General features: G+C 67.6%; 55 protein-coding genes (2 of these 55 cut by a window edge). 32 read left to right on the top strand and 23 right to left on the bottom strand.

Translation table 11 applies throughout. The features are described 5' to 3' along the window. Both mqo and KIT25_18185 read right to left on the bottom strand, forming a co-directional pair. On the bottom strand, positions 1-418 hold the start of the coding sequence (mqo, locus tag KIT25_18190; protein ID UYN93962.1) for a malate dehydrogenase (quinone). 1,067 nt of this gene lie to the left of the window's left edge; only the first 418 of its 1,485 coding nucleotides appear in the window; the start codon lies at positions 416-418; its stop codon lies beyond the left edge, outside the window. Further along, on the bottom strand, positions 415-810 hold the full coding sequence (locus KIT25_18185) for a hypothetical protein (GenBank protein ID UYN93961.1): 396 nt from the start codon (positions 808-810) through the stop codon (positions 415-417). Before KIT25_18185 ends, mqo begins: the two co-directional genes overlap by 4 nt. 108 nt (positions 811-918) lie before the next feature. Between KIT25_18185 and fumC the strand changes: the two genes are divergently transcribed. After that, complete coding sequence (gene fumC / locus KIT25_18180; protein ID UYN97980.1) at positions 919-2,316, top strand: class II fumarate hydratase; 1,398 nt, start codon at positions 919-921, stop codon at positions 2,314-2,316. Here the strand turns inward: fumC and KIT25_18175 are convergent, their stop codons facing one another. Beyond that, on the bottom strand, positions 2,317-3,501 hold the full coding sequence (locus KIT25_18175; GenBank protein UYN93960.1) for an MFS transporter: 1,185 nt from the start codon (positions 3,499-3,501) through the stop codon (positions 2,317-2,319). Between the two features lie 10 nt (positions 3,502-3,511). Then, positions 3,512-4,606 (bottom strand): S-methyl-5-thioribose-1-phosphate isomerase, encoded by a 1,095-nt coding sequence (gene mtnA, locus KIT25_18170; protein UYN93959.1) that lies wholly within the window; start codon positions 4,604-4,606, stop codon positions 3,512-3,514. A 53-nt stretch (positions 4,607-4,659) separates the two neighbouring features. Here mtnA and KIT25_18165 point away from each other — a divergent pair, with 53 nt between their 5' ends. Continuing rightward, positions 4,660-6,051, top strand: a complete 1,392-nt coding sequence (locus KIT25_18165; protein UYN93958.1) for a metallophosphoesterase — start codon at positions 4,660-4,662, stop codon at positions 6,049-6,051. A gap of 213 nt (positions 6,052-6,264) precedes the next feature. On the opposite strand, the gene KIT25_18160 is transcribed toward KIT25_18165, so the two are convergent. Both KIT25_18160 and KIT25_18155 read right to left on the bottom strand, forming a co-directional pair. Next, entirely contained in the window at positions 6,265-7,818 is a 1,554-nt protein-coding gene (locus KIT25_18160) for a hypothetical protein (protein UYN93957.1), read from the bottom strand. A 119-nt stretch (positions 7,819-7,937) separates the two neighbouring features. After that, positions 7,938-10,280 (bottom strand): transketolase, encoded by a 2,343-nt coding sequence (locus KIT25_18155; protein ID UYN97979.1) that lies wholly within the window; start codon positions 10,278-10,280, stop codon positions 7,938-7,940. 99 nt (positions 10,281-10,379) lie between these two features. Here KIT25_18155 and KIT25_18150 point away from each other — a divergent pair, with 99 nt between their 5' ends. Both KIT25_18150 and KIT25_18145 read left to right on the top strand, forming a co-directional pair. Next, positions 10,380-10,853, top strand: a complete 474-nt coding sequence (locus KIT25_18150) for an Lrp/AsnC family transcriptional regulator (protein ID UYN93956.1) — start codon at positions 10,380-10,382, stop codon at positions 10,851-10,853. A gap of 59 nt (positions 10,854-10,912) precedes the next feature. Beyond that, positions 10,913-11,398, top strand: a complete 486-nt coding sequence (locus KIT25_18145; GenBank protein UYN93955.1) for a hypothetical protein — start codon at positions 10,913-10,915, stop codon at positions 11,396-11,398. Here the strand turns inward: KIT25_18145 and KIT25_18140 are convergent. After that, positions 11,395-12,279: a PhzF family phenazine biosynthesis protein gene (locus KIT25_18140; protein ID UYN93954.1), complete on the bottom strand. Its 885-nt coding sequence runs from the start codon at positions 12,277-12,279 to the stop codon at positions 11,395-11,397. The genes KIT25_18145 and KIT25_18140 overlap by 4 nt on opposite strands. A gap of 36 nt (positions 12,280-12,315) precedes the next feature. On the opposite strand from KIT25_18140, the gene KIT25_18135 reads away from it, so the two are divergent. Together KIT25_18135 and KIT25_18130 are read left to right on the top strand one after the other, a co-directional pair. Then, a complete protein-coding gene (locus tag KIT25_18135) occupies positions 12,316-13,989 on the top strand; it encodes an AMP-binding protein (protein UYN93953.1) in 1,674 nt (557 codons plus the stop codon). Positions 13,990-14,076: 87 nt separating this feature from the next. Further along, complete coding sequence (locus tag KIT25_18130; GenBank protein ID UYN93952.1) at positions 14,077-14,559, top strand: hypothetical protein; 483 nt, start codon at positions 14,077-14,079, stop codon at positions 14,557-14,559. A 15-nt stretch (positions 14,560-14,574) separates the two neighbouring features. On the opposite strand, the gene KIT25_18125 is transcribed toward KIT25_18130, so the two are convergent. Beyond that, on the bottom strand, positions 14,575-15,357 hold the full coding sequence (locus KIT25_18125; protein ID UYN93951.1) for an alpha/beta hydrolase: 783 nt from the start codon (positions 15,355-15,357) through the stop codon (positions 14,575-14,577). A gap of 137 nt (positions 15,358-15,494) precedes the next feature. Here KIT25_18125 and KIT25_18120 point away from each other — a divergent pair, with 137 nt between their 5' ends. Together KIT25_18120 and KIT25_18115 are read left to right on the top strand one after the other, a co-directional pair. Next, positions 15,495-16,526: a D-cysteine desulfhydrase gene (locus tag KIT25_18120; GenBank protein ID UYN93950.1), complete on the top strand. Its 1,032-nt coding sequence runs from the start codon at positions 15,495-15,497 to the stop codon at positions 16,524-16,526. Between the two features lie 86 nt (positions 16,527-16,612). Then, positions 16,613-17,407 carry a peptidoglycan-binding protein gene (locus KIT25_18115; protein ID UYN93949.1) on the top strand — a complete coding sequence of 265 codons (795 nt, stop codon included), beginning with the start codon at positions 16,613-16,615 and terminating at the stop codon, positions 17,405-17,407. Between the two features lies 1 nt (position 17,408). Here the strand turns inward: KIT25_18115 and KIT25_18110 are convergent, their stop codons facing one another. Continuing rightward, complete coding sequence (locus tag KIT25_18110) at positions 17,409-18,551, bottom strand: ArgE/DapE family deacylase (protein UYN93948.1); 1,143 nt, start codon at positions 18,549-18,551, stop codon at positions 17,409-17,411. A gap of 9 nt (positions 18,552-18,560) precedes the next feature. Beyond that, positions 18,561-19,799, bottom strand: coding sequence for a Zn-dependent hydrolase (locus tag KIT25_18105; protein ID UYN93947.1), 1,239 nt, complete (start codon positions 19,797-19,799; stop codon positions 18,561-18,563). Between the two features lie 43 nt (positions 19,800-19,842). On the opposite strand from KIT25_18105, the gene puuE reads away from it, so the two are divergent. The 4 genes from puuE to KIT25_18085 all read left to right on the top strand — a co-directional run bounded on the left by puuE (position 19,843) and on the right by KIT25_18085 (position 23,769). Further along, positions 19,843-20,754 (top strand): allantoinase PuuE, encoded by a 912-nt coding sequence (gene puuE, locus KIT25_18100; GenBank protein ID UYN93946.1) that lies wholly within the window; start codon positions 19,843-19,845, stop codon positions 20,752-20,754. Continuing rightward, positions 20,751-21,596 carry an SDR family oxidoreductase gene (locus tag KIT25_18095; GenBank protein ID UYN93945.1) on the top strand — a complete coding sequence of 282 codons (846 nt, stop codon included), beginning with the start codon at positions 20,751-20,753 and terminating at the stop codon, positions 21,594-21,596. Before puuE ends, KIT25_18095 begins: the two co-directional genes overlap by 4 nt. Before the next feature lie 21 nt (positions 21,597-21,617). Beyond that, positions 21,618-23,183 carry an AMP-binding protein gene (locus KIT25_18090; GenBank protein ID UYN93944.1) on the top strand — a complete coding sequence of 522 codons (1,566 nt, stop codon included), beginning with the start codon at positions 21,618-21,620 and terminating at the stop codon, positions 23,181-23,183. A 100-nt stretch (positions 23,184-23,283) separates the two neighbouring features. Continuing rightward, positions 23,284-23,769 carry a hypothetical protein gene (locus tag KIT25_18085; protein UYN93943.1) on the top strand — a complete coding sequence of 162 codons (486 nt, stop codon included), beginning with the start codon at positions 23,284-23,286 and terminating at the stop codon, positions 23,767-23,769. On the opposite strand, the gene KIT25_18080 is transcribed toward KIT25_18085, so the two are convergent. The 3 genes from KIT25_18080 to KIT25_18070 form a co-directional block, all read right to left on the bottom strand. After that, the gene (locus tag KIT25_18080) at positions 23,759-24,718 is read right to left on the bottom strand and encodes an NAD(P)-dependent oxidoreductase (protein UYN93942.1); all 960 of its coding nucleotides are present in this window, start codon (positions 24,716-24,718) and stop codon (positions 23,759-23,761) included. The two genes, KIT25_18085 and KIT25_18080, sit on opposite strands and share 11 nt — an antisense overlap. Before the next feature lie 96 nt (positions 24,719-24,814). Beyond that, positions 24,815-28,039, bottom strand: a complete 3,225-nt coding sequence (locus KIT25_18075) for an efflux RND transporter permease subunit (GenBank protein UYN93941.1) — start codon at positions 28,037-28,039, stop codon at positions 24,815-24,817. Further along, entirely contained in the window at positions 28,036-29,007 is a 972-nt protein-coding gene (locus KIT25_18070) for an efflux RND transporter periplasmic adaptor subunit (protein ID UYN93940.1), read from the bottom strand. Before KIT25_18070 ends, KIT25_18075 begins: the two co-directional genes overlap by 4 nt. Positions 29,008-29,077: 70 nt before the next feature. On the opposite strand from KIT25_18070, the gene KIT25_18065 reads away from it, so the two are divergent. The 3 genes from KIT25_18065 (at position 29,078) to KIT25_18055 (ending at position 31,043) form a co-directional block, all read left to right on the top strand. Further along, entirely contained in the window at positions 29,078-29,395 is a 318-nt protein-coding gene (locus KIT25_18065; protein ID UYN93939.1) for a helix-turn-helix transcriptional regulator, read from the top strand. Between the two features lie 12 nt (positions 29,396-29,407). Then, positions 29,408-29,611 carry a DUF2892 domain-containing protein gene (locus KIT25_18060; GenBank protein UYN93938.1) on the top strand — a complete coding sequence of 68 codons (204 nt, stop codon included), beginning with the start codon at positions 29,408-29,410 and terminating at the stop codon, positions 29,609-29,611. 136 nt (positions 29,612-29,747) lie between these two features. Further along, positions 29,748-31,043: an NAD(P)/FAD-dependent oxidoreductase gene (locus KIT25_18055; GenBank protein ID UYN93937.1), complete on the top strand. Its 1,296-nt coding sequence runs from the start codon at positions 29,748-29,750 to the stop codon at positions 31,041-31,043. Positions 31,044-31,052: 9 nt separating this feature from the next. Here the strand turns inward: KIT25_18055 and KIT25_18050 are convergent, their stop codons facing one another. Both KIT25_18050 and KIT25_18045 read right to left on the bottom strand, forming a co-directional pair. Next, positions 31,053-32,192 carry an amidohydrolase gene (locus tag KIT25_18050; protein UYN93936.1) on the bottom strand — a complete coding sequence of 380 codons (1,140 nt, stop codon included), beginning with the start codon at positions 32,190-32,192 and terminating at the stop codon, positions 31,053-31,055. A gap of 46 nt (positions 32,193-32,238) precedes the next feature. Then, positions 32,239-33,078, bottom strand: a complete 840-nt coding sequence (locus KIT25_18045; GenBank protein UYN93935.1) for a DMT family transporter — start codon at positions 33,076-33,078, stop codon at positions 32,239-32,241. 28 nt (positions 33,079-33,106) lie between these two features. Here KIT25_18045 and KIT25_18040 point away from each other — a divergent pair, with 28 nt between their 5' ends. Both KIT25_18040 and KIT25_18035 read left to right on the top strand, forming a co-directional pair. Continuing rightward, complete coding sequence (locus KIT25_18040; GenBank protein UYN93934.1) at positions 33,107-34,861, top strand: NAD(P)/FAD-dependent oxidoreductase; 1,755 nt, start codon at positions 33,107-33,109, stop codon at positions 34,859-34,861. 3 nt (positions 34,862-34,864) lie between these two features. After that, the gene (locus tag KIT25_18035; GenBank protein UYN93933.1) at positions 34,865-35,287 is read left to right on the top strand and encodes a CHRD domain-containing protein; all 423 of its coding nucleotides are present in this window, start codon (positions 34,865-34,867) and stop codon (positions 35,285-35,287) included. On the opposite strand, the gene KIT25_18030 is transcribed toward KIT25_18035, so the two are convergent. From KIT25_18030 to gpt, 7 genes are read right to left on the bottom strand one after another with little or no spacing between them, the layout of a single operon-like run. Further along, on the bottom strand, positions 35,284-36,111 hold the full coding sequence (locus KIT25_18030; GenBank protein UYN93932.1) for an amidohydrolase family protein: 828 nt from the start codon (positions 36,109-36,111) through the stop codon (positions 35,284-35,286). The two genes, KIT25_18035 and KIT25_18030, sit on opposite strands and share 4 nt — an antisense overlap. Before the next feature lie 10 nt (positions 36,112-36,121). Beyond that, positions 36,122-37,135, bottom strand: a complete 1,014-nt coding sequence (locus KIT25_18025; GenBank protein UYN93931.1) for an aldo/keto reductase — start codon at positions 37,133-37,135, stop codon at positions 36,122-36,124. Beyond that, positions 37,132-38,016, bottom strand: coding sequence for a TauD/TfdA family dioxygenase (locus KIT25_18020; GenBank protein ID UYN93930.1), 885 nt, complete (start codon positions 38,014-38,016; stop codon positions 37,132-37,134). The genes KIT25_18025 and KIT25_18020 overlap by 4 nt, the downstream gene beginning before the upstream one ends. Positions 38,017-38,070: 54 nt before the next feature. Beyond that, positions 38,071-40,107: a bifunctional aldolase/short-chain dehydrogenase gene (locus tag KIT25_18015; GenBank protein ID UYN93929.1), complete on the bottom strand. Its 2,037-nt coding sequence runs from the start codon at positions 40,105-40,107 to the stop codon at positions 38,071-38,073. A gap of 1 nt (position 40,108) precedes the next feature. Beyond that, positions 40,109-41,083 (bottom strand): tripartite tricarboxylate transporter substrate binding protein, encoded by a 975-nt coding sequence (locus KIT25_18010; GenBank protein ID UYN93928.1) that lies wholly within the window; start codon positions 41,081-41,083, stop codon positions 40,109-40,111. A gap of 12 nt (positions 41,084-41,095) precedes the next feature. After that, positions 41,096-42,169: an NAD(P)-dependent alcohol dehydrogenase gene (locus tag KIT25_18005; protein UYN93927.1), complete on the bottom strand. Its 1,074-nt coding sequence runs from the start codon at positions 42,167-42,169 to the stop codon at positions 41,096-41,098. Beyond that, the gene (gpt, locus tag KIT25_18000; protein UYN93926.1) at positions 42,109-42,612 is read right to left on the bottom strand and encodes a xanthine phosphoribosyltransferase; all 504 of its coding nucleotides are present in this window, start codon (positions 42,610-42,612) and stop codon (positions 42,109-42,111) included. Before gpt ends, KIT25_18005 begins: the two co-directional genes overlap by 61 nt. A gap of 122 nt (positions 42,613-42,734) precedes the next feature. Here gpt and KIT25_17995 point away from each other — a divergent pair, with 122 nt between their 5' ends. From KIT25_17995 to KIT25_17925, 15 genes are all read left to right on the top strand, one after another. Next, positions 42,735-43,481 (top strand): TerC family protein, encoded by a 747-nt coding sequence (locus KIT25_17995; protein ID UYN93925.1) that lies wholly within the window; start codon positions 42,735-42,737, stop codon positions 43,479-43,481. A gap of 5 nt (positions 43,482-43,486) precedes the next feature. Further along, a complete protein-coding gene (locus KIT25_17990) occupies positions 43,487-43,918 on the top strand; it encodes a universal stress protein (protein ID UYN93924.1) in 432 nt (143 codons plus the stop codon). A gap of 16 nt (positions 43,919-43,934) precedes the next feature. Further along, positions 43,935-45,110 carry a deoxyguanosinetriphosphate triphosphohydrolase gene (locus KIT25_17985; protein ID UYN93923.1) on the top strand — a complete coding sequence of 392 codons (1,176 nt, stop codon included), beginning with the start codon at positions 43,935-43,937 and terminating at the stop codon, positions 45,108-45,110. Between the two features lie 18 nt (positions 45,111-45,128). After that, positions 45,129-46,871 (top strand): arginine--tRNA ligase, encoded by a 1,743-nt coding sequence (locus KIT25_17980; protein UYN93922.1) that lies wholly within the window; start codon positions 45,129-45,131, stop codon positions 46,869-46,871. Between the two features lie 189 nt (positions 46,872-47,060). After that, positions 47,061-47,780, top strand: a complete 720-nt coding sequence (locus KIT25_17975) for an SPOR domain-containing protein (protein UYN93921.1) — start codon at positions 47,061-47,063, stop codon at positions 47,778-47,780. Between the two features lie 19 nt (positions 47,781-47,799). Continuing rightward, on the top strand, positions 47,800-48,828 hold the full coding sequence (gene nagZ, locus KIT25_17970; GenBank protein UYN93920.1) for a beta-N-acetylhexosaminidase: 1,029 nt from the start codon (positions 47,800-47,802) through the stop codon (positions 48,826-48,828). Between the two features lie 51 nt (positions 48,829-48,879). Continuing rightward, positions 48,880-49,686 (top strand): segregation/condensation protein A, encoded by an 807-nt coding sequence (locus tag KIT25_17965; GenBank protein ID UYN93919.1) that lies wholly within the window; start codon positions 48,880-48,882, stop codon positions 49,684-49,686. A gap of 12 nt (positions 49,687-49,698) precedes the next feature. Then, positions 49,699-50,364 (top strand): SMC-Scp complex subunit ScpB, encoded by a 666-nt coding sequence (gene scpB, locus KIT25_17960; GenBank protein UYN93918.1) that lies wholly within the window; start codon positions 49,699-49,701, stop codon positions 50,362-50,364. A 109-nt stretch (positions 50,365-50,473) separates the two neighbouring features. Then, positions 50,474-50,734: a twin-arginine translocase TatA/TatE family subunit gene (locus KIT25_17955; GenBank protein UYN93917.1), complete on the top strand. Its 261-nt coding sequence runs from the start codon at positions 50,474-50,476 to the stop codon at positions 50,732-50,734. A gap of 29 nt (positions 50,735-50,763) precedes the next feature. Beyond that, a complete protein-coding gene (tatB, locus tag KIT25_17950; protein ID UYN93916.1) occupies positions 50,764-51,213 on the top strand; it encodes a Sec-independent protein translocase protein TatB in 450 nt (149 codons plus the stop codon). A 112-nt stretch (positions 51,214-51,325) separates the two neighbouring features. After that, positions 51,326-52,063, top strand: a complete 738-nt coding sequence (tatC, locus tag KIT25_17945) for a twin-arginine translocase subunit TatC (GenBank protein ID UYN97978.1) — start codon at positions 51,326-51,328, stop codon at positions 52,061-52,063. A 2-nt stretch (positions 52,064-52,065) separates the two neighbouring features. Next, entirely contained in the window at positions 52,066-53,349 is a 1,284-nt protein-coding gene (gene serS, locus KIT25_17940; protein ID UYN93915.1) for a serine--tRNA ligase, read from the top strand. Continuing rightward, positions 53,346-54,128, top strand: coding sequence for a 5'/3'-nucleotidase SurE (gene surE, locus KIT25_17935; GenBank protein UYN93914.1), 783 nt, complete (start codon positions 53,346-53,348; stop codon positions 54,126-54,128). Before serS ends, surE begins: the two co-directional genes overlap by 4 nt. 15 nt (positions 54,129-54,143) lie before the next feature. Next, on the top strand, positions 54,144-54,791 hold the full coding sequence (locus KIT25_17930; protein UYN97977.1) for a protein-L-isoaspartate(D-aspartate) O-methyltransferase: 648 nt from the start codon (positions 54,144-54,146) through the stop codon (positions 54,789-54,791). Positions 54,792-54,854: 63 nt separating this feature from the next. After that, positions 54,855-55,730 carry a M23 family metallopeptidase gene (locus tag KIT25_17925; protein UYN93913.1) on the top strand — a complete coding sequence of 292 codons (876 nt, stop codon included), beginning with the start codon at positions 54,855-54,857 and terminating at the stop codon, positions 55,728-55,730. 4 nt (positions 55,731-55,734) lie between these two features. On the opposite strand, the gene KIT25_17920 is transcribed toward KIT25_17925, so the two are convergent. After that, positions 55,735-55,751 carry the end of a DUF1491 family protein gene (locus KIT25_17920; GenBank protein ID UYN93912.1) on the bottom strand. The gene runs 319 nt beyond the window's last position, so the window shows 17 of its 336 coding nt (coding positions 320-336); its start codon lies beyond the right edge, outside the window; its stop codon occupies positions 55,735-55,737.

Below are 55,751 nucleotides of genomic sequence, written 5' to 3'. Positions count from 1 at the left end.
AGCAGGGGTGGGCGCTCATCGCGGCGTGACGCTTCTTGAGAAAAGCCTGGCGGTCGCCTCCGATCACGAAGCTCATATGCGGCACGGGATGGATGAAGCTGTCGGGCGAGGCGATGGCGCCTTTCCTGATCAGGTACGACCAGAATTGCCGCGACAGGTCGAACTCGACGTTGACCTCGAGCGCCTTGGCGATGTCGATGCTGCCGTCGGCGCGCATCGGCGTGTAGTTCAGCTCGCAGTTGGCGGCGTGGCCGGTGCCGGCGTTGTTCCAGGCGCCCGAGCTCTCCTGGGCCTCGCCCGGCATGCGCTCGATCATCTCGAGCCTGAGGTGCGGCTGCAGCTCCTTGAGAAAGACGCCGAGCGTGGTGCTCATGATGCCGGCGCCGACCAACACCACGTCGACTTTGTCGTTGGTCATCGATCGACCTCTCCCGCCTTGAAGGGGACCTCGGCGCCCGGCCCCAGCACCACGTAGATGCGCCGCCAGGGCTCCTCGTCGATCAGCCGCCAGGAATGGCCGCCGCCCGAAGTGTCCTCGGCCAGCAGGACGACACCGGGCTCGAGGGTGAAATGCTGCTCGGCCCGCGTCTGGAAATCGAGCGTGCCGCTCAGCGTGATCACCAGTTGGCGCACCGGCGCCGTGTGCCAGTCGAAGGTGCCGCCCGACGCCGTTTCCTGCATAGATACCGAGATCGCCGGGATCTTGCCGCTCAGCAGATCACCGCGGGTGCCACCACCGAGGGTGATCCAGCCCTCCTCGAAATGCGATTGCTGGTCGTCCCCCGTCCATATGCGGATACAGCGTATCATTGCCCTGCCACTCAACTCCCCAATCGCAGCGTAGCGCTCTTTCGTGCGTTCGTCGCCTTTGTTAGCGTGTTTGGGGACAGTATAGCAGCGGGAATATCCATGGCCGATATGCGCAAGGAAACCGACAGTCTGGGCGAAGTCAGCGTGCCGGCCGACAAGCTGTGGGGCGCGCAGACCCAGCGCTCGCTCGAGCATTTCAGCATCGGCAAGGACCTGATCCCGCGTGAGATGATCACCGCCTATGCCCAGCTCAAGAAGGCGGCGGCCAACGCCAACCGCGCCGGCGGGCGGCTCGACGACAAGGTCCACAAGCTGATCGTGCAGGCCTGCGACGAGATCCTGGCGGGACAGCATCACGACATGTTTCCGCTGCATGTCTGGATGACCGGCTCGGGCACGCAATTCAACATGAATGTCAACGAGGTGATCTCCAACCGCTGCTGCCAGCTCGGCGGCACGCCGCTCGGCAGCAAGAAGCCGGTGCATCCGAACGACCACGTCAACATGTCCCAGTCGTCGAACGACAGCTTCCCGTCGGCGATGTATGTGGCGGCGGCGGTCGAGACGACGTCGCGGCTCATTCCCGCGGTCAAGGCACTGCATGACGCCATCGACGCCAAGGCGAGGCAATGGGACGACATCGTCAAGATCGGACGCACCCACATGCAGGATGCCACGCCGGTGACGCTCGGCCAGGAATGGTCGGGTTATGCCGGCATGCTGGCTGACAATCTCGAGCGGCTGCAGGACGCGCTGAAGGGCGTCTACCACCTGGCGCTGGGCGGCACCGCGGTCGGTACGGGCATCAATGCCGCGCCGGGCTTTGCCGCGGCCGCGGCCGCCGAGCTTGCCAGGCTCACCAGCCTGCCGTTCGTGTCGGCGCCCAACAAGTTCACGGTACAGGGCGCGCACGATGCGCTGGTGCAGCTTTCCGGCACGTTCCGAACGCTTGCCAACTCGCTCTACAAGATCGCCAACGACATCCGCCTGATGTCGTGCGGCCCGCGCGCCGGCTTCGCCGAGCTGCACATCCCGGAGAACGAACCCGGATCGTCGATCATGCCAGGCAAGGTCAATCCCACGCAGGCCGAGGCGCTGACCATGGTCGCCGTTCAGGTCATGGCCAACGACGTTGCGGTGGGTTTCGGCGGCGCCGGCGGCTATCTCGAGATGAACGTCTACAAGCCTTTGATCATCTACAACATCACCCATTCGATCACCCTGATGACCGACGGCTGCACCAACTTCCGCAAGTTCCTCGTCGAGGGCACGCAGCCGAACACGAAGAAGATTGCCGAGTATGTCGAGCGTTCGTTGATGCTCGTGACGGCGCTCGCGCCAGTGATCGGCTACGACAAGGCATCCCAGATCGCCCATTACGCGATGGATCACGACCTCACACTCAAGGCGGCGGCATTGAAGCTCGGCTTCGTCAACGAAGCCGAGTTCGACCGCGTCGTCGACCCGAAGAAGATGGTCCGACCCTACGTCGCAACAGAGAAGTGATCAGCGGACGGAGCGTGCCAGCCGCGCCAGCGCCACCGTCGCGGCGAGCGCGACCGCGGCGATCAGGAAGCAGAGGCCCAGCACGCCTTCCGCTCCCGCTTCGGCCATGACGAAGGCGAGCACCGGAGGCGCGGCCGCCGAGACGATACCCTGCGGCAGGGCGAGCCGCCCCATGTAGCTGCCGAATTGCGCGCGGCCGAACAGGGCGAGCGGCAGCGTGGCACGCAGCACGGCCTTCAGGCCGTTGGCGATGCCGTAGGCCACGATGCAGATCAGCGCGACCACGAAGCTGCCGCCGGCCAGCCAGGCGAGGCCCAGCCCCAGCGGCAAGGCCGCGGCGGCGAACAGCGCCGAATTCATGATCGAGTAGCGATGACCGAAGCCGAGCTCGATCAGACGCACGCCCACCTGGGCGGGGCCGATCAGCGAAGCGAGCAGCAGCGCCGAAGCCGCATCGTGGCCGAGCCCGCCCAGCATGCCGATGGCATGCACGATGAAGCCGGTGAAGATGAAGGCACCGCACGAGAAGGCCAGGGAGAGCAGCAGAAACAGCCGGGCGTGGCGCGCCGGGGTGGGGTCGGTGCCGATCGTCGCCGACTCGGCGGCCGTCACGGGCGGCGGGCGGCGCGGCAAGGTCAGCAGATGGATCGGCGCACAGGCCAGGAGGTGTATGCCGGCATAGGCCAGCAACACGCCGCGCCAACCGGCGAGCGCGGCCAGCGCCTCGGAGATCGGCCAGAACACCGTCGAGGCAAAGCCGCCGATGATGGCGAGCAACGCGATCGCTTGGCGCGCCCGCGCTCCCGCCGCCTGGGCAAGGGCGATGCTGGCCGGCGTGTTGAGCGCCAGGGTCGAAGCCACGCCCATCGCCGCCCAGCAGGCGAGGTAGCTCACGATGCCCTGAGAAAAGGCCAGCGCCGCGAGCGCCAGGGCGTAGAGCACCGAGCCCACCGTCATGAGGCCGCGCGCTCCGTTGCGGTCGATCAAGCGGCCGACGCGCGGCGCGAACAGCGCACCGACGCTGAACATCACCGTAATGCCGCCATAGACGACCTCGCTCGGGATCGCGAGATCCTGCTCGATGCGGCGGCCGAGCACAGATGGCATCAGGAAGGTGGTGCCCCAGCCGACGATCTGGGTGAAGCCGAGGCCGAGAGTGACGCGAGCCGCGGGGATCGTGATCACGCCGCCTCGGTCACGCTGCGCTCGCCTGCTCCGGATAGAGCGTCAGCAGGCCGGCCTCGCTGGCGGCGCAGACGCCGCGCTCGGTGATCAGGGCCGTCACGAGGCGTGCCGGCGTGACGTCGAAGGCGGGGTTGGCGGCGGCGCTGCCCTCGGGCAGCACGTCGACCGTCACGACCTCGCCGGACGGCGTACGTCCGGCGATGCGCGACACCTCGGCGGCACTGCGCTCCTCTATCGGGATGTCGCGATGTCCGTCCTCGATCGTCCAGTCGATGGTGGGGTAGGGTAGGCCGACGTAGAACGGCACGCCGTTGTCGTGCGCAGCGAGCGCCTTCAGGTAGGTGCCGATCTTGTTGCAGACGTCGCCGCGGCGGGTTGTGCGGTCGGTTCCGGTGATCACGAAGTCGACCTTGCCATGCTGCATCAGATGGCCGCCGGCGTTGTCGGCGATCACGGTGTGCGGCACGCCGTGCTTGCCGAGCTCCCAGGCCGTCAGGCTGGCGCCCTGGTTGCGCGGCCGCGTCTCGTCGACCCAGACATGGATAGGGATGCCCGCGTCGTGCGCCTGGTAGATCGGCGCCAGCGCCGTGCCCCAGTCGACGGTGGCGAGCCAGCCGGCGTTGCAGTGGGTCAATGCATTGATCCGCTCGCCGCGAGGCTTCAGCCCGCGGATGATGTCGAGGCCGTTCTTGCCGATGCGCCGGCAGATCTCGGCATCCTCGTCGCAAATTTCGGCCGCGCGCCGGTAGGCGGCCTCGCGTCGCTTCGCCAGTGGCAGAGGGTCCAGAAGGGCGCGCAAATCGTCGAGCGCCCAGCGCAGATTCACGGCAGTGGGCCGCGAGCCAAGCAACACGTCGTGGGCATGGGCGAGCATCCCGTCGGACGGGTCGGCCGACATGGCGAGCGCCACGCCGTAGGCCGCGGCCGCGCCGATCAGCGGCGCGCCCCGGACGATCATGGTGCGGATCGCCCGCTCCGAATCCTCCATGGTCGCGAGGTCGCGGACGACGAAACGGTGCGGCAGCAGGGTCTGGTCGATGACCTGGACGGTGCGGCCGTCGGCACCGAGCCAAATCGTGCGATAGGATTTCCCGTCGACTTTCACGCCTCGTTATTCCGCGCTCGCCCGGCGCAGGTCAAGCGCACTAGGATCGCGGCATGGGGAGCAGGATCGCCTGGGCCGTGCTGTCGGCCGTGCTGTTGACGTTTGGCGGCTGCACCGCACCGTCGCCGGCGGGCGACGACCCTCCGCCGGTCGCCTGGACGCAGTTCGGACATGGCGACGACCCGGAACTGATCGCACGGGTGCTGATCGGGCCTGACGGAAGTTGTCCCACGATCACCGTCGACGGCATCACTGCGCCGATGCGCGAGCGCGCCGATCCCAGGGCGGCGATTTTCGGGCGCATGTGCGAGGAGCGGCGACCGCTCGGTGCGACGATGCGCCTTCGCATCGCCTCAGGCGGGCACGTGCTGCTCGATCAGTCGATTTCGCGGGACCCGGCGCGCATTGCGGTGCTGGGAGATACCGGCTGCCGCGTCACATACTACAAGCAGCAGGCCTGCACCGATCCGCGCGAATGGCCGTTTGCCCGCATCGCCGATGCCGCGTCGGCGCGCGATCCCGGCCTCATCGTCCATGTCGGGGACTACTACTATCGCGAGGCGCCGTGTCTCGGTGATTCGAAGGAGTGCGCGCCCGGCCTCTACGGCGACCGTGGAGAGACTTGGCGTGCCGAGTTCTTCGCTCCGGCACGCAATCTCCTGCCGAAGGCGCCCTGGGTGTTTGTGCGCGGCAACCACGAGGATTGCGAGCGCGGCGGCTTCGGCTGGACCTACTATTTCGGCGACGGTCCCGTCGCGTGCGAGGTCGTGCATCGTCGCGCCATCGTGCGCTTGACGGGCCTCACCTTGGTCAATGTCGATTCGTCGAACGCCGACAATGCCTTCCCGGCGGTGCGCAGCGCCGTCCATGGCGCCTGGCGGGCGCTCGCCGACGACATCGCGCGCGACGCGGGATCGCTGCTGGGACCGCCGGCCTCCGCCGTACTCGTCGTGACCCACGACCCCGCCTATTCGGTCTGTGCGCGGCGCTGTTCGGGCGAGGCCGTCGCCGACAGCGGCGGCCTGCGCACCATCGCCGACCGTATCAGAGCGAGCGGGTGGCGCACGGTGGTGCTCGCCGGCCATATCCATGCCTTCCAGAGCGTTGACGTCGTGCCCGCGACGCTGGGCGGCGATCGCGTCGTGACTCAACTCACCGTCGGCAATTCCGGCACCGCACTCGACTCCTTCCCACTCCATCTTCAGCCTCCCGGCGCGGCGGTCGTCGCCTTCGACGATCACCGCCTCGAGGCGGACCGCGACGGAGTCTGGCGACCGGTCGCGCGAGGGCGCACCACCCTGCGCGCCCAGGTCTGGGCGAAATTCGGCTTCGGCGTGCTCGTACCCGGGCCCGACGCTTCGCTCACGATCCACGATCCCGACGGCGAACGGCAATTCGCCTGCGATGTCGCGCGGGAGGCCCCACCCGGACCGCGTTGCCGCTAGACTTCGGCGTCCCCGCCGAGTCCTCACCGGCGAGGACCGCTCCGATGCCGATGGCATCGGCATCCGAGGCGATTCGTCCACGAATCCGCACAGTCCCCTGCAGTCCTCGGTGTCCACTCATCCACAGGGGCGGCGATGCGTCGCCGATATCTCGGCCGAGCGAACCGCCAAGTCACCGAAAAGAAAGGATAGTCGGGCCGGCTTGCGGACCGCTCAACGCACAGATGTTCGTGCGAACACATCGAAAGTGTCGAGCTTTCCCACCGCCGAGTAGTTTCGTCGCCAGTCCGGCGAAAGCTCGTCGAAGAACTCGATGTCGAGCGGGTGCAGCAGCAGATAGTCGAAGGCGTTCGATTGGATGAACTCACCGATCTTGCGATTGCGCAGCGCCTGCAGGACGTCGAGCCGCATCTTGCCGTCGAGATTGACGACCCGGTCGGGGTAGAGGAACCCGATCCGGCCCGATTCGGCGATGCCGAGGCGGAGACCCTCCCTGGAGTAGGGCGAGCGGACGATCGCGTGCGCCTGCTCTCCCATGTATCCCCGGAAGGGCAAATGATAGTCGCGCCATATCCAGTAGAGATTCGAGGCGATGGCCATCACGGCAAGGACGGTCGCGGCGGCTTGTCCGGCCGCGACCGCCTTCCGTCCCTCGAAGGCGCGGGCGACGGCCAGCGACAGCAGGATGGCGACCATCAGTTTGACCGGCGTGAAATAGCGCTCGAAGAAGTAGCCGGCGCGGCTGAAGATCACGTAGTAGGCGACGAGCAACGCGGTGCCCGCAGCAAAGCCGATCAGGACAAGGCGAAACCCGCGACGCGTCGTCGGCATCCATGCGCGGCGAACGGCAATCAGGACGCCCACGCAGGCCGGCACAAGCCATCCGAGGACGAGCCAATGTTCTGCGACGATTGTCCTGGCCTTCACGACCTGCATCGGCAAGACGCTCATGACGAGCGTGCGCAGCACCGTCTCCAGGTCGGGGCGCACCTCGCGAAGCGCGATCGATGTGGCGATTGCGCTTTGCGGCATCAGTTCGCCGGACAGCCAGTAGCAATAGGCCAGCCACGGCGCCACCATGAGGGAGGCCACGGCAACGATCACAAGTGCTTCCCGCGCGGCCCTTTTCCAGTCGCCGGCCAGCAGGGTCACGCCGATCAGCGCGGCACATATGAAGACGGCATCGTTTCGTGCGAGCATCACTGTGCCGCACAGCGCGCCAAGCCAGATCGCCGCTTTCCAGCTCGCGGCGGGCGGAGGGCGATCGAGATGTCGCTGGAAGGCGAGTAGCAGCACGAGACATAGCGTCAGGTACAGGCCGGTCTCGAGCCCGTTGATGTAGTTCTGGCCGAGCTGCGTTTCGCACAGGAAGAGAGCGACCATGACGGCCGTGGCAGCCGGCGCCGGGCGACTCCCGGTGGCCTCGCGGACGAGCCTCACCAGAAAAAAGGCCCCGGCAAACCAGAGCACGAGACTCACCGCATAGATGACCGCCAAGGCGCCTCTGTCATCCGTGACGAGCCAGGCCAGACTGCACAGGAAGGTCCACAGCGGCTGGAAGCCGGTCGTCCAGTTCACCTGGTCGATGGTGGCGCCGTGCCCGGAGGCGATGTTGCGAGCGACGGTGAACACGTAGTAGCCGTCATCGCCACCCTCGGCGAACGCCACGGCAACCATGTCCGGGCTCCGGATGCGGTGCAACAGATCGGCACTACGCGCGGCGACAAACCCGACGACGAGCAATCCGATCAGTACGGCGACGTGCACGACCTTCTGCCCCGACTCCCCGCAACTCTATAAAGGCTCGAGACCGCGCCGCCAATAGAAGGTCCCGCCGTGCCGCTGCCGCGGCGGCGTCGCGACAGCCGCGCAGGCAGCGGGAGGCGTCAGTCCAGCGAGCGGGCGACGGCGTCGACGATGGCGGCGGCATCGAGCCGGTAGGCGCGATAGAGGTCGGGAATGTCGCCCGACTGGCCGAAGCTCTCGATGCCGAGTGGCACGACGCGGTGGCCGCGCACCGAGCCCAGCCAGGAGAGCGCCAGCGGATGACCGTCGAGCACGGTGACCAGTCGTGCATCGCGCGACAGGGGCGCGAGCAGGCGCTCGATCGGGCTGGGTCGGCGGTCGACGATGCCGGCCGTGCGGCCACGCTCGCGCTGCGCCGTCAGCCAGTCGGCATGCAGACGGTCAGGCGAGGTCAGCACCAGCAGGCCCGCGCCGGCGAAATCGCGCGCCACGCCCTCGTGCGCGGCGATTGCCTCGGGTGTGACGGCGCCCATGCTGACGATGGCGACGTCGCCGCCGGACTCGGGCGGCGCGTACCAATAGCCGCCCGACACGATGTCGGCGTCCTGCGCAGGTGTGAGGTGCCGGTCGGGCTGGACGAGCGAACGCGTGGAAAGCCTGAGATAGATCGACGAGCCCGTCGAGGCCTGCATGTGTTCGAGGCCGAAGCGCATCAGCACCGCCAGCTCGTCGACGAAGGCCGGCTCGTAGGACAGGAGGCCCGGCTGGCCGATGCCGACGAGGGGCGTGTGAATGCTCTGGTGTGCGCCGCCCTCGGGGGCCAAGGTGACGCCCGACGGAGTCGCCACCAGCATGAAGCGCGCGTCCTGGTAGCAGGCGTAGTTCAGCGCATCGAGGCCGCGCGCGATGAAGGGATCGTAGAGCGTGCCGATCGGCAGCAGCCGGGTGTCGAACAGCTCGTGGCTCAAGCCCAGCGCCGCGAGCTGCAGGAAGAGGTTGTTCTCGGCGATGCCGAGCTCGACATGTTGGCCGCGCGGCGTCTTGCGCCAGAGCTGCGCCGACACGACCTTGAGCTCCCGAAACACGTCCTCCGCCTCGGTGTGGCCGAACAGGCCGCGCCGGTTGATCCAGGCGCCGAGATTGGTCGAGACCGAGACGTCCGGCGACGTGGTGACGATGTGGCGGGCGAGCTCGCTGTCCTCGGAGGCGATGGCGTTCAGGATCTTGCCGAACCCTTCCTGGGTGCTGGCCCTGCGGTCGCCAGGCTTGGGCAGGGCGGCAGGGATGGCGACGGTTGGGGCTTCGGTGCGGCGGCGTCCTCGGGCGTTGAACGGCACGTGGTCGATGAAGGCCTGCAGCTCCGCGGCCGGCACGGCGAGACCCGCGAACTTCTCCCATTCGCGTCCATCCTCGATGCCCATGCCCTTCTTGAAGCCCGCCATTTGGTCCGGAGTCATCAGGCCCGAGTGGTTGTCCTTGTGGCCCGCGAAGGGAAGGCCCTGGCCCTTGATGGTGTAGGCGATGAAGCAGGTCGGCCGATCGTCGGCAACGCTTTCGAAGGCATCGAGCACGGCCTGCATGTCGTGACCGGCGAGGTTGGTCATGAGTCGATGCAGCGAGGCATCGTCGTGCCGATCGAGGATGCGGCGGATGCCGGGATACTGATTGAGGTCGCGGGTCAGCGCCTCGCGCCAGCCCGCGCCGCCCTTGAAGACGAGCGCGGAATAGAGCGAGTTGGGGCAGGCGTCGATCCAGTCGCGCAGGTGTCCGCCGTCGGGCTGGGCGAAGGCCGTCTCCAGGAGCTTGCCGTACTTCAGCGTGACGACGCGCCAGCCGACCAGTTCGAACATCTCGCCGATGCGGCCGAACAACCGGTCGTTGACCACGCCGTCGAGGCTCTGGCGATTGTAGTCGATCACCCACCACAGGTTGCGGACATCGTGCTTCCAGCCTTCCAGCAAAGCCTCGAAGACGTTGCCTTCGTCGAGCTCGGCGTCGCCGACCAGCGCCACCATGCGGCCGCCGGGACGATCGGCCGGCGCGAGCTTCTTCAGGCGCACGTAGTCCTGCACGAGCGAAGAGAACAGCGTCATGGCGACGCCGAGCCCGACCGATCCCGTCGAGAAATCGACATCGTCGACGTCCTTGGTGCGCGACGGGTAGCTCTGCGCTCCACCCAGCCCGCGGAAGCGTTCGAGCTTGGCCTGCGTCTGGCGGCCGAACAGGTACTGGATCGCGTGGAACACCGGGGAAGCGTGGGGCTTCACCGCCACCCGGTCCTCGGCCTCCAGCACCGAGAAATAGAGTGCCGTCATCACTGTCGCCAACGAGGCGCAGGAGGCCTGGTGGCCACCGACCTTGAGGCCGTCGCGATTTGGCCGCACGTGGTTGGCGTGGTGGATGGTCCACGACGAGAGCCAGAGGATCTTGCGCTCCAGTTCGCGCAGGTACCTGAGCCGCTGGACGGGAGCGAGCGTGGTCATCGACATCGGATACTCCCACCTTGCGGGAAAATCCTTGCGTTCCGGCCTGGAATCCAAATGTATAAGGTACATTTTGCCGCGAATGATGGACTTTAAGCAATGATCTCCCTGGACGATATAGATCGGCGCATCCTTCAGCGCCTCCAGCAGGAGGGGCGTCTCTCCAACACCGAACTCGCCGACAAGGTTGGCCTGTCCTCGTCGCCGTGCTGGCGGCGGGTCAAGGCCCTGGAGGAGGCGGGCGTCATTCGCGGCTACGCCGCCCTGCTCGATGCCAAGGCGGTCGGACTCGGCGTCAACGTCTTCATGTCGGTGTCGCTCTCGACCCAGGTCGAGAAAGCGCTGAAGGAATTCGAGCGTGCGGCGGCGGCGCGTCCCGAGGTGATGGAGTGCTATCTGATGACCGGCGACAGCGACTATCTGCTGCGCATCGTCGTGCCCGACCTCGAGGCCTACGAGCGCTTTGTCATGGACTTCACCAAGATTGCCGGCATCGCCCAGATCAGGAGTTCCTTCGCCTTGCGTACCGTCAAGCAGGCAACGGCGCTACCTATGGACACGGCGCAGCGCTAGACTCGCGGCGCTTCGGGAGGAGTGCGGCAACCGGAAGGGCAGGACAGGAGCGGCCAGACATGAGCGAAACGACGACGACCGGCGGCGGCTTTCCCTACGGCTTCGCCGTCGTGATGGTGCTGGCGCTGTTTCTCTATGCCGGACTGGCGATGAACCTCGTGAGTCTGCGCAGCAGCGATCCTGCCGGCAACGGCCTTGCGGCGGCCTATGCCGCCGTGGCGGCCGTGCTGCTGTGGATCGCGCTCGCCGTCGCGTTGCTGCTGGCGCGACCGCTGGGCGCGGTGCCGGCCTGGGCGACGGCCTCGCTGGTCGTGCTGGTGCCGTTGTCGGCGCTCGCCGCCTGCATCGGCATCATGCTCAACGCCGAGAAGATGAACTGGACGATCGTGGTGCCCTTCGTCGTGCCGCTGGCGTTGGCCGCCTACGCGGCGTGGGCCCGCTTTCCCGGCCTGCAAGGGGGCGTCTCGCCCGATGTCGGCGCCGCAGCCATCGTGGCCGTGCTGGTCGCGGGCACCGTCCTGCCCTTCGTGTCGCTCTCGTCCTAGCCGAGTTCGATCGTGCCCTTGAGCATGGGCACGCACCTGCCGCCGATGTAGGTGGTGACGACCTTGCCCGCCTTCTTCACGGCCGAGGCTTCCAGGATGCTGGGCCGGCCCATGTCGAAGCCCTGGCCGATGGTCGTCGAGAGCGTGAGGTCGGGCCGGGAGTCGCGATGCGCCAGCAGGCCGATCAGGGAGATGTTCGCGCTGCCGGTCGCGGGATCCTCGGGCACGCCATAGAGCGGTGCGAACATGCGGGTCTGGATCTCGACACCGTGCTCCTCGGCGGCGACGTGGAGATGCACTCCGACCGTGCGGTTCATCGGCAGGTGCTTGACGAAGACGTCCATGATGTAGGTCGCCGCCTTCAACGCTGCCCGCGACGCCACCTCGGCGAACAGGAAGTTATTGCCGGTCGAGGCGATCACCGGCTGGCCGATGACGTCGCCCGGTCCGAGCCCGACCGCGGCCGCCACGATCTCGGGCGCGATCAATTCGCCGAGCGTGAGAGGCTGCGGAGCGGCGAGGCGCGCCGCCACCACGGCGCCGCCCTCGCGGCGCAAGTCCATCGGCACCAGCCCCGCCTGCTCCTCGAAGACCAGGGAGTCGCCGGTCACCCGGCCCATGCGGGCCAGCACGAAGGCCGTCCCGACGTTGGGATGGCCGGCGAACGGCATCTCGGCCTTGGGCGTGAAGATGCGCACTTCCGCTGTATGCCTTGGATCCCTCGGCGGCAGGACGAAGGTCGTCTCGGCGAGGTTGAACTCGGCGGCGATGGCCTGCATCTGCCCGGACGAGAGGCCGCGCGCGTCGGGGATGACGGCCAGCGGATTGCCTCCGAACTTCCGGTCGGTGAAGACGTCGACGGTCTCGAAGGCGAGTTTCATGATTCCAAATCTGCCACGGGGCGGTAATCTCGCCGCATGACCTCTGCTCAGCCTGTCCCTCGAATCTCTTATGACCACGGCGTCTCCGACAAGAAGCTGATCGGCGAGACGATCGGCCTGTTCTTCGACCGGCAGGTCGAAAAGTTCCGCGATCGCGAGGCGCTGGTCGTCAGGCACCAGAACGTGCGTTGGACGTGGCGCGAGCTCGGGCGGCGGGTCGACGATCTGGCGGCGGGCCTGATGTCACTGGGGCTCGAGCGCGGCGACCGCGTCGGCATCTGGTCGCCCAACAACCACGAATGGACACTGACCCAATTCGCCACCGCCAAGGCCGGGCTTGTGCTGGTCAACGTCAACCCGGCCTACCGGCGCGCCGAGCTCGAGTACGCCATGAACAAGGTCGAGTGCAAGGCGCTGGTCCTGGCGCCGGCGCTCAAGACTTCGAACTATCTCGAGATCGTCGGCGACCTGGTCAAGGAGAAGAAGCTGCCGCACCTCAGGCACGTCATCCGGCTCGGCAGGGAGAAGACCCCGGGCATGCTGAACTTCGACGACGTGGCGACGGCCGGCGGCAATGCCGAGCGCGTCAGGCTCGCCGAGCTTGCCGGCAAGCTGCAGTTCGACGACGCCATCAACATCCAGTTCACGTCGGGCACGACCGGCTTTCCCAAGGGCGCCACGCTCAGCCACCACAACATCCTGAACAACGGCTATTTCGTCGGCGAGGGCCTGAAGCTCGGACCCGACGACCGGCTCTGCATCCCGGTGCCGCTCTACCACTGCTTCGGCATGGTGATGGGCAATCTCGGCTGCCTGACTCACGGCGCGACCATGGTCTATCCGGCCGAAGCGTTCGACCCGCTGGCCACCCTGCAGGCGGTGTCGGAGGAGCGCTGCACGGCGCTCTATGGCGTGCCGACGATGTTCATCGCCCAGCTCGACCATCCCGAGTTCGCGAAATTCGACCTCAAGAGCCTGCGCACCGGCATCATGGCGGGCTCGCCGTGTCCGATCGAGGTGATGAAGCGCGTACAGAGCCAGATGAACATGCACGAAGTCACCATCGCCTACGGCATGACCGAAACCTCGCCGGTCTCCACGCAGTGCGCCACCGACGATCCGGTCGAGCGCCGCGTCTCGACGGTGGGCCAGGTACTGCCCCACATCGAGATCAAGATCGTCGACAGCGAGGGCAATGCGGTGCCGCGCGGCACGACCGGCGAGTTCTGTACCCGTGGCTACTCGGTGATGAAGGGCTACTGGAACGACGAGGACAAGACGCGCGAAGCGATCGACGAGGGCGGCTGGATGCACACCGGCGACCTCGCGACCATGGATGAGCAGGGCTACGTCAACATCGTCGGCCGGCTCAAGGACATGGTGATCCGTGGCGGCGAGAACGTCTATCCGCGCGAGATCGAGGAGTTCCTCTACAGGCACCCCAAGGTGCAGGACGTGCAGGTGATCGGCGTGCCCGATCCGAAGTACGGCGAGGAGATCTGTGCCTGGATCAAGTTGCGCGACGGCCAGGCGGCGACGGCGGACGAGATTCGAGAGTTCTGCAGGGGCCAGATCGCCCACTACAAGATCCCGCGTTACATCGAGTTCGTCGACGCCTTCCCGATGACCATCACCGGTAAGATCCAGAAGTTCGTCATGCGCGAGCAGACGATCGGCAAGCTCGGCCTGAAGGTGCAGAAGACCGCTTGAACGGCGGAAACTGGCATCGCCACTGAAGCATTCCCTTCTCAGCGGTATGTCTGCGGCATGGTATGGTCAGGTACGGAGAGCGTAGCCATGCCCATCTACATGGAGATCTCGCGGCTGCATCGGCTGGTGACGATCGTCGCCCGCGGCAAGATCGGCCCGGACGAAATGCGCGGCGCCGCCCAGAAACTCTTCGACGCCCAGGTGCCGGAGTTCGCCAAGCTCGTCGACGTTTCGTGGGCGACGGGCGAGTTCACGCAGCAGCAGATCGAGAACATCGCCGCTTTGCTGCGCGGCGGCCCGCAGGCCAGGCGCGGTCCCGTCGCCTTTCTCGTCGATCCCAAGCGTGGCGAATTCGCGCGCGCCTTCAAGGCGACCCAGGGCGAACGTCCGGTCGACCTGTTCCGTTCCCTGCACGAAGCGCGGGCGTGGTTACAGAAAGTCAACGAGCAGGAGCAGCTGGCCGCGAAGGCGCCTTATCAGGACAACTCGCCCTGGACCGATCCGGAGCGCGAGGCGGTGATGTTCCGCGGCACCCGCAGCCGCGACGTCGCCATCAAGTCGGCGGCCTGACCGACCGGTGGCGGCTCACTCCGCCGCCGCGCGCCGCTCGTTCGCCGCCGCCGCCGGCCGGTTGGCCCGCAGGAACGTCCTGATGTGGCGCACCGCGAGCGGAATCTTCTCCGGCGTGTCCTTCCAGGGATACAGGCTGACCTGCGCATAGGGCGCCAGCATCGCCGATTCCATCGCCACCTCGTAGGGATGGGGCGGGATGTCGTCGGGCAGGATCAGAACGGGTGTCTTGCAGCTCCTCACGAAGTCGCGCGTCACGGTGAACACGAAGTCAGCGCGCTTGCGGTACATGCTGGTGAGGAACGCATCCACCTGTTCCATCGTGATGTCGGGCCGTCGCTCGACCAGCGCAGGCCCCCAGTTGGCGATGTTGTTCTGGTAGAACTGGTCGGGCGCCGAGGGGCGATGACCGGACGGCTGGGTCAGCACGCCGGCAACCACGCGATCGGGCGCGCGCCGGATCATGTTCCAGATGAACGGCCCGCCGATGCAGTAGCCCAGCACCAGGAACCGGCCGATGCCGAGATGGTCCATCAGGCCGAGATGGTCGTCGGTGTAGGCGTCCCATGGCCGGTCGACCTCGAGCGGGCCGCTCGACTGGCCGTCCTTGGCGTTGCGCGAATCGAGGCTGATGCAGCGGAACTCGTCGGCGAACTCCTTCAGCGCGTTGAAGGGATGTGTCGTGTCGAGCCCGGCGATGGTCGCGTTCAGCCCACCGCCGGGGATGACCAGCAAGGGAAAGCCCGAACCCCGTTCCTCGTAGTGGATGCGAACGGCGCCTCTTTCGTAGAACGGCATGGCATTCCTCCCCTTCTGTCGCCCCGGTGGGCGACACGGTGCCATGTCGCCGCGTCCCCCTCAATCGGGCGCATTTGAATTGCCGGGCCGAAAGCCCTTCGCCATCATCCGCGGCTTTCCCGGAGGCCCTCCCGCCCATGGATCTGTCTCGTTTTCCGCGCCGCCGCTACACGGCGGCACCGACGCCGATCGAGTACCTGCCTCATTTCACCAGGGCGCTGGCCGCCGGCTGCCCGGGCGGGAAGGGGCCCGAAATCTGGATCAAGCGCGACGACATGCTTGGCCTGTTCCCCGGCGGCAACAAGACGCGCAAGCTCGAGTTTCTCGCTGGTGACGCGCTTGCGCAGGGCGCCGACACGCTGATCACCTGCGGTGCGCCGCAGTCGAACCATTGCCGCATCACGCTCGCCGCCGCGCTGCGCGAGGGGATGAAGTGCCGGTTCGTCATCGAGGAGCGCGTGCCCGGGTCCTACCGGAAGGAGGCCGGCGGCAACAATTTCCTGTTCGAGCTGATGGGCGTCGAGGCGATCACGGTGGTGCCGGGGGGCTCCGACATGGCGGCGGCCATGTCGCGCGTGGCGCAGGACGTCGCCTCGCGTGGCCGCAAGGGCTACGTCATTCCGGGCGGCGGCTCGAACGCCATCGGCGGACTGGGCTATGTCGCGTGCGTGCAGGAGATGCAGCAGCAATGGCTCGACATGGGCGTGTCGTTCGACGTCGTCGTCGTCGGCTCGGGCAGTTCGGGTACGCATGGTGGCATGGTCGCGGGCTTCTGGGGCAACAACATCCGCGTCCCGTTGATCGGCATCGGCGTCAGCCGCGATCCCGCCGACCAGGAGCCGCTCGTGCACAGGGAGGCGCAGGCGGTGGCCGACCTGCTCGGCATCGGGCCGATCCCGCGCGACGCGGTGAGGAGTTTCGGCGGCTACTGGCAACCCAAATACTCGGTGCCCAATGCCAGGATGGTCGAGGCGGTGCAGATGCTCGCGCGCACCGAGGGCGTGCTGCTCGATCCCGTCTACACCGGCAAGATCATGGCCGGCCTGATCGACCTGGCGCGGCGGGGCCATTTCGAGCCGGGTGCCAGGGTGTTGTTCATGCATACCGGCGGCTTGCCCTCGTTGCACGTCTACGAGGACGTGGTGCTCGGCCGCTCGCCGGTGCAATAGGCGCAGTGGTCCCAGAATAGTCACCGCCGCGCCCGTAATCTGGCGCCATCCGACGTGACCTTCGGCGTCGAACGGGTGGGGCGAGGATGACGGATCGTACTTCGGCCGCAGGCGCGAGGCCCGATGCCATGGCGCCGCCGGAACGACGGCGCAGCGCGCGCGAGCTCTATCGGCAGCTGGACGGGCCGGACGACGATTCGTTCCGCCGCTCGCTCGCGGGACGGATGCGCGGGCTCGGCGAACGCGCAGTTCATCGCGCGGGGGCCGATCCGCTGGCGGCGGCGCAGCAGCGCCGTGCCGCGCTTGCCGACTACGACCGCGTGCGTCGCCGCCGGTTTCGCTGGATCCTCGCAGGCGGGGTAGCCGCGCTCGTCGCGGCGGAGGTCGCCTATTTCGAGTTCGTCGCCATACCCGGGAAGACCCCGCCCCCCACCCAGGTCGCGGAGGCTGTCGCCATGCCCGCGTCGCCGGCACCCCCAAGGCCACCGCCGGTAATCGTCAAGGCAAATGTCCCGGCGGGGCCGTCTCCCGCGGAGAGCCCTCTCACCCAACGGCCGCTGTCGCGCGACGACGTGCGCGAGGTGCAGCGCCGCCTGCACGGCTTCGGCTTCAATGCCGGACCAGTCGACGGTGTGGTTGGCCGCACGACTCAGGGCGCGGTGATGCACTACCGCCAATCGCGCGGCCTACCACAATCGGGAACTGTCGATCGCGCGCTGCTGGAGCGATTGCGCGACGATGGCGCGCCGCAATCCGCACCGCCGCGGGCCGCCCGGCGTTCCGCTCCGCCATCGCCGCCGCCGCGCTCGACGGATCCCTTCGAGCCGGTGCGCGTTGAGTTCGAGCGCTTCGAGCGCTGGGTCCAATCCCTCGGACGGTAATTCAGCCCAACAGCCGGCGCACCACGTCGAGCTGGATTTCCGCAGCCTCGACCATCTCGGCGATCGGCACGCTCTCGTTGGCGGCGTGGCCCTGCGCACCCGAGCCCGGGCCGAAATTGATGATCTCTATGCCGTCGTCGGCGTAGTAACGGCCGTCGCTCACGCCCGTGGCGTTGAGGAACTTCGCCTTGCGCCCGGCCTTCGCCCTGACCGCGGCCTCGAACGCGGCGACGGCCCGGCCGTTCTCGGGAGCGAAGAAGCCGTTGGTGCCGGTCAGGAACTCGACCGTGTAGAGCGCTTTCGACTCGCCGACATTCTCGACGACGCGCTTCAGCTCGGCGAAGGCGTCCTTCACCTTCTCATCGGGCAGCAGGCGGCGATCGATCTCGACGGCGCAGGCCGACGGCACGACGTTGGTGTTGTGGCCGCCATGGAACATGCCGATGTTGACCGTCGACTTCATCGCACCTGCGGTGCGCGTGGCGAGCGCCTTGTCGTAGTAGGATTGCAGCGCGCCGACGAGCCGCATCATGCGCAGGATGGCGTTGTCGCCGGCGGCGGGGTTGCCGGCGTGCGCGGCCTTGCCTCGGGTGAGGATCCTGGCCCACATCACGCCGCGCTCGGCGACGATCAGGTCATTCTCGGTCTGCGCACCCAGGATGAGCGCGTCGGGCCGCACCTTGCCGCTCTCGCGCAGGTATGCCATGCCGTTGGGGCCGAGATTCTCCTCGTCGGCGACGAAGGTGAAGATCAGCTCGCCGCGCGGCGGCCCGTCGCGGCGCGCGATCTCCTCGGCAAGCCAGAGCTGGACCGCCATGCTTCCCTTGCAATTGCCGGCGCCAAGCCCGTGGACGAGACCGCCCTTGACCACGGCCTTGAAGGGATCGCTCTTCCAGTTGCCGCGCTCGCCGACGCCTACGGTGTCGACATGGGCATTGAAGGCGATCACCGGGCCCCTGCCTTTGCCTTTCATGCGCGCGACGACGTTGTCGACGCCCTTCTGCCTTGCGGCGATCTCGACCTTGTAGCCCGCCTTCCTCAAGCGCTTCGCCGCATAGGCGCAGATCTCGACCGAGGTGCCCGGTGGATAGGGGCTCGGTATCGCGATCAGGTCCGAGAGAATCGACACCAGCTCTTTTCTCATCGTCATTCCCTAGCGATTGGCCAGCGCCTCGAGCACCTCGACCAGCACGCGCGTGCCGGCCGCGAGGTCCTGCGGCGTGGCGTTCTCGATCTCGTTGTGGCTGATGCCACGTTCGCACGGCACGAAGACCATGCCGGTGGGGCAGAGCCTAGCGATGTGCATGGCGTCGTGGCCGGCACCCGAGGGCATGTCCATGCTGGAAAGCCCGAGCGCCCTGGCCTTGTCGCGCACCAGGTCGATCACCCCGGGATCGAAGTCGGTCGGGGCCACCTTGGTGACGCGCTCGATGCCGGCGGGGCAGGGTGCCGCCTTGCTCGCCACGATGTCGCGCAGCTTCTTCTCGTGCGCCTCCAGAACGGCATCCCGCGGGTGGCGCATGTCGATGGTGAAGACGGCCTTGCCCGGCACGGTGTTGGGCGAGCCGGGCGCGACCTCGACGCGGCCGATGGTGAAGCGCAGCGTGTCGTCGGCATCGGTCGTCGCCTCGTACATCGCGGCAGCGATGCGTGTCGCCGCCGCGAAGGCGTCCTTGCGCGCGGCGCGCGGCGTCGTCCCGGCATGCGCCTCCTCGCCGTCGACCGTGACGATGTAGCGTCGGCTACCCTGGATCGCCGTGACGACGCCGATGGTCTTGTTCTCGTTCTCGAGCCGCGGACCCTGCTCGATATGCGCCTCGACGTAGGAATCGAGGGCGAAGCCCAGCACGTCCCGCATCGGTGCCGGTGCGGCCTTCAGCGTTTCCGCCAGCGCATCGCGCAGCATGACGCCCTTCCAGTCCTGCACGCCCAGCATGTCGTCGAGCTTGTAGATGCCGGCGAAGACAGCCGAGCCCATGGCGCCGGGCTGGAAGCGCGAGCCTTCCTCGTTGGTCCAGGCGACGGCGACGATCGGGCGCCTGGTTTCGATGCCCGCGTCCTCCAGCGCTTCGAGCGCCTCGAACGCCGCCAGCACGCCATACATGCCATCGAAGCGGCCACCCGTCGGCTGGCTGTCCATGTGCGAGCCGCTGGCCACGGGTGGCACCCCGGGGTCGGTGCCGGGGCGGCGCACGAAGAGATTGCCGATGGCGTCGGTGGTGACCTCGAAGCCACGGGCCCTCGCCCAGGTGGCGAGCTGGTTGCGTGCGGCAGCGTCCTCGGGTGACAGCGCCTGGCGGTTGACGCCGCCCCTCGGCGTGCCGCCGAGCCTGGCCATATCGGCGTGCCGCTGCCACAAACGGTCCTCTTTGACCGCATTGGCACCGCTCATGCATCCTCCATCGTCTGCGCGAGCTATAGTCGGGAGACCTTCGATGCACAATCACCTCGACCGCAACCTGATCGGCTACGGTCCGAACCCGCCCGATCCGCAATGGCCGGGTGAGGCGCGCATCGCCGTCAGCTTCGTGCTGAACTACGAGGAAGGCGGGGAGAACACGATCCTGAATGGCGACGCCGGCTCGGAGGTGTTCCTGACCGAGACGCCGGGCGGCACGCCGATCCTGGGCGGTCGCGATCTGTCGACCGAATCGATGTACGAGTACGGTAGCCGCGCCGGATTCTGGCGCATCCTGCGCCTGTTTGCCGAGCGCGACATGAGGTTCACCTCCTGGGCGGTCGGCCGTGCGCTCGAACTCAACCCCGTCGCCGGCAAGGCGATGGCGGACGGCGGCCACGAAGTCGCGAGCCACGGCTGGCGCTGGATCAACTACAAGGACTTCACGCTCGAGCAGGAGCTCGATCATATGAAGAAGGCGGTGCGCGTCATCAAGGAAACCGCCGGCAAGGCTCCGGTCGGCTGGTACACCGGCCGCTTCGGCATGCATACGCTCAAGGCGGTGATCCAGCACGGCGGCTTCCTCTATTCGAGCGATTCCTACTGTGACGACCTGCCGTACTGGGTGAGGGTCGACAGCACGCCGCATCTGGTCGTGCCCTACACGCTGGAAGTGAACGACATGAAGTTCGGCGTGCCACCGGGCTTCACCGCGGGCGACGGCTGGCTCCAGTCGATGAAGGATTCATTCGACGTCCTCTACGCCGAGGGTGCGCGCAGCCCCAAGATGATGTCGATCGGCCTGCACTGCCGGCTGGCCGGCCGCCCCAGCCGGGCCGCGACTCTGGCGCGGTTCATGGACTACGTCGCCTCCAAGCCCAGGGTCTGGGTGGCGACCCGCGAGGAGATCGCGCGGCATTGGATGCAGGTCCATCCGGCGCCGGCATGAGCGGCGCGCTGTTCGTCTTCGGCCTGGGCTTCAGCGGGCTCGAGGTCGCGCGACAGGCGACGGCGGCGGGGTGGAGTGTCGCCGGCAGCGTGACGACGACAGACAAGGCCGCCCGGCTGCGGGAAGAGGGCATCGACGCCGTCGTCCTGCCATTCACCGGTCTTGGCACCTTCACTCACGTTCTTGGCACCGCGCCGCCGCGGCCGGCGGGCGATCCGGTCGTGGCCCATGTTCGGTCCCTGAAGCCGTCGTGGCTCGGCTATCTGTCCACCACGGGGGTTTACGGCGATCGCGGCGGCGCGTGGGTGGACGAAGAGGACGAGCCGGCACCGGGCCAGCCGCGCAGCCGCAACAGGCTCGCCGCGGAGCGCGAATGGCAGTCGCTGGGCGTGCGTCTGGGCGTTCCGGTTCACGTCTTTCGCCTGCCGGCGATCTACGGCCCGGGCCGCAGCGCCTTCGACCAGGTACGCGAGGGCCGCGCGCAGCGGATCGACAAGCCCGGACAGGTCTTCAGTCGCATCCATGTCGAGGATCTCGCGCGGACGGTGCTCGCCTCCATGGCACGGCCGGCGCCGATTCCCGGGGCGGTCTACAACGTTTGCGACGACGATCCGGCGCCCCAGGCCGACGTGATCGCGCTGGCCTGCCAGTTGCTCGGCCGTCCGGCGCCGCCGCTCGTCCCGTACGACGAGGCGGCCGGGCGCATGAGCGACATGGCGCGCTCCTTCTATGCCGAAAATCGTCGCGTGCGAAACGACCGCATCAAGCGCGAGCTCGGTGTCGCGCTGCGATATCCGTCCTACCGCGACGGGCTGCGCTCCATTCACGCGCGAATGGGCTAAGCTCGGTTCCGGGAGGACCGGATGAACGAGACGATTGCGCGGGCGCCGACCGGCACGACCATGATCCTGCGGGCGCTGGCACGCTTTCCCGACCGTACGGCCTTCGCCTGGGAGGGTGGCAGCCTGACCTATCGGGCGACCGCGTCGCTGATCGGCCGCTTCCAGGCGGCGATGGCGGCGGCCGGCGTATCGAAGGGCCGCACCGTTGCCTTGCTGAGCGCCAACAGCGCGCCGGCCTGGTGTGCCGGCGTCGCCGCCTCCGGGTTGGGCGCGATCGTCACGTGGCTGCATCCGCTGGGCTCGCTCACCGACCATCTCGACGTCATCGACGATGCCGGCGCGAGCGCACTGGTCGTCGATCCTGCGACGCACGCCACGCGCGGCGGCGAGCTTGCGACCAAGGCGGGCGACCGGCTCACGCTGGTGCTGACGATCGGCCGCGCGGATTTCGGCCGGGACCTGATGGCGGCCGCCGGCGCCGTCGGCGAGGCGAGCCCGGTCGACATGGCCACGGCCGACGACTACGCCATCATCAACTACACCGGCGGCACGACGGGGAAATCCAAGGGGGCGATCCGACGCCATCGCTCGTCTGCCGCGAGCTCCGTCGTGATCGCCGCCGACTTCGAATTTCCGCAGGTGCCGCGTTATCTCGCCGCCGCGCCGATCACCCACGTGTCGGGAACAAAGGTCGTGCCGTCGCTCCTGCGCGGCGGCACCGTTCATCTGCTGAAGGGCTTCGATCCAGAGAAGTTCCTCGCCACCATCGAGCGCGAGAAGATCAATTTCACGCTCATGGTGCCGACCATGATCTACGTCCTGCTCGACCATCCGAAGCTCGGCGGGACCGACCTCTCCTCGCTCGAACTGGTCCTCTATGGCGCCTCACCCATGTCGCCGTCGCGGCTTGTCGAGGGGTTGGAGCGCATCGGGCCGGTGTTCAGCCAGCTCTATGGTCAGACCGAATGCTATCCCGTGAGCGTGCTGCGCAAGGCCGATCACGACACGAAGCGTCCCGAGCTGTTCGCGTCGTGCGGCTTCCCGGTCGCGTCGTGCGAGGTCACGTTGCGCGACGAGGACAACGAGGAGGTGAAGCCCGGCGAGGCAGGCGAAATCTGCGTGCGTGGGCTGCACGCCATGGAGCGGTACTGGAAGCGCCCGGAGCAGACGGCCGAGACCTTCAAGGGCGGCTGGCTGCACACCGGTGACATTGCTCGTGCCGACGAGCGCGGCTACCTCTACATCGTCGATCGCAAGAAGGACATGATCGTGTCGGGCGGCTTCAACATCTTTCCGCGCGAGGTCGAGGACGTGATTTCGTCGCATCCCGATGTCGCGATGGTGGCGGTGATCGGCGTGCCCCACGAAAAGTGGGGCGAAGCGGTGACCGCGCTCGTGGTTCCGAAGGAGGGTGCGAAACCCCAGCCCGAGGCATTGACGCAGCTCGTGAAGGATCGCAAGGGTGGTCCTCACGCACCCAAGCACATTGAATTCGTGGAGCAATTGCCGCTCACCGCGGTCGGCAAGGTCGACAAGAAAGCGCTGCGTGCGAAATTCTGGGCGGGCCGCGAACGCATGGTCGGTTGAGCAGTCACAAACAATTCACTCGCGGCAATTCACGCGTCGGCCCTGCGAATTGGCGACGATTCAGGTTTACTTGCCATACCAAATCAGGCAGCAACGCGCGATGATGAGCTTCCGCCGGCCCATCTCGGCACTCGCCGTCCTGTTCGCCGCGCTCGCGGCGACTGGATGTGCGGGCCGCCCCGAGCCTGCATCGCAGCAGATGTTGTCGCTGCATGTCGTGCCCGACGTTCGTTTGACGGTCCTCGAGGAACGCAAGGATGAAGTGATCCGCCAGCTCTCCCATTGCGAGAGCGGCGGCTGGGGGCCGTCGGATCGCAAGATCTACGGTGGGCGCGGCGCCTATCATGGGCGTCTTCAGTTCACCATCCGCACGGTGCAGGCCTACGTTCGCATGCGCGACGGCCTGCAGCTCAGTGCCAGGGACGCATCGGAACTCGCGCACGACTACGATCGCGCCGCCGACCTCGCCAAGTACATGATCTTCGATCTCGAGGAGCCGTGGCACTGGCCCGTGTGCTCGCGCAAGATCGGCATGGTCGCCGAGCTGCGCGCGATCAAGACCAGCTACGAGGCGCTCAACCGCTGACTGCGTGATAGCCCTTGGAGCCGACGGCCTGCGCGAGCGGGCTGCGCAGGTCGCCGCCTCGGCTCAGGCGCTCGACCACGGACCTGAAGTCGTGACGCGGCCGCCAGCCAAGGTCGCGTCGCGCCTTGTCGTTGACGTAGACGCGATCGATGTGCGCGGCCATCCTCCAGCCGCGCCGCGCATACTCGGCCGCGTGCTCGGGTACCAGCCGGCGCACGAGCCCGGCCGCATCGCTGCGCAACGCCGCCATGTCGCCGTAGTTGAAGGGCGTTGTCGCGCTCACGATGTAGCGGCCGAAGCCGATTTCGGGCGCGCGCTCGGCCGCCAGCAGATGCGCCTCGACGACATCCTCGAGCTCGACCCGCCGGTGCAGGAACTCGTTGGTCTTGAGATTGGCGTCGTCGAAGGCAGCGCGCACCGCAGGTTCGTCGTCCTCCTCGGGGAAGAACCGCGAGGTGCGCAGCACCACGCAAGGTAGGCGCTGGTTGCGGTGGAAGAGCTGGCAGAGATCCTCGGCCGCCGCCTTGGTGACGCCGTAGATGTTCTTCGGCACCGACCGGACTTCCTCGGTGATCCAGGCGGCGGGCTCGCCCGGCGGCGGCACCAGCGCGTCGCCGAAGGCGCTGGTCGTGCTGGTGAAGACGAAGGCGCGCACCCGCGTCGCGGCGGCCGCCTCCAGGAGGGTCAGCGTACCGGTCACGTTGGTGTCGATGAAGATCTGGCGGCCGTGCGTGGCGACGTGCGGCTTGTGCAGGGTCGCGGCATGGAACACGGCCTCGACGCCGCGCAGGCTGCGGGCGACGCAGGCGGCATCTGCGATCGAGCCCACGTCCGTGGTGAAGGGCGAACGCACGAGGTCGAGCCCGACCGCGTCGTGCCCGCGCTCGCGCAGGACGCGCATCAGCGCCTCGCCGAGATGGCCGGCGCTTCCGGTGACCAAGACTTTCATCCGCGCTTTCTTGCACTTGGGTGGGCCAGGCGCCAAGCACAGATGTGTGCGCTGCAGCTGCGGTGGTGGCGGGAGCGGCCGATCGGAGTGGACGACCTATGCGCGGTTGGTCGAGGCGGTGTCGTCGCGCAACCAGACATAGATCGCCGGGATCACCAGCAGGGTCAGCGCCGTCGAGGACGCCAGTCCGAAGACCAGCGAGATGGCCAAGCCCTGGAAGATCGGGTCGGCGATGATGAAGGCCGCGCCGATCATCGCCGCCGCCGCGGTCAGGAAGATCGGCTTGAAGCGGATGGCGCCGGCGTCGAGCAGTGCATCGCGCAGCGCCGCGCCCTGCGCGCGCCGGTGCTGGATGAAATCCACCAGGAGGATCGAGTTGCGTACGATGATGCCGGCGAGCGCGATGAAGCCGATCATGGACGTGGCGGTGAAGGGGGCGCCCAGCATCCAGTGGCCGAGCACGATCCCGATCAGGGTCAGCGGCACGGGAGTCAGGATCACCAGCGGCAGGCGGTAGGAGCCGAACTGCGCCACCACCAGGAGGTAGATGCCAAGGATGGCGACCATGAACGCCGCCCCCATGTCGCGGAACGTGACGTAGGTCACCTCCCACTCACCGTCCCAGAGCAGCGCCGGCCGCGCCTCGTCGGTCGGCTGGCCATGGTAGTGGATCGGTGGCGGGCCCGTCTTGCCCCAGTCGAGCTTGGTGATTTCGTCCTCGACCGCCAGCATGCCGTAGATCGGCGCCTCAAAGCGGCCGGCGACCTCGGCTTGCACCATCTCGGCGAAGCGGCCATTGCGACGGAACAGGGTGTAGGACGCGGGCTCGCGCTTGACCGTGACGACGTCGCCCAGCTCTACATTGGCGCCCTCGCGGCGTGTGCCGCCGGCCGGCAATGGCGTTGAGAGTATGCGTTCGCCGAGCCATTCGGCGCTGCGCGGAAGTTTGACCACGATTTCGATCGGCTTGGTGCCGTGGCCGCGCTGCGAGTAGCCGACCTTCACGCCACCGATGATGGCCGCGATCGTATCGTACACGGCCTGCTCCTCGACGCCGTAGAATTCCAGGCTTTCCTGGTCGATCGAGAAGCGCAGCCGCTCCCCCGGCGCGCGCAACGTGTCGTCGACATCGACCACGAACGGCACCCTCTCGAACGCGTCGCGCACCTTGCGTGCAGTCTCGCGCCTGGCGGTCTCGTCCGCGCCATAGATTTCGGCGAGCAGGGTCGAGAGGACGGGCGGACCGGGTGGCACTTCGACGACCCGGACGGCCGTGCCGGCCGGCTTGGGCAGGTCGGCCAAACGCCGGCGGACATCGAGGGCGATGGCGTGGCTGACGCGCCCGCGCTCGGCCTTGGGCTTGAGGTTGATCTGCATGTCGCCCTGCTCGGGAAAGCGGCGGAGATAATAGTGGCGCACCAGACCGTTGAAATTGAACGGCGCGGCGGTGCCGGCATAGAGCTGCATGGATGTCAGCTCCGGCAGATCCGCGAGGCGCCGGGCGGCATCCATCAGGAAGCGCTCGGTGTCTTCCAGAGTGGAGCCCTGGGGCAGATCGACCACGACCTGCAGCTCGGATTTGTTGTCGAACGGCAGCAGCTTGACGGTGACGTCGCGCGTGGCGAACAGCACGCAGGCCGCAACCGTCGCCGCGGTGACGCCAGCCAGGAAGAGCTTCGAATTGCGCTGTCCGGCCAGGAGCGGGCGCGCGACCCAGAGGTAGACGCGGCCCATCGCGCCGACTTCGTCGTGACCGGTCGAAGGATCGCTCGACACCTCCCCGAAATGCCGGCCGGCGATGTGCAGCAGCAGCCACGGCGTGATGATGACGGCGACGAAGAAGGAAAACACCATCGCCATCGAGGCGTTCGCGGGAATGGGGCTCATGTAGGGTCCCATCAGGCCGCTGACGAACATCATCGGCAGGAGCGCCACGATGATGGTGAGTGTGGCGACGATGGTCGGATTGCCGACCTCCGCGACCGCCTCGACGGCGCTTGCGGCCAGGTCGCCGCCCCGCCGGGCCCGCCAGTGGCGTACGATGTTCTCGACGACGACGATGGCGTCGTCGACCAGGATGCCGATCGAGAAGATGAGGGCGAACAGGCTGACGCGATTGATCGTGTAGCCCATCAGCCAGGATGCAAACAGGGTGAGCAGGATGGTGGTCGGGATCACCACCAGCACCACCAGACCCTCGCGCCAGCCGACGGCGAAGGCGATCAGGAGCACGATCGAGACAGTGGCGAGGCCGAGATGGAACAGAAGCTCGTCGGCCTTCTCCGTGGCGGTCTCGCCGTAGTTGCGACTCACCGTCACGGTGACGTCGTTGGGCACCAAGCTGCCCTGCACCGCCTGCAGCCGCGCCAGCAGATGATCGGCGACCACGACTGCGTTGGCGCCGCGCCGCTTGGCGAAGGCGACGGTGACCATCGGTCGGTGCTCGACCGCGCCGCTTGCGCCGCGCGTCAATGTCCAGGTGCGATGACCAGGTTCGGCGGCGCCCACGATCACCTTGGCGACGTCCCTCACGTAGACCGGCCGTCCGTCGCGCGAGGTGAGCAGCAGCAAGCCGACGTCGGGCACACCCTGCAACGTCTGGCCGGCCACGACCGGCATGTTGCGGTCGAGCTGGCGGAAGGCGCCAACCGAGAACGAACGGTTGGCGTTGGTCAGCTTGTCGACGAGCTGATTCAGCGTGACGCCGTAGAGCGCCAGTCGCTCAGGGTCGGGCTCGACGCGGATCTGGTTGGGGCTGCCGCCGACGATGTAGGTGAGCCCGATATCGTCGACCTTGACCAGTTCGTGCCGCAGTTCGTCGGCGATCTGGAACAGGCCGTTGTCGGTCCACACCGCCTGGGCGTCCGGCTTGGGCTCCAGGCTCAGCGTGACGATTGCCACGTCGTTGATGCCGCGGCCGACGATCAGCGGCTCGGGGATGCCCTTGGGCAAGTCGGTGATATTGGCGCGAATCTTCTCATGGATGCGCAACAGGGCGGCGTCTTCCTCCGTACCGACGAAGAAGCGTGCCGTGACCAGGACCGAATCGTCCTGGGTGAAGGAGTAGACGTGCTCGACGCCGTTGATGCCCTTGACGACGTCCTCGAGCGGCTTGGTGATGAGTTCGATGGCGTCGCCCGCCCTGTAGCCGTTGGCTGTCACCAGGATGTCGACCATGGGCACGCTGATCTGCGGCTCCTCCTCGCGCGGCAGGGCGAGCAGCGCCAATGCGCCGACGATCAGCGCGGCAACCAGGAAGAGCGGCGTCAGCGGCGAGCCGATCGACTCCCGCGTCAGCCAGCCGGAGATGCCGAGCTTCATGGAGCGACCACCTCGTCGCCCTGTTGCACGCCAGCCAGGATTTCGATGCCGTCGTTGACCGGCTGGCCGACCTGAACGACGACCTCTCGACCGTCCCCGAGCTTGAGATAGCTGACGCCGAAGCGGCGATAGACGTAGCCGATCGGGACGACCAGCGCGTCACGCAGGCCGGTTGCGACATAGACCCGTGTGCGCTCGCCGACGAAGTAGTCGCCGAGGCCCTCGACCTCGGCGTCGGCGATCACGCGGCCCCGGTCGATCTGCGGATAGACCAGCCGCACCGTGCCGCGGCGCAGCGTCTCCTGTTCCTGCTGCTGCAGCCCGCGGGCGCCGACCAGGATGATATCCCCCGCCTTCATGAAGCGGGCATGGCGCTCGGGAAGCTGCAGCCGAAGGATGTAGTTGTCGGCCGCCAAGGAGGCCACGGTCTCGCCCGGCATGACGACGCTGCCGACCGACACCGGTACCGTCAGCACCCGGCCGGCCCCAGGCGCCAACACCGCCCCCTCGGTGGACTGCTGTTCGACGACCTCGCGGTCGGAACGCAGGGCCTGCAGCGTGCGCTCGGCGACATCGAGCCGCGTGCGGGCCTGGTCGAGCTGTGCCTGTGATACCGTGCCCGACGCGCGAAGCTGCTGCATGCGATTGTAGTCGATCAGCGCCTGCTCGCGGGACGAACTCTGCGCCTGCATCCGCGATTCGAGCGCCTGGATTTGCAGCGCGAGCTTGGGATCGACGACCAGCGCGATGCGGTCGCCGGCGGCGACGCGGTCGCCCTCGCGTACGGTCAGCTGGGTGATGGTGCCATTGATGCGCGAGCGGGCACGCAGTTCGCGAACCGGCTCGACCGTGGCGATAACGGCCTTGCGGTCCTCGACCTGCTTGAGGGCGACCGCCTGCTGCGCTTCGGAGGGCAGGGCGAGCCCGACGAACAGCAGGGCAGCGGCGGTGAGGGCAGTACGATTCATCTTCTGCTGCTTCCTTTCCCGGCATCGGTCAGGCTTGACAGATATATGAGTGATAACTAATTTAGCAACTATGAATGTTGACGAGGTCAAGTCGCGAGCCAGAGAGGCCGCCGATTTCCTGAAGTCGATGGCCAACGATCGGCGACTGGTCGTGCTGTGCGAGCTGGTAAAGGGCGAGCGCACCGTGGGCGAACTGGAGGCCGTCGCCGGCCTCAGCCAATCGGCGCTGTCGCAGCATCTCGCCAAGCTGCGCGAGGCAAAGGTGGTGAAGACGCGGCGCGAGTCGCAGACCATCCACTATTCGCTGGCCGACGCCGGCGTGAAGCGGCTGATCGACGTTCTGTACGAACTTTACTGCCGGCCGGCACGTGGCCGCCGGCGTCGTTGAGAGGAGCAAGTCATGTCCATCGATCGCGCCGTCATGGCCTTTGCCGGCCTGATGATCCTGGTGAGTCTCGGGCTCAGCCAGCTTCATAGCCCCTATTGGCTGCTGTTCACGGGCTTCGTCGGCCTGAATCTCGTGCAGGCGTCGTTCACCGGCTTCTGCCCGGCGGCGATGATCTTCAAGCGCCTCGGCGCCAAGGCGGGCTGCGCCTTCTCGTGACCTGAACTCCCGGGCCGTCGCGAAGATCCTCACAGTTTCAGGATGCCGCGACGGTGCGGGCACGCCTTGATGCACGTCAAGGCGCGGCGACCCACGCCGCGCGATCCTGACATACAGCCAGGATCGGGAGGACTTGATGCCCAAGATCGTCGTGCTCGGCGCCGGTATCGGCGGCATTTCGATGGCCTACGAGTTGCGCTCGACCGTCGGCTGCAAGGCCGAGATCGTGGTTGTCTCCGACTCGGAATGGTTCCAGTTCGTGCCGTCTAACCCCTGGGTGGCACTGGGTTGGCGCAAGCCCGAGGAGATCAAGGTTCATCTGCCGGAGACGCTGGCAAAGTACGACATCGGCTTCGACGCCGCAGGCGCGAAACGGGTGCTACCTGCGGAGAATGCCATCGAGCTTAACGATGGTCGCCGGCTTTCCTACGATTATCTGGTGATTGCGACCGGCCCGGCACTGGCCTTTGACGAGATTCCCGGGCTGGGACCCGACGCCAACAGCATCTCGATCTGCCATGTCGACCATGCCGCCAGGGCGGCGGAGCGCTGGGAGCGTTTCTGCGAAAGCCCGGGTCCGATCGTGATTGGCGCCGTCCAGGGCGCGTCCTGCTTCGGACCGGCCTACGAGTTCGCGATGATGGTCAACACCGACCTGCGTCGCCGCAGGATCCGTGACAAGGTGCCGATCACCTTCGTCACCTCGGAACCCTATATCGGCCATCTCGGCCTCGGCGGCGTGGGCGACACCAAGGGCCTGCTTGAATCGGAAATGCGTGAGCGCGACATCAGATGGGTGACCAGCGCCCGCGTCGACCGCGTGGAGCCCGATGCAGTGGAGTGCACGGAGATCGTCGCCGAAGGCAGGCCCGGGCCACAGCACCGGCTTTCCGCCAAGCTCGCCATGTTCATCCCCGCCTTCCGCGGCGTGTCGTGCCTGATGGGCGACGACGGCAAGGGCTTGCCTTGGCTCGCCAACCCGCGCGGCTTCGTGCTGGTCGACAAGCACCAGCGCAACCCGACCTACAGGAACATCTTTGCGGTCGGCGTCTGCATCGCCATCCCGCCCTACGAACAGACCCCGGTGCCGGTCGGCGTGCCCAAGACCGGCTACATGATCGAGTCGATGGTGACGGCGGTCACGCACAACATCGCCGCCCTGGTCGACGGCAAGGAGCCGATCCAGGAGCCGACCTGGAACGCCGTGTGCCTGGCGGATTTCGGCAATGACGGTGTGGCTTTCGTGGCCCTGCCGCAGATCCCGCCGCGCAACGTCAACTGGTCCGGCCAAGGCTACTGGGTGCACGCCGCCAAGGTCGGCTTCGAGAAGTACTTCCTGCGCAAGGTGCGCAACGGCACCAGCGAGCCCGGCTACGAGCGGCTGATCATGAAGCTGCTCGGCATAAACAAGCTGCGCAAGGACGCGGCCTGACGGCCGGCCCTAGTTGCCCAGACGATAGAGCTTCATGGCGTTGTCGCGCGTGACTTTGCGGCGCACGGCCGCGCTCGCGCCGCCGAGTTCGCGTTCGATGAACTCCCGGCTGTCTGGCCAGATGCCGTCGGGATGGGGGTAATCCGACCCCCACATCACGTTGTCCTCGCCGAGATGGTGGAGCAGTTCGACGCCGACCGGATCGGTCTGGTAGGTGGCGTAGAACTGACGATGCCAATACTCGCTCGGCTTCATCTTCAGGTCGAGGTCCTTGAACTGGTCCTCCCATTCGAGGTCCATGTGCTGCAGCACGTAAGGAATCCAGCCCAGCCCCGCCTCGCCGATCACGATCTTGAGGTTCGGATATCGCTCCGGCGCGCCGCTGAAAATCAGGCCCATCAGCATCGTGCTCATGTGCATCTGAAAGCCGGTGATATGGACGGCAAAGACGCGCCGCTGGATCGGCACCGGCATGTTCGACACGTCGGGCGAGCGGCCGCCGATCGTGTGGAAGTGGACCGGGATGCCCGTCTCGTGCGCGCATTTCCACAACGGTTCCCAGAACGGATCCCACAACGGCGTCATGTCGGGGCGGTTGGCCACGTCGAAGCCGCGCACGCCGCGCCTGGCGTTGCGCATCATCTCGTCGACCGACGCGGCCATGTCGTAGTTCGGGATGTTGGCTAGGCCGACGAGGCGGTCGGGCGCCGCCGCGCAGAAATCGTGCAGCCAGTCGTTGTAGATCCGCAGCATCTCGTGGGCCGCCTCGGGATCGTTGAGCCGCCCGCTCGATCCAAGGATGCCGTACAGCACCTCGGCCTGGACGCCGTCGCGATCCTGGTCCTGCAGGCGCAGGTCGACTTCGGTCAGGCGGCGCCGGCCTGCCTTGCCGTCGTCGTAGAGGCCGGTCGAGGCCATGCGGTCGGAGCGATGAATGACTCCGGGCACGTATTCGCGGCCGGCCGAGCCCATGCCGTTCATCAGGCCGAACTTGGCACCCTTCGCGCTGATCCACTCGGGACCCTTCGGTCCGTCGACGACATACGGCATGCGGTTCTTGAGAGGGGCCGAGGCGTTCTTCGTGAAGAGGTCGGGCGGCAGCCAGATCAGGTCGACATGCCCGTCGGCGGAGATGACGTCGTACTTCATCGGGCGTTCCTCCTGCACCCGATCATCCTCCCTTTGCCGCGTCTTGTCAGCGCGGCCGCACGATGGTGAGCGCGATGCCGCCCAGGATGGCGAAGGATGCAATCGCCAGGCGGCTCGTCAGCGGTTCGGCCAGCAGCATCACGCCGCCAAGAGCAGCGATGGCCGGGACGCTGAGCTGGATGATCGCCGCTGTCGCGGCCTGGAAGGAAGGCAGGACGGCGTACCAGAGCACGTAGCCGAGCCCCGACGTGACGGCGCCCGAGGCGACGGCGTAGGCAACGCCCACGCGGTCGAGCTCGGCGGAAGGCAGGGTGGCGAGGCTGAGGACGACCGTGAAGGGCACGGCCAGAATGAAGTTGCCGGCCGTTGCCCCCGTCGCGTCCTGCACGCCGCGCCCAATCAGCGAGTAGCCCGCCCACGACACGCCCGCCGCGATCATGAACGCCGCGCCCAGCAACGGCGGGGCCGCGAGCCCCGGCAGCAGCATGTAGACCAGCCCGCCGACCGCGACGGCGAGGCCGGCCGCCTGAAGCGTGCGCAGGCGTTCGCCGCGCGCCAGGCCGAAGCCCAGCATGCTGGTCTGCACCGTGCCGAACAGCAGCAGGGCGCCGGTGGCCGCCGTGAGATCGCGATAGGCGAAGGAGAAGAAGGCGGCGTAGCCGAACAGGCAGGCCGCGCCCCACCAGCTGCCGCTGGCGAGCGGCCGGCCGGCACGGCTCCATATGATCAGCGCAAGCACCAGCGCACCCGAGACGAGGCGGATCGACGTGAAGCTCGCCGCGTCGATCGCGGTGTCGCGCAGCGCCACGCGGCACAGCAGCGAGTTGCCGGCGAAGGCCAGCATCGTCAGCGCCGTGAGCAGCGCGATGCGAACGGGATTGTGCATACGCTGCCCGGCATATAACGGAGACGCCATGTCCACCAGTGAAACCGTCGCCGACTGGCTCGACCGCTGCTCCTCCGCGCTCTCGCGGGGCGACGTCGATGGCGCCCTGGCGATGTTCGAACCCACCGTCTGCTGGCGCGACCTCGTCGCCTTCACCTGGAACATCGTCACGCTGGAGGGATGCGACGCGATCGCCGCGATGCTGCGGGCGCGCCTTGCCGCCGTGCGGCCCGGCGCGTTCCGCCGCGAGGGCGGCGAGGGCTGGTTCACCTTCGAAACCGCGCTCGGCCGAGGCCGGGGCCGCGTGGTTCTAAGGGAAGGCCGCGCCGCGACCTTCTTCACCGCGCTGCTCGAGCTCAAGGGCTTCGAGGAGAAGGCTGGACCGCGCCGCGATCTCGGTACCGAGCACGGCGCGATCCGCGGCCGCGTGACCTGGAGCGATCGGCGTCAGGCCGATGCCGACGAGCTCGGCTTCACGCGCCAGCCCTACGTTCTGGTCGTCGGCGGTGGGCAGGGCGGTATCGCGCTCGGTGCGCGGCTCAAACGCATCGGCGTGCCGGCTTTGATCGTCGACGCCAACGAGCGGCCGGGCGACGCCTGGCGCAAGCGCTACAAGTCGCTCTGCCTGCACGATCCGGTCTGGTACGACCATCTGCCGTACCTGCCGTTTCCCGACCACTGGCCGGTCTACACGCCCAAGGACAAGATGGGTGACTGGCTCGAATCCTACAGCCGGATCATGGAGCTCGACTATTGGTGCTCGAGTCCGTGCCGCCGCGCCGCATGGGACGCGGCACGTGGCGAATGGCGCGTCGTCGTCGAACGCGCCGGCCGCGAGATCGTCGTGCGGCCCAGGCACCTGGTGCTGGCGACCGGCATGTCGGGCTTTCCCGAGGTACCCGACTTCCCCGGCCGCGAGCTCTTCAAGGGCACGCAGCACCATTCGAGCCGCCATGCCGGCGGCGAGGGCTGGGGCGGCAAGCGCTGCGTCGTCGTCGGTTCCAACAACTCCGCGCACGACATCGCCGCCGATCTGTGGGAGCACGGCGCTGCGGTCACCATGATCCAGCGTTCGCCGACGCTGGTCATGCGCTCCGAGACATTGGCGCACTACCGTCCGCTCTATTCCGAGGCCGCGCTCGCCAACGGCATCACGACGGACAAGGCCGATCTCACGGTGGCGTCCAATCCCTACGCGCTGCTGCGCGAGGCGACGCAGCCGACGGTCGAGAAGATCAGGCGCGAGGATACGGCCTTCTACGACCGACTGGAAGCGGCGGGCTTCCGCCTCACCTTCGGCGAGGACGAGACCGGCATCTGGCCGATGTATCTCAGGCGCGGCTCGGGCTACTACATCGATGTCGGCGCCTCCGAATTGATCGCCGACGGCTCGATCGGGCTCAAGGCAGGCGAGGTGGCGCGGCTCACCGAGGATGCCGTGGTGATGCGGGACGGCACGACATTGGAAGCCGATCTCGTCGTCTATGCCACGGGCTATGGATCGATGAACCAGTGGGCTGCCGCGCTGATCTCCCAAGAGGTCGCCGACAAGGTCGGCAAGTGCTGGGGGCTCGGCTCGGGCACGGTCAAGGATCCCGGTCCATGGGAGGGCGAGCTGCGCAACATGTGGAAGCCGACGGCGCAGGAAGCGCTCTGGTTCCACGGCGGCAACCTGATGCAGTCGCGCTTCTATTCGCGCTTCCTTGCGCTGCAGCTTAAGGCGCGGTTCGAGGGCCTGCCGGTCGAGGTCTATGGTCGCGGTCCCGTACACCACGAGGTTTGACGCATGAAGACGATCGCCGCGTTGCTTCTCGTCCTGCTGGCCGGCGGATGCATGAACCACGCGAGCGACCCGCCGCGTTCGACGCAGGAGTTCACGGCGGAGCTGTCGGGAACGGGCGCGGCGCACGGCAGAGTGACGGCACTCTATTCGCCGGCCACGCGCATCCTGAAGTGGCGGATGAACTTCCGCGACCTGAGTGGTCCGGTGACATGGGCGTTCTTCCAGGGGCCGGACGGCGTTGGCAACGAGCGGGCCGACATCGTGCCGATCAACCCGCCGTTCGAGGCCGGCGCCCATCGCGGCGGCGCGACCCTGACCGACCGGCAGGGTGTCGACCTCGTGGCCGGCCGCTGGTCGGTCGCCATCAGGACGGAGAAGTATCCGGCCGGCGAGCTCATCGGCGTCCTCGTTCCCGTGCCGCGTTAGTCGAAGCGGTAGTTCCAGCCGATCCAGGCACAGAGGCCGCGGCCCATCACCTTCTCGAGGTCGCGGCCCTTGAGCCACGGCAGCTCCTCGGTGAAGAAGGTCACGCACTGGCGGTACGTGCACGGCATGCGGGTGATGTCGGTGCCCCAGAAGAAACGGTCGGGTCCATAGACGTCGAAGATGCGCTGCAGCCCGTCGTGGAGATTGCGGAACGGGTAGGGCTGCGTCGAATACCCGGGCGCCCCGGTCGCCTTGACGGCGACATTGGGCAGCTTCGCCAGCGAGCAGAGCTCGGCGAGGTTGCCGAACGCCTTCTCGTCCTTCTCGAGCCGCAGCAGCCCGCAATGGTCAATGATGAGTTTCAGCTCGGGATGCGCCTCGGCGATCCTGCGGAACTGCGGCAGGAAGAGCCCGGCCATGGTGGCGACCGGAACGCCGGCCCTCTCGGCGGCCGGCCACACCCAGTCGAGCTTGCCCTCGTGCAGCGCCTTCTGCTGGTCGGGATAGAGCAACGCCCAGCGCAGTCCCATCATGCCGGGCTGCTTGCGCCAGTCCCTGATGAGGTCGCGATTCTTCGGCTCGTCGAAATCGAACTGGCCCATCACGGCGAAGCGGTCGGGATATTTCTGCGCCGCCTCGAGCGCGAGCTGGTTGGAGTCGGGATCCCAGCTGTAGGGTGGATGGATCAGCGCGCCGTCGACACCGGCCTCGGCCATCTCCTTCAGTGCCTGCTCGGCGGTGAACTTCTCGACCTTGCGATGCGTGCCCGAGGGCGGCACCACGGTCTTGCCCCAGATGTGGATCTGCGCATCGACGATCTTCATTTCTCTTCTCTCAGTTCGGGGTCGGCGCCGCCGGGTCGAGCAGCTTCTCGCGTTTCAGTTCGCTCCACAGCTCGGTCGGAATCTTGACCGACAGGCGGGCTGCGTTTTGTTTCACTTCGGCGATGCTGAGCGCGCCGGGGATCACCGAGCAAAAGGCGGGATGGAACAGCGGGAACTGCAGCGCCGCGGCGCCGAGCTCGACGCCATGGCGCTTGCACACCGCCTCGATCCTGCGGGCCTTGTCGGTCAGCGGCGCGGGCGCCGGCACGTAATCGTGCGTGGTGCCGCCGGTCAGGATGCCCGAATTGTAGGGACCGCCGAGGATCACCGAGACGTCGCGCTTCACGCATTCAGGGAGGAACGCCTCGAGGGCGCCCTGTTCGAGCAGCGTGTAGCGGCCGGCGAGCAGCATGCAGTCGAAGTCGCCGGCCTGGATGAAGCGCAGGCTGGTGTCGGCCTCGTTGATGCCGACGCCGATGGCGCCGATGACACCGGCGCGGCGCAGTTCGTCGAGCGCCTTGAAGCCCGAGTCCATGACCATCTTGAAGCGCTCGTCGAGGACCCGGCGATCCTTGATCGTCCAGAAATCGACGTCGTGCACCAGCGCGATGTCGATCTTCGCCAACCCGAGCCGGAGATGCGAATGCTCCAGCGAACGCATGACGCCGTCGTAGCTGTAGTCGAACACCGGGGCGAAGCCCGGCAGGCCGTTGTCGCGAAAATCCGCTGGCGGCTGCTCACCCGGCTTCATGGCATGCAGGATGCGGCCGATCTTGGTCGACAGCACGAAGCTCTCGCGCGGCCTCTCGCGCAGGGCGGCACCCATGCGCAGCTCGCTCCTGCCGTAGCCGTAGTAGGGCGAGGTGTCGAAGTAGCGCACGCCCGCGTCATAGGCGGCATCGGTCAGCGCCACTGCCTCGGCCTCCCGGATGGTGGCGCGGAATCCGCCCATCGGCGCTCCGCCGAGGCCGAGTGTGGTGACTTCGAGAGCCGTCTTGCCGACGCGACGTTTGGCAAGGGTCATGCCGCCTCCTGGGCCACGGTCGGTCCGGTGCCGCGTATGGTGGTGCGGCGCACATCGCGCACGATATTGAGATCGTCGAAACGGCGCACGCGGTGCATGGTCGTTCGGTTGTCCCACATCACGAGATCGTGCGGCCGCCATTTGTGGACGTAGACGAACGCCGGCTGGGTGGCGTGCTCCATCAGGTCGCGGATGAAGGTCATTGCTTCGGGTTGCGGCCAGCCGACGATCGTGCCGATGTGCGATCCCAGGAACAGCGACTTGCGGCCCGTCGTGGGGTGGGTGCGCACCAGACGCTGGCGCGCCGGCTTCATCGCCACGCGCTCGTCCGGGAGGAACTCGGTGAAGCCGAGTTGGCCGCGCGAATAGATCAGCGAATGCTCGCACACCAGGTCCTCGATCTCGGCCCTGGTCCGGGCGTCGAGCGCATCGTAGGCCGCGCGCATGTCGGCGAATTCGGTGTTCGGCCCGCACTCGGGCACGATGCGCCCGCTCAGGATCGAGTACTGGGCGGGCACGGCGCGGAACGAGGCGTCCGAGTGCCAGAGCCGATTGCCGAGCGACGACATGCGCCGCTTGGCGTCGCGCGCCAGCTTGCGGCCGTCCCGATCGAGATTGGAGACATCGGCGAAGTGCGGGTCGAGTCGCAGTTCGGCGTTGCGCACCGTCGAGTTGGCGCCTTCCTCGAGTTCGCCGAAGTTGCGCGTGAAGGCGAGTTGCTGGTCGTCGGTGATGTCCTGGCCGGGCAGGACGAGCACGGCATGGCGGTCCATGGCGTCGTCGATCGCCCGCACTTCGTCGCGCGTCAGCGGCCGGCACACATCCACGCCCGTCATGCGCGCGCCGATGTGGGTCGTGAGCGATGTGACCTTCATGGTCATCTGTTCCTCCCGGAGGACGCATGATGCGCCACCGGGAGGCTCGCTTCCATGCGCTTATCGCAAGGCAGCCGCGATGTTGCCGCCGTCGACGGTCAGCACCGCCCCGGTCGTCTTGGGAGACTTGGCCAGCGACAGGAAGGCTTGGGCGACGTCGTCGGCCGTGACCTCGAGTGCCAGCAGATTGCCGCCCATGTACTCCAACTCGCTCAAGCCGCGCGCCTTGGAACGCTGGGCGATCATCTGGTCGGTCAGCAGGCCGGAGCGGATGCGATCGGCGTTGACGGCGTTGGACCGGATGCCCTCGGCGCCGTGGTCGAGCGCGTACTGACGCGACAGGAACAGAGTCGCCGCCTTGGGCAGGCCGTAGGGGCCGAAGTCGGGGCCCGGATTGACCGCCTGCTTGGAGGCATTGAACAGCAGGCAGCCGCCGAGCCCCTGCGCGCGCAGGATGCGCACGGCGTTCTGCGCCACGCTTTGATGCGCCCAGAAGTTCAGCTCGAAGCTCTCGCGCAGCGTCGCCTCGGCAACGTCGCCGATCTTGCCCTGCCAGGCGGCGCCGGCGTTGGAGACGACGACGTCCACGCCGCCCAGGGTGGCCGCGATCCTGTCGAAGGCCGCACGCACCTCGTCGGGTCTGGTGACGTCGCAGGCGATGGCAAGGCCCTTCACCTTGCTCACGTCGCGATCGAGCACGACCACCTCGGCGCCGTCCTTCGCGAAGGCGGCAGCGGTCGCAGCGCCGATGCCCGAGGCGCCGCCGGTGATCACGACGATGCGCCGCGCCAGCGGTTTCTCGGCCGCCGCGCCGAGCTTGGCCTGCTCGAGCGACCAGTACTCGATGTCGAAGATGTCGGCCTCGGGAATGCATTCGTAGCGGCCGACCCGCTCGGCATCGCTCACCACCTCGACGGTCGTTTCGAAGAGGTCGGCGGCGATCTTGGCATCCTTGCTGGTGTTGCCCACGCCGAACAGGCCGAGTCCCGGCACCAGCACGACGCGCGGGATCGGATCGAGTTCCTTCTTCGGTACGAGCTGCTTGGCGTTGTGGCGCTCGAAATAGGCATGGTAGCTGGCGGCGAACTTGTCGAGCGCCGCCTTGGCGCCCTTGCGGAAGTCGTCGAGCTTGCCGGCCTCCGGCGCCGGCACCACCAGCGGCCAGCCCTTGGTGCGGATGGCATGGTCGGGAGTCACGGGCCCCTGCTGGCTGTAGCGGGCGACCTCCTTGCCGTTCACATAGGCGAGAATCGCGGCGTCCGTCCGAAACTCGAACACGAAGCGCTGCGCGGCCTCGCGACCGCCGCTCCTTGCCGGAAGCGACAGCAACCCGCGCAGGATCGGCGCGACTTCGGCGACGCTCGCCGTCTGCGCTGGAAGCGATACGCCCGGAAAGATCTTGCGCGTCGCCTTGGCCAACCGCTTCTCGGCGAGCGTCACCAGGTCGATCATGCGCCCATAGGCTTCCTCGGCCGTGGCGCCCATCGAGAAGATGCCGTGCTTCAGCAGGATGAGGCCCTCGACGTCGGGGTTGGCCTTGCCGACCTCGCTGCACTTTTTTGCCAACGCGAAGCCCGGCATGACGTAGGGCACCAGCGCGGCGCGCTTGCCGTAGACGTCGCGAGCCAGCTCCGCACCGTCGGGCTGGTCGGTCAGCGCCAGCACGGCGTTGGAATGGGTGTGGTCGATGAACTTGTGCGGCAGGAAGGCGTGCAGCAGCGTCTCGACCGATGGGTTGGGCGCCTTGGCGTCGAGCAGATTGCTGCGCTGGACGTTGACCATGTCCTCGTCGGAAAGCGCCTGCAGGCCCTCGAGCTCGCGCAGCGGCACGAGCCGCACCGCCGGCAGGCCGGGCGCCTCGATGCTGCCCATGTCCCAGCCGCTGCCCTTGACGCACAGCACGTCGATCTCGCGGCCGGTGATGTCCGGCATGCGGGTCTTCACCGAGGTGTTGCCGCCGCCATGAAGCACCAGCCTCGGCTCGCCGCCGAGCAGCCGCGTCGTGTAGACGCGCAGCGCCAGATCCTCGCCGATGCCCTGCCTGGCATGGCGGGCGATTTCGGCCTTGGCGTCCGCATTGGACCAGAGATTCTGCATCTTACTCCCCGGGCTGGACGCCGGCGTCTTTGGCGATCTTGATCCAGGTGGCGATCTCCTGCTCCTGGTACGGCCGGAACGCCGCGGGGTCGCGCGGGTCGACGGTGAAGCCGAGCTTGTCGATGCGTTCGACGATTTCGGGCTTCCTGAGGCTCGTCAGGATCTCCTGCGACAGCCGGTCGAGGATTGGCTTCGGCGTGGCGGCCGGCGCGAAGAAGGCGGCCCACGACGCGGCGTTGGCGCCGGTCACGCCCTGCTCCTCGAGCGTCGGCACGTCGGGCAGTTTGGCATTGCGCCTGGGGCTGCCGATGGCGAGCGCGCGCATCTTGCCGCCCTGAATCTGCGTCAGCACGCTGGGCAGCGTGGAATTCGAGATATCGACGCGGCCGCCGATCAGGTCCTGCACCAGCGGCGCGGCGCCGCGGTAGGGCACGTGGGTCATCTTGATGCCGGTGCGCGCCATGAAGAGTTCGGTCGACAGGTGCGAGCCCGAGCCGATGCCGGTCGAGCCGTAGTTCAGGCTGTCGGGTTTCTCCTTGGCGAGCTTGATGACGTCCTGGATGGTCTTGGCCGGCAGGTTGTTGCGCACGACGAAGACATGCTCGAAGGCGCCGGCGCCGGCGAGCGGCGCGAAATCCTTCACTGCGTCGTAGCCCGGCTCCTTCAGCATGAACATGTTGTTGCCGTGCGTCTGGTTGTTGCCGAAGGTGATCGTCAGTCCGTCGAGCTTGGCCTTGGCGACGGCGCGCGTGCCGATCGCGCCCGACGCTCCCGAGACGTTCTCGACGACGACCTGCTGGCCGAGCCGGTCGGCGATGTCGGCCGCGACGATGCGGGCGATCGCGTCGGTCGGTCCGCCCGCGGGATAGGCGACGACGAGCTTGATCGGGCCCGACGGCGACCACGCCTGGGCCAAGGCGGGCCCGGCGGCGACGGTGAGCGCCAGGCCGGCGGTGAAGCTGCGACGGTTCAACATGACTCTTGTTCCTTACGAATGTGAGATGACGACCTTGCCGAAGTGGCTCTGGCTCTTGAGGTGCCGATAGGCCTCCCTGGCCTCGGCGAAGGGGAATACCTTGTCGATGACGGGTTTCAACCCGGCCGCGGCGATGGCACGGGTCATCGCCTCGAACATCTGCGTGCTGCCGACATAGAGGCCCTGGACCCGGAGGTTCCGGCGCAGCATCGGCATGGGGTCGATCGTGGCGCCGAGGCCGGTCAGCAGGCCGATGACGGGGATCGTGCCGCCGATGCGCGCGGCCATGAAGGAGCGGGGCAGGGTGCCGGCGCCGCCGACCTCGACCACGATGTCGGCGCCGCGCCCGCTGGTCAGCCGCGTCGTCTCCTTGTCCCAGTCGGGGATGGCCTTGTAGTCGATCACCGCCTCGGCGCCCATCTTGCGCAGGCGCTCGGCCTTGATCGAGGAACTCGAGGTGGCGATGACGCGTGCGCCGAAAAGGCGTGCGAACTGCAGCGCGAAGATCGACACGCCGCCGGTGCCCTGGATCTGCACGACGTCGCCCGCCTTGATGCGGCCGATCTCGACCAGCGCATTCCAGGCCGTGACCCCGGCGCAGGGCAGGGTGGCGCCTTCCTCGAAGCTGAGGTGGTCGGGCAGCTTCACCACGCCGTCCTCTTCCAGCACGGCGAACTCGGTCAACATGCCGTCGATCGCGCCGCCCATCGCCGAGGTCATGGCTTCGGGGTGGAATTCACCGCCGAACCAGCGCTGCATGAAGCAGCCGGCGACGCGGTCGCCTGCCTTCACGCGACCGACACCCGGGCCGACCGCGACGACCTCGCCGGCGCCGTCGGACAGCGGGATCAGGTCCGGCTTGGGCGCGGCGCGGGCATACGAGCCTTCGATCGTGATCAGGTCGCGGTAGTTGAGCGAGGTGGCGCGCACCCGGACCAGCACCTGGCGCGGCCCGGGCTTCGGCTCGGGCCGCTCGACCATCTTCAGCGAATCGATGCCCTGCGGCGAGGGGATGACGTAGCACTTCACGAGTTGCTGCCCTTCAATTCGATGATCGTCTTGGCCATCACCGCCTCCTGGTCCCATGGGAACAGGATCCATGTGTCCTGGCTGACCTCGGTAATGTAGCTGTCGACCGTCGGCCGGCCGGCCGGCTTGGCGTAGACGGTGGCGAAATGCGCCTGGGGCAGCAGCGCGCGCACGCTCTTGGCGGTGACGCCCGTGTCGACCAGGTCGTCGACGATCAGCCAGCCCTTGCCCTTGTCCTGCTCGGCGGCGGTGCCCTTCAGCAGCTCGACCTTGGCGCCGCGCTCCATGCGGTCATAGGTCGAGCAGCAGACGGTGTCGATCAGGCGAAGGTTCAGCTCGCGTGCGATGATGGCGGCAGGCACCAGCCCACCGCGCGTGATGGCGACGAGCCCCTTGAAGGGCCCGAGATCGGCCAACCGCCAGGCGAGAGCCCGCGCATCGCGATGCAGTTCCGTCCACGAGACGGGAAACATCTTGCTGTAACCCGCGCCGCCCGCCATCCGATCCGCTCCCCGTTTCGCTCCACCCGGTCGGGCTTGCCCCCCGGCAAGCGCTGAACTAACACCTTCCGCCGACGCAATGAAGGTCGCCGGAAGCTTTATCAGGACGGGAATCGCGTAGCATGGGATTCGAGGTGACACCGGCGTTCTGGAGCGGCCTCGTCCAGATCATCCTGGTCAACATCGTCCTCTCCGGCGACAACGCCCTGGTCATCGCCCTCGCCTGCCGCAATCTGCCCAAGGGCCAGCAGAAGCCCGCCATCCTGGTCGGCAGCGCTGGTGCCATCGCGCTGCGCATCGTCTTCGTCCTGATCGTCGACCAGCTATTGCAGATCGGCTTCCTCAAGCTGGTGGGCGGGCTGCTGCTGCTGTGGATCGGCGTCAAGCTGGTGCAGGGCGAGGACGAGCACGGCGACGGGGTGAAGGGCGCGGGCTCGCTGTGGGCGGCCGTCCGGACCATCGTCGTCGCCGATGCCGTGATGAGCCTCGACAACGCCATCGCCATCGCCGCGGCGGCGCACGGCAACACCGCCCTCATCGTCCTCGGGCTCGTCGTCAGCGTCCCGCTGATCGTCTTCGGCGCCACGCTGATCATGGCGCTGCTCAACCGCTTCCCCGCCATCGTCATCGCCGGCGGCGGCCTGCTCGGCTGGATCGCCGGCGAGGTGCTGGCGACCGACCCGGCCTATGCCGACACGCTCGCGGCCGCGCTGCCCAACGCCAAGACCTGGTTCGAGATGGGCGGTGCGATCCTGACGGTCGCCATCGGCTTCCTGCTGCAATATCGTGCGCGCAAGCGGGCCGAGGCGCATGACGAGCCGGTCGACCTGGCCGAGCACGGCAGCGGCGGCAAGACGGGCAAGGAGTGATCGACATGGCCAAGTTGAAGGCGATCCTGGTGGCGGTCGACGGTTCGCAGAATTCGGACCGCGCGGTCGGCCACGCCCTCGACCTGATGTCGGGCGGCCTGGCGACCGAGCTGCACTTCCTCAACGTGCAGCCCAATCTCGGCGGCGCCATCTCCTCGTTCGTGTCGCGCCAGGACATCGATTCCTACCACCGTGACGAGGGCAACAAGGCGCTGGCCTCGGCGGTCGAGCTCGCCCGGAAGGCGGGCGTCGCCGCCACGGTCCATATCGGCGTCGGCCGGCAGGGCGCGATCGTCAACGACTTCGCGCGCAAGCTCGGCGCGGGCCTGATCGTGCTCGGCACGCGCGGACATACCGGGCTCGCCGGCGTGCTGCTGGGCTCGGTGGCGCAGGACGTCATCGCCCATGTCGACGCGCCGGTGACGTTGGTGAAGTAGTCCGGTGGCCGGGCCGATGCCGAGTCGCCACGCGCTGGCGCCCTATGCCACCCTGCCGTGGCGGAGCCGCGGCCGGCTTCATCCCGAACCCGAGGCGCCGCCGCGCAGCCCGTTCCAGCGCGATCGCGACCGCATCATCCATTCGACGGCGTTTCGTCGGCTGAAGCACAAGACGCAGGTCTTCGTCTTCCACGAAGGCGATCACTACCGCACGCGGCTCACCCATTCGCTCGAGGTTGCCCAGATCGCGCGCACGATCTGCCGCACGCTCGAGCTCGACGAGGATCTCGGCGAGGCCGTCGCGCTCGCCCACGATCTCGGCCACACGCCGTTCGGCCATGCCGGCGAGGAGGCACTGCACGCGGCGATGAAGCCGTTCGGCGGCTTCGACCACAACGCCCAGACGCTGCGCATCCTTACCAAGCTCGAGGAACGCTATGCCGAATTCAACGGGCTGAACCTCAGCTGGGAAGCGCTGGAGGGCGCGGTCAAGCACAACGGTCCGCTGCTCGAGGGTGGCCGCACGCTCGACGACCTGCCGGCCGCCATCGTCGAATACTGCCGCGACCAGGATCTCGAGCTCGCCGGCCATGCCGGGCCGGAGGCCCAGGTCGCCGCCCTCAGCGACGACATCGCCTACAACAACCACGACATCGACGACGGCCTGCGCGCCGGCCTGTTCGAGGTTGCCGATCTCGCGGAGTTGCCGCTGGTCGGCGAGATGTTCGTGGCGGTCGAGAAGAAGTATCCCGGCATCGGTCAAACACGACTGATCCACGAAGCCGTGCGCCGGGTCATCAATGCCATGGTCGAGGACGTGCTGGCCGAGACGCGCCGGCGGCTGGCCGACGCCGCGCCGAAATCGGTGACCGACATCCGCGCACTTGGCCGGCCGGTTGTCGGCTTCTCCGACGCGATGGCGGCCAACGACCAAGTCATCAAGGCCTTCCTCTACAAGCGCATGTACGAGCACTGGCACCTCGAGCGCACCCACTCCAAGGCGCGCCGCGTGGTGATGGACCTGTTCGGCCTGTTGTTCGCCGAGCCCAACTGCCTGCCGCCGCCCTGGCGCGAGCGCGCCGAGGCGGCCGAGCGGCCGGCGCGGGCCCGCATCGTCGCCGACTACATCGCCGGCATGACCGACCGCTTCGCCCTGGACGAGCACAAGCGGCTCTTTGATCTCTACCAATAAAGTGCAATACCCCGGCGCATGAACCCGTACCGCCATTTCATCGGCGAGATCGAGGCGGCGCTCAGATCCATGCAGGCGGCCGGCGAACTGCCGGCGGCGCTGGATTTCTCGGCCATCACCGCGGAGCCGCCGCGCGATCCGGCGCACGGCGACATCGCCACCAATGCGGCCATGGTGCTGGCCAAGGCGGCGGGCAAGAAGCCGCGCGACATCGCCGGGCCGCTGCTCGCCCGCCTCGAGACCAATGCCGATGTCGTCGACGGCTCGGTGGCGGGGCCGGGCTTCATCAACCTCCGGCTTTCGGATTCGTTCTGGCGCGAACGGCTGCGCGATTGCCTGAAGGCGGGGATCGCCTACGGCGATTCGACGCTGGGCGCCGGCCGCAAGGTGAACGTCGAGTACGTGTCGGCCAACCCGACCGGGCCTTTGCACGTGGCGCATGCCCGGGGCGCCGTGGTCGGCGACGCGCTCGCCAACCTGCTCGCCAAGGCTGGCTACGACGTCACCAAGGAATATTACATCAACGATGCCGGGGCCCAGGTCGACACTCTCGGGCGCTCGACCTACCTCCGCTACAAGGAGGCGCTGGGCGAATCGATCGGGGCGATCCCGGAAGGGCTCTATCCCGGCGAGTACCTGAAGGAGGTCGGCGCGGCGATCGCCGGGCGCGACGGCGCGCGCTGGGTCGACAAGCCCGAGGCCGACTGGCTGGCACCGATGCGGGCCTTCGCCATTTCGACGCTGATGGAGGAGATCAGGAGCGACCTCGCGACCATGGGCGTCGATATCGAGGTCTATTCGTCCGAGCGCGCCCTGGTCGAATCGGGCGCCGTCGATCGCGTGTTCCAGGAACTGTCGCGCCAGGGCCTGATCTACCAGGGCCGGCTCGAGCCGCCGAAAGGCCAGAAGCCCGACGACTGGGAGGACCGCGAGCAGACGCTGTTCCGGGCGACGAAGTTCGGCGACGAGGTCGATCGGCCGTTGAAGAAGTCGGACGGCAGCTGGACCTACTTCGCCAACGACATCGCCTATCACTTCGACAAGTTCCGGCGCGGCTTCGCCGACATGATCGACATCTGGGGGGCCGACCACGGCGGCTACGTCAAGCGCATGAAGGCGGCGGTGAGGGCGATCACCGAGGGCAAGGGCGAGCTCGACGTCAAGCTCTGCCAGCTCGTGCGCGTGATGAGGAATGGCGAGCTGGTGCGCATGTCCAAGCGTGCCGGTACTTTCGTCACCCTGCGCGATCTTCTCGACGAGGTCGGGCCCGACGTCGTGCGTTTCACCATGCTGACGCGCAAGAACGACGCGCCGTTCGACTTCGATCTGGTGAAGGCGACCGAGCAATCGCGCGACAATCCCGTCTGGTACGTCCAGTACGGCCATGCCCGCACGCGCTCGGTGATGCGCCAGGCGGCGTCGGCCGGCCTGTCGACGGACGGGCTGGCGGGCGCGCCGCTCGACAAGCTGACCGACCGTGACGAGCTCGCCATGGTGCGGCTGATCGCCCAGTGGCCGCGCCAGGTCGAGGCCGCCGCCGCGGCGCACGAGCCGCACCGTATCGCTTTCTACCTCTACGACCTCGCGGCTGCCTTCCACGCCCACTGGAATCGCGGACGGGAGGAGCCTGCGCTGCGTTTCGTCGTCGAGGGCGACCCCGAGCTCAGCCGGGCACGCCTCGCATTGGTACAGGCCGTCGGATTTGTGATAGGATCAGGATTAAAGGTCTTCGGCGTGAAACCCGTCGAGGAAATGAGATAAGGACAAATGCACATCCGCCGGTCCCCCCCCGGCGACGGTCCAACGATCTACCGACCCAACGAGTCGGTTGCCGTAAGGCTTGATCCGCAGCCCCGGCCCGTCGCTCACGAACCCGATTCGATTCCGCCGCCGCCGCGGGATTCCCTGCTGTCGCGCGTCAACCGTCGGCGCGGCCAGATCCTGACCGTCATGGTCTCTGTCGCCGCCATCGCGAGCTTCGGCTCGGTCGTCTGGTGGGCCCATAACCAGGACGTTAAGGCCGGCGGCCAGGGGCTCGAGCCGCTGGTGGTCCAGGCGCCGACCACGCCCGCCCGCGTGAAACCCGAGAATGCCGGCGGCCTCGTGCCGCCCAACCAGGACAAGGAAGTCTTCAACCGCATCTCGCCCGGCACGGTGCCGACCCAGCCGGAGAAACTCCTGCCGTCACCGGTCAAGCCCAGTCTGCCGCCGACCGGCCTGCCGGTCCCGTCGGTGCCCAAGGCTCCCGACACCGAGGTCGCCAAGGTGCCCGCGCCGCTGCAGCCGACCGTGATCACCCCCACTCCCGGCAACACGCCCGCGGCGACGGCGCAGCCCGCCGTCGCCGCGCCGGCGCCGACCGGCGCGGGATCGGGGCCCAGCATCGCCAGCCTGATCGACAACATCTCCGGTCCGACCGGTGGCTGGCGCGTGCAGATCGCGTCGGTGAAGACGGAAGACATCGCCAAGTCGACCTGGGCCAAGCTGCAGAATGCCCATGGCGACGTGCTCGCCAGCCTGCGCATGCAGCCAGTGCGCGTCGACCTCGGCGACCGCGGCGTGTGGTATCGCGTGCAGGCCGGTCCGCTCGACGAGAAGCAGGCGCAGGGCGTGTGTGGAACGTTGAAAGGCCGCAAGGCCGACTGCGTCGTCATCCCGCCGGCGCGATGAGCCGCCGGGCCGCGCTGCCTTGAGGCCGAGGGCCGTCATCTTCGGCTGCTCGGGGCCCGACCTCACCGCCGACGAGCGCGCCTTCTTTCGTGACGCCGATCCTCTGGGCTTCATCCTGTTCGCGCGCAACATCGACACGCCCGAGCGCGCGCGTCGGCTGACCGACGATCTGCGCTCCAGCGTCGGGCGGTTCGACGCGCCAATCCTCATCGACCAGGAAGGCGGCCGTGTCGCGCGCCTGAAGCCGCCGCACTGGCGCAAGGCGCCGCCGGCGCGGGTTCTGGGCGAACTTTATCGCAGAGATCCGGAGCGGGGGCTCGAGGCGACGCGCCTCAATTCGCGACTGCTCGCGGCCGACGTTGCCTCGATCGGTTGCGACGTCGACTGCCTCCCCGTGCTCGACATCGCCTTCCCCGAGACCCATGCTGTGATCGGCGATCGTGCCTATGCCTCGGCCCCCGAGCCGGTCGCCGCGCTGGGGCGCGCCGCCGCGGAGGGACTGCTCGGCGAAGGTGTCATGCCGGTGATCAAGCACATCCCCGGCCACGGTCGCGCGACGGTCGATTCGCATCACCACTTGCCGCGTGTCTCGGCCTCGCGTGCCGAACTCGAACGGCACGACTTCCTGCCCTTCAGGCTCCTGGCCGATCTGCCGTGGGCGATGACCGGACATCTGCTGTTCGACGCCGTCGATCCCGAGCGCGCCATCACCGTTTCGGCAGGGGGCGTGAAGGATGTGATCCGCCGCCATATCGGCTTCGATGGGCTGCTGCTGTCGGACGACCTCTCCATGCAGGCCCTCGGCGGCACGCTGGGCGACCGCGCCGAGCAGGCGCTCGCCGCGGGATGCGACATCGCCCTGCACTGCAACGGCCGGATGGACGAGATGCGCGAGATTGCCGCGCGGACCGGACCGATGAGCGCTGCGGCACAGCGCCGCTTCGATGCCGGTCGCAGCCATCTGGAGCGCCATCGGCGACCGCTCGGCAAGGCCGGGTTGGCGGAAGCGGCCAGGCGACTCGCCGCGTTGCTGCCGGCATGGGGATAAGGCCGCCAAATCCAGTGGCGGCCGGACCTGCCGCTGATAAAACCAAAGCGGATGAGCCAGACAGAAAGCCCGCTTCCTCCTGACGGATTCGCCGCCGCCGGCCCCGACATGATCGCGCCGGGCGAGGGCGAGTTGATCGTCAACCTCGAGGGCTTCGAGGGGCCTCTCGATCTCCTGCTGACCCTCGCTCGCGACCAGAAGGTCGATCTGCGGCGCATCTCGATGGTGGCGCTCGTCGACCAGTATCTGGCGCACGTCGCACAGGCGCGCCGGCTGCGGCTCGAGCTCGCCGCCGACTATCTGGTGATGGCCGCATGGCTCGCCTACCTGAAATCGCGCCTGCTGCTGCCCGAACCTCCGGCTGGCGAGGAGCCGTCGGGCCAGGAGATGGCCGACGCGCTGCAATGGCAGTTGCGCCGCCTCGAGGCGATGCAGGAAGCCGGCGTGCGCTTGATGGCGCGTCCCCAGCTCGGCAAGGATATCTTCTCGCGCGGCCAGCCCGAGGGCGTCGTCGTGGTGCGCCGCGCGATCTGGGACGTCAAGCTCTACGACCTGCTGCAGGCTTACGGCCACCAGGTGCGGCCCAAGGATGCCGACACCTATCAGATCGAGCCGATGCAGTTCTTCTCGGTGGAGGAGGCGGCAGAGCGGCTCGGCCGCATGCTCGGCATCGCCATCGACTGGCAGTCGCTCGAGGCCTTTCTGCCGGCGGGCCTCACCGATCCGACGCGGCGGCGTTCGGCGCTCGCGGCGACCTTCGTCGCCGGCCTCCAGCTCGCCAAGGACGGCTCCGTCGAGTTGCGCCAGGCCGAGCGCTTCGGCCCCATCTATCTGCGCAAACGTAACGAGCAACGGTGACGGTGCTCTCCCATGTCTGAAGCCGAGAACCAAGTGACGGACGTCTTCTCCCCCGACCACGCCCAGCATCTGCGCCTGCTGGAGGCCCTGATCTTCGCCGGCACGCAGGCGCTCGACGAAAAGGATCTGGCGGACCGCCTGCCCAACGACGCCGACGTGCCGCGCCTGCTGGCCGACCTCGGCGAGATGTATGCCGGCCGCGGCGTCAACCTGGTGAAGGTCGCGGGCGGCTACGCCTTCCGCACGGCGCCCGATCTTTCCGAGAAGCTCAAGATCGAGCGCCCGGTGACGCGCAAGCTGTCGCGCGCGGCAATCGAGACTCTGGCGATCATCGCCTATCACCAGCCGGTGACGCGCACCGAGATCGAGCAGGTGCGCGGCGTCGGCCTGAGCAAGGGTACGCTCGACCTGCTGTTCGAGCAGAACTGGATTCGCCCGATGGGCCGCCGCCGCGCGCCGGGCAAGCCGGTGACCTGGGGCACGACGGATTTCTTCCTCGAGCATTTCGGCTTGCCGAGTCTCGACGATCTGCCGGGCAACGAGGAACTCAAGGCCGCCGGCCTCTTGGACCCGCGCGCCCAGCCCCCCATATTCAGGCCTGAGGAGCCCGATCTGCCGTTGGAGCCGGGCGAGGATGAGGCCGATGAACCTTTGGCCGCCGACGAGGCGAGTCGGTAAGACAGGCCGATAGGCCGCATTTCGGCCGCATTCGATGTGTTGCCGGGCCTTCGGCCCGGGTGCCATAATCGCGCGACGGCGATCGCAATCGTTTTCTGGGAGCAATTTCATGGGTAGCTTCAGCGTATGGCACTGGCTAATCGTGCTGGCCGTCGTGCTGCTGCTGTTCGGCGGTCGCGGCAAGATCTCGCAGCTCATGGGCGACTTCGGCAAGGGCCTCTCGGCCTTCAAGAAGGGCGTCGGCGGTGGCCAGGAAGAGGCCCAACCGCCCGCCGGTCAACCTGGCGACACGGCCAAGCCGATCTCGGCCCAGGCCACCACAAACCCGCCGAGCGGCGAGGTTCGCCAGGACAGCACCGCCAAGGTGTGACGGCCGGTCCGGCCGTCCGGTAGCGCCCGATGTTCGGAATCGACAGTCCCGAGCTGCTGGTCATCGCGGTCGTGGCCTTGATCGTGATCGGCCCCAAGGAACTGCCCGGCATGCTGCGCTCGTGGGGCAGCTGGATGGCCAAGATGCGCGGCATGGCGGCGGAATTCCGCGGCCATGTCGACGAGATGGTGCGCCAGTCCGAGATCGATCAGGTCAAGAAGCAGCTCGAGTCGGCGCCTGGTCTCGATCTGCAGGCGCTCGACCCCACCCGCGAGATCAAGAGCGCCATTCAGGAAGGCATGACCGAGACCGAAAAGGCCATCGCCGAGGCCAAGAGCACGTTCGACAATCCCCTGGCCGAGCCCGAGTCGGCGCCGCAGGTCGCGGCCGAAACGCCTGCGCCCGCCCTCGAGGCGCCGACGCCGGACGCTTCGACCGCTCCGGATCAGCAGAAGTCTGTAAAGGCCGCCGCCGAATAGGCGCCAATTCGCGCTTTGAATTGTGGCGCAAACGGCGGCATAAGGCGGCTCCACCATTGGTCGCTTTCCCTTGACCGAAGCCACGCACGACGGACCCGAAGACGACAAGCCGATGCCGCTGCTCGATCACCTGATCGAGCTGCGCAAGCGGCTGATCTATGCGCTGGTCGCGTTCTTCGCCGTCTTCTTCGTCACGTTCTATTTCGCCAAGCCGATCTTCTCGTTCCTGATGCAGCCGGCGCTGGCCGACGGCTACAAGGTCGTCGTCCTCGACATCTTCGAGTTCTTCTTCGTCACGGTGAAGCTGTCGGCCTTCGTCGCCCTGATCGTCGGCTTCCCGCTGATCGCCGTGCAGATCTGGCTGTTCGTCGCGCCGGGGCTCTATCGCCACGAGAAGCGCGCCTTCGTGCCGTTCCTCGTCGCCACGCCATTCATGTTCTATGCCGGCTGCGCGCTGATGTACTACGTCGTGTTGCCCTACGTGATCAACTTCATGCTCACGCAGTACGCGCCGCCCGACATCGAGAAGACATTGCGCTCGTCCGACTACCTCGAGCGCATCCTGCAGCTGGTGTTCGCCTTCGGATTTGCCTTCGAGGTGCCGGTCCTTCTGACGTTGCTGATCCAGGTCGGCATCGCCTCCTCCGAGGGGCTGCGCTCCAAGCGCCGCTACGCCATCGTCGTCGCCTTCGTCATCGCCGCCATCCTGGCGCCGCCCGACGTCATCAGCCAGATCGCGCTCGCCATCCCGTTGATGGCGTTCTACGAGCTCAGCATCGTGATCGGCCGGGTGATCGAGAGGAAGCGCGAGGAGGCCGACAAGAAGGCGGAAGAAGCCGCCGGCAACTGATCATGCACGACATACGACTCATCCGCGACGACCCGGCGGCCTTCGATGCCGGCCTGAAGAAGCGCAACCTCGCGCCGCTCTCCGCTGAGATCCTGGCGATCGACGCGCGCCGGCGGTCGGCCATCACCGAGAGCGAGGGGCTGCAGGCGAGACGCAAGGCGCTCAGCCAGCAGATCGGCATGGCCAAGCGCAAGGGCGAACCGGCCGACGCGCTGATGGCCGAGGTCGCCGCGCTGGAGGAGGGCCTCAGGAAGGGCGAGGCGCTCGCCGCCGAGTTCGATGCCGAGTTGACCCGGCGACTCGAGGTGCTGCCCAACCTGCCGCTCGCCGATGTGCCCGACGGCATCGACGAGACCGCCAATGTCGAGCTGAGGCGCGTCGGCAACCAGCGCAACTTCGGCTTCACGCCCCGGGACCACGTCGCGCTCGGCGAGGCGACCGGCGAGATGGATTTCGGCCGCGCCGCCAGGATCTCCGGCGCGCGCTTCGTCTTCCTCAAGGGCCATCTGGCGAAGCTCGAGCGGGCACTCGCCCAGTTCATGCTCGACCTGCACACCAGCGAGGAGGGTGGCTACACCGAGGTCAATCCGCCGCTGCTGGTGCGCGACAACGCCGCCTATGGCGTCGGCCAGCTGCCGCGCTTCGCCGAGGAGATGTTCCACACCGACAACGGCTACTGGCTGATCCCGACCGCCGAGGTGCCGCTCACCAACCTGGTGAACGACAGCATCGTCGAGGAGCGGGACCTACCCTTGCGCTTCACCGCCTGGAGCCCGTGCTTCCGCTCGGAAGCCGGCGCCGCCGGCAAGGACACGCGCGGCATGATCCGCCAGCACCAGTTCCCCAAGGTCGAGCTGGTCAGCATCACGACGCCCGAGCAGTCGGCCGCCGAGCACGAGCGCATGACCGGCCGCGCCGAGGAGGTACTGAAGCGCCTCGGCCTGCCGTTCCGCACCATCGTGCTGTGCGGCGGCGACATGGGACCGGCGTCGCGCAAGACCTTCGACATCGAGGTCTGGCTGCCCGGCCAGAACGCTTATCGCGAGATCTCGAGTTGCTCGAACTGTGGCGACTATCAGGCGCGGCGCATGAACGCCCGCTACCGCCCGAGGGAAGGCAAGGGCACGCGCTTCGTCCACACGCTGAACGGCTCGGGGCTGGCCGTCGGCCGCACGATGATCGCCGTGCTCGAGAACTATCAGAACGAGGACGGCTCGGTGTCGCTCCCCGACGCGTTGCTGCCCTACTTGGGGGGCCTGAAGACGATCCCGGGGGAGCGCAAATGACGCCGCAGCAGATCGCCAAGGCGCGCATCCTCGTCACCAACGACGACGGCATCAACGCGCCGGGCCTGCAGGCGATGATCGACATCGCGAGCCAGCTCTCGCCCGACGTCTGGGTGGTGGCGCCGGAGTACAACCAGAGCGGGGCCGGCCATTCGCTGTCGCTCACCCATCCGGTGCGCGCGCGCCAGCTCAGCGAGACCAAGTATGCCGTCGAGGGCACGCCGACCGACTGCGTGCTGTTCGCGGTCAAGCATCTGCTGAAGGCGCGCAAGCCCGACATCGTGCTGTCGGGCGTCAATCGCGGCTCGAACATGGCCGACGACGTGACCTATTCGGGCACGATCGCCGGCGCCATGGAAGGCTGCCTGCTCGGTGTCCCCTCGATCGCCTTCAGCCAGGCCTACACCCATCCCCATCCGCTGAAATGGGAGACGGCGACCCAGTTCGGCGCCGATATCGCGCGCCGCGTGCTGGCCGGCGGCATCCCGAAGAACGTGCTGGTCAACGTGAACTTCCCCGATGTCGTGGCGGCCGACGTCAAGGGCATCAAGGTGACCCGGCAGGGCGTGCGCGCCTTCGGCGGCTACATCGACGAGCGCACCGACCCGCGCGGCGGCACCTACTACTGGATCGCCTATGCGCCCGGCGAGCACGACCGCGACGAGGAAAGCGACATCACGGCGGTGCGCTCGGGCTACGTCTCGGTGACGCCCCTGCATCTCGACCTCACGCACGAGGCGACGCGCCGCAAATTTGGCGCGTTGTTCGCGGGCGGCTGACGGCCGATGGCCGCGATGAACGTCGCCGCCATGCAACGCCTGATCGCCGAACTGCGGCAGTCGGGCATTTCGGACGAGAATGTGCTGGGGGCCATCGCCGCGGTCGACCGCGAGCGCTTCGTGCTGCCGGCCTTCGCCGAGCGCGCCTGGGAGAACACCGCGCTGCCGATCGCCTTCGGTCAGACCATCAGCCAGCCGCTGGTCGTCGCGGCGATGACCGAGGCGCTGCGCGTCGGTCCGCGCATGAAGGTGCTCGAGATCGGCACCGGCTCGGGCTACCAGGCGGCGATCCTCGCCAAGCTGTCGCGCCGCGTCTACACGGTCGAGCGCTTCAAGCCGCTGTCGAAGGAGGCCGAGCGCCTGCTGATCGGGCTCGGCATCTACAACGTCGTGTTCGACGTCGGCGACGGCAGCAAGGGCTGGCCGGGCCAGGCGCCGTTCGACCGCATCATCGTCACCGCCGCCGCCGAGGAACGGCCGCAGGCGCTGATCGACCAACTTGCCCTGGGCGGCATCCTGATCGTGCCGGTCGGCCGCGACCCGACCAGCCAGGTCGTCGAGCGCATCGTCAAGAGCGAGAGCGGCCTGCAGCGCGACACCCTGATGCCGGTGCGCTTCGTGCCCTTGGTGGCCGGCGCCCTGCCGGTCCTCGGCCAGGGCTGAAAGGGTCAAAAAATCGACGCGCGCCGGATTCCCGCCGGAATCGTCATGCAGTAGAGTAGCGGCATGAAAAGAGCCCCTCGCTTCCCCTCGCGAAGGGCCGGCTGGACACGTACGCTGATCATAACGGCGGCGGTTTCGGCTGCGCTCGGCGCCTGCACTCCCATGGATCGCATCCTCTATGGCGCTCGCGAAGGCACCATAGAGTATCCCGGATCGGCCGCCGGCCCGCAGGCCGTGCCGGTCTATGTCGCCCGGGACAAGGACACCGTCGACGGCGTCGCCGAGCGCTTCGGCGTGTCGAGCCAGACCATCATCGACCGCAACAGGCTGCAGGCGCCCTATTCGCTGCGTGCCGGCCAGTCGATCGAAATTCCCGGCGCCAAGGTGGTGATGCCGCAGAACGCGACGTCGACCCAGGCGGCCTCCACCTCGGCGCCGTCGGCCGTCAAGAAGGACGACCTGCCGCCGCCCGAGGCGGCCGCCGCCGCCAAGCCCGCGGCCGGCGAACCGGTTCAACTCGCGCCACCGCCCGCCAAGGAAGTCACGGTCGCGGCCGCAACGCCGCGCTTTGCCTGGCCGGTCAAGGGCAGGGTCGTGTCGACCTACGGCCAGGGCGCCGACGGCCAGCAGAACGACGGCATCGACATCGCGGCGGAACGGGGCGAGGCGGTCAAGGCGGCCGACGCCGGCACCGTCGTCTATGCCGGCAACGAAGTGCGCGGCATGGGCAACCTGCTGCTGGTCAGCCACAAGGGCGGCTACATCACCGCCTACGGCTACAACGAACAGCTGCTGGTCAAGAAGGGCGACACGGTGAAGAGGGGCCAGGCCATCGCCAAGGTCGGCACGTCGGGCACCTCGACCGAGCCCCGCCTGCATTTCGAGGTCCGTCGCGGCAACAAGACCGTCGATCCGGTGACGGTGCTGCCGCAGCCGTGACGGGCTACACGATTCGTCCGT

Origin of the sequence: Enhydrobacter sp., from assembly GCA_025808875.1 — a bacterium.
Lineage (GTDB): Bacteria > Pseudomonadota > Alphaproteobacteria > Reyranellales > Reyranellaceae > Reyranella.
Note: the sequence above shows the minus strand (reverse complement) of the source record. Positions and strands in the feature narration are given on the sequence as shown.

What these genes read in the sequence shown, in the direction of transcription:
- KIT25_18185 (UYN93961.1), bottom strand. Translation starts at nt 810, where the DNA reads ATGATACGCTGTATCCGCATATGGACGGGGGACGACCAGCAATCGCAT.
- fumC (UYN97980.1), top strand. Translation starts at nt 919, where the DNA reads ATGCGCAAGGAAACCGACAGTCTGGGCGAAGTCAGCGTGCCGGCCGAC.
- KIT25_18165 (UYN93958.1), top strand. Translation starts at nt 4,660, where the DNA reads ATGGGGAGCAGGATCGCCTGGGCCGTGCTGTCGGCCGTGCTGTTGACG.
- KIT25_18155 (UYN97979.1), bottom strand. Translation starts at nt 10,280, where the DNA reads ATGACCACGCTCGCTCCCGTCCAGCGGCTCAGGTACCTGCGCGAACTG.
- KIT25_18150 (UYN93956.1), top strand. Translation starts at nt 10,380, where the DNA reads ATGATCTCCCTGGACGATATAGATCGGCGCATCCTTCAGCGCCTCCAG.
- KIT25_18145 (UYN93955.1), top strand. Translation starts at nt 10,913, where the DNA reads ATGAGCGAAACGACGACGACCGGCGGCGGCTTTCCCTACGGCTTCGCC.
- KIT25_18140 (UYN93954.1), bottom strand. Translation starts at nt 12,279, where the DNA reads ATGAAACTCGCCTTCGAGACCGTCGACGTCTTCACCGACCGGAAGTTC.
- KIT25_18135 (UYN93953.1), top strand. Translation starts at nt 12,316, where the DNA reads ATGACCTCTGCTCAGCCTGTCCCTCGAATCTCTTATGACCACGGCGTC.
- KIT25_18130 (UYN93952.1), top strand. Translation starts at nt 14,077, where the DNA reads ATGCCCATCTACATGGAGATCTCGCGGCTGCATCGGCTGGTGACGATC.
- KIT25_18125 (UYN93951.1), bottom strand. Translation starts at nt 15,357, where the DNA reads ATGCCGTTCTACGAAAGAGGCGCCGTTCGCATCCACTACGAGGAACGG.
- KIT25_18120 (UYN93950.1), top strand. Translation starts at nt 15,495, where the DNA reads ATGGATCTGTCTCGTTTTCCGCGCCGCCGCTACACGGCGGCACCGACG.
- KIT25_18115 (UYN93949.1), top strand. Translation starts at nt 16,613, where the DNA reads ATGACGGATCGTACTTCGGCCGCAGGCGCGAGGCCCGATGCCATGGCG.
- KIT25_18110 (UYN93948.1), bottom strand. Translation starts at nt 18,551, where the DNA reads ATGAGAAAAGAGCTGGTGTCGATTCTCTCGGACCTGATCGCGATACCG.
- KIT25_18105 (UYN93947.1), bottom strand. Translation starts at nt 19,799, where the DNA reads ATGAGCGGTGCCAATGCGGTCAAAGAGGACCGTTTGTGGCAGCGGCAC.
- puuE (UYN93946.1), top strand. Translation starts at nt 19,843, where the DNA reads ATGCACAATCACCTCGACCGCAACCTGATCGGCTACGGTCCGAACCCG.
- KIT25_18095 (UYN93945.1), top strand. Translation starts at nt 20,751, where the DNA reads ATGAGCGGCGCGCTGTTCGTCTTCGGCCTGGGCTTCAGCGGGCTCGAG.
- KIT25_18090 (UYN93944.1), top strand. Translation starts at nt 21,618, where the DNA reads ATGAACGAGACGATTGCGCGGGCGCCGACCGGCACGACCATGATCCTG.
- KIT25_18085 (UYN93943.1), top strand. Translation starts at nt 23,284, where the DNA reads ATGATGAGCTTCCGCCGGCCCATCTCGGCACTCGCCGTCCTGTTCGCC.
- KIT25_18080 (UYN93942.1), bottom strand. Translation starts at nt 24,718, where the DNA reads ATGAAAGTCTTGGTCACCGGAAGCGCCGGCCATCTCGGCGAGGCGCTG.
- KIT25_18075 (UYN93941.1), bottom strand. Translation starts at nt 28,039, where the DNA reads ATGAAGCTCGGCATCTCCGGCTGGCTGACGCGGGAGTCGATCGGCTCG.
- KIT25_18070 (UYN93940.1), bottom strand. Translation starts at nt 29,007, where the DNA reads ATGAATCGTACTGCCCTCACCGCCGCTGCCCTGCTGTTCGTCGGGCTC.
- KIT25_18065 (UYN93939.1), top strand. Translation starts at nt 29,078, where the DNA reads ATGAATGTTGACGAGGTCAAGTCGCGAGCCAGAGAGGCCGCCGATTTC.
- KIT25_18060 (UYN93938.1), top strand. Translation starts at nt 29,408, where the DNA reads ATGTCCATCGATCGCGCCGTCATGGCCTTTGCCGGCCTGATGATCCTG.
- KIT25_18055 (UYN93937.1), top strand. Translation starts at nt 29,748, where the DNA reads ATGCCCAAGATCGTCGTGCTCGGCGCCGGTATCGGCGGCATTTCGATG.
- KIT25_18050 (UYN93936.1), bottom strand. Translation starts at nt 32,192, where the DNA reads ATGAAGTACGACGTCATCTCCGCCGACGGGCATGTCGACCTGATCTGG.
- KIT25_18045 (UYN93935.1), bottom strand. Translation starts at nt 33,078, where the DNA reads ATGCACAATCCCGTTCGCATCGCGCTGCTCACGGCGCTGACGATGCTG.
- KIT25_18040 (UYN93934.1), top strand. Translation starts at nt 33,107, where the DNA reads ATGTCCACCAGTGAAACCGTCGCCGACTGGCTCGACCGCTGCTCCTCC.
- KIT25_18035 (UYN93933.1), top strand. Translation starts at nt 34,865, where the DNA reads ATGAAGACGATCGCCGCGTTGCTTCTCGTCCTGCTGGCCGGCGGATGC.
- KIT25_18030 (UYN93932.1), bottom strand. Translation starts at nt 36,111, where the DNA reads ATGAAGATCGTCGATGCGCAGATCCACATCTGGGGCAAGACCGTGGTG.
- KIT25_18025 (UYN93931.1), bottom strand. Translation starts at nt 37,135, where the DNA reads ATGACCCTTGCCAAACGTCGCGTCGGCAAGACGGCTCTCGAAGTCACC.
- KIT25_18020 (UYN93930.1), bottom strand. Translation starts at nt 38,016, where the DNA reads ATGACCATGAAGGTCACATCGCTCACGACCCACATCGGCGCGCGCATG.
- KIT25_18015 (UYN93929.1), bottom strand. Translation starts at nt 40,107, where the DNA reads ATGCAGAATCTCTGGTCCAATGCGGACGCCAAGGCCGAAATCGCCCGC.
- KIT25_18010 (UYN93928.1), bottom strand. Translation starts at nt 41,083, where the DNA reads ATGTTGAACCGTCGCAGCTTCACCGCCGGCCTGGCGCTCACCGTCGCC.
- KIT25_18005 (UYN93927.1), bottom strand. Translation starts at nt 42,169, where the DNA reads ATGGGACCAGGAGGCGGTGATGGCCAAGACGATCATCGAATTGAAGGG.
- gpt (UYN93926.1), bottom strand. Translation starts at nt 42,612, where the DNA reads ATGGCGGGCGGCGCGGGTTACAGCAAGATGTTTCCCGTCTCGTGGACG.
- KIT25_17995 (UYN93925.1), top strand. Translation starts at nt 42,735, where the DNA reads ATGGGATTCGAGGTGACACCGGCGTTCTGGAGCGGCCTCGTCCAGATC.
- KIT25_17990 (UYN93924.1), top strand. Translation starts at nt 43,487, where the DNA reads ATGGCCAAGTTGAAGGCGATCCTGGTGGCGGTCGACGGTTCGCAGAAT.
- KIT25_17985 (UYN93923.1), top strand. Translation starts at nt 43,935, where the DNA reads ATGCCGAGTCGCCACGCGCTGGCGCCCTATGCCACCCTGCCGTGGCGG.
- KIT25_17980 (UYN93922.1), top strand. Translation starts at nt 45,129, where the DNA reads ATGAACCCGTACCGCCATTTCATCGGCGAGATCGAGGCGGCGCTCAGA.
- KIT25_17975 (UYN93921.1), top strand. Translation starts at nt 47,061, where the DNA reads ATGGTCTCTGTCGCCGCCATCGCGAGCTTCGGCTCGGTCGTCTGGTGG.
- KIT25_17965 (UYN93919.1), top strand. Translation starts at nt 48,880, where the DNA reads ATGAGCCAGACAGAAAGCCCGCTTCCTCCTGACGGATTCGCCGCCGCC.
- scpB (UYN93918.1), top strand. Translation starts at nt 49,699, where the DNA reads ATGTCTGAAGCCGAGAACCAAGTGACGGACGTCTTCTCCCCCGACCAC.
- KIT25_17955 (UYN93917.1), top strand. Translation starts at nt 50,474, where the DNA reads ATGGGTAGCTTCAGCGTATGGCACTGGCTAATCGTGCTGGCCGTCGTG.
- tatB (UYN93916.1), top strand. Translation starts at nt 50,764, where the DNA reads ATGTTCGGAATCGACAGTCCCGAGCTGCTGGTCATCGCGGTCGTGGCC.
- tatC (UYN97978.1), top strand. Translation starts at nt 51,326, where the DNA reads ATGCCGCTGCTCGATCACCTGATCGAGCTGCGCAAGCGGCTGATCTAT.
- serS (UYN93915.1), top strand. Translation starts at nt 52,066, where the DNA reads ATGCACGACATACGACTCATCCGCGACGACCCGGCGGCCTTCGATGCC.
- surE (UYN93914.1), top strand. Translation starts at nt 53,346, where the DNA reads ATGACGCCGCAGCAGATCGCCAAGGCGCGCATCCTCGTCACCAACGAC.
- KIT25_17930 (UYN97977.1), top strand. Translation starts at nt 54,144, where the DNA reads ATGAACGTCGCCGCCATGCAACGCCTGATCGCCGAACTGCGGCAGTCG.
- KIT25_17925 (UYN93913.1), top strand. Translation starts at nt 54,855, where the DNA reads ATGAAAAGAGCCCCTCGCTTCCCCTCGCGAAGGGCCGGCTGGACACGT.